Origin of the sequence: Mycobacterium sp., assembly GCF_008709575.1 — a bacterium.
Classification (GTDB): Bacteria; Actinomycetota; Actinomycetes; order Mycobacteriales; family Mycobacteriaceae; genus Mycobacterium.
On record NZ_VYIK01000012.1, the window covers coordinates 1 to 57,671 of the forward strand.

Annotated in this window: 47 protein-coding genes and 3 pseudogenes (1 of these 50 running past the window's edge); 27 read left to right on the forward strand and 23 right to left on the reverse strand. The window is 67.0% G+C overall.

All coding sequences use genetic code 11. From position 1 onward, the window contains the following. Window positions 1-252: 252 nt before the first annotated feature. A pseudogene (locus tag F6Q13_RS04190) lies at window positions 253-510 on the reverse strand (transposase); the annotation flags it as partial. A 247-nt stretch (window positions 511-757) separates the two neighbouring features. Between F6Q13_RS04190 and F6Q13_RS04195 the strand changes: the two are divergent. The 4 genes from F6Q13_RS04195 (at window position 758) to F6Q13_RS04210 (ending at window position 7,824) form a co-directional block, all read left to right on the forward strand. Next, entirely contained in the window at window positions 758-1,075 is a 318-nt protein-coding gene (locus tag F6Q13_RS04195; RefSeq protein ID WP_293052693.1) for a DUF2710 family protein, read from the forward strand. A gap of 105 nt (window positions 1,076-1,180) precedes the next feature. Continuing rightward, on the forward strand, window positions 1,181-2,662 hold the full coding sequence (gene eccB / locus F6Q13_RS04200; protein ID WP_293052696.1) for a type VII secretion protein EccB: 1,482 nt from the start codon (window positions 1,181-1,183) through the stop codon (window positions 2,660-2,662). A gap of 2 nt (window positions 2,663-2,664) precedes the next feature. Beyond that, a complete protein-coding gene (eccCa, locus tag F6Q13_RS04205) occupies window positions 2,665-6,750 on the forward strand; it encodes a type VII secretion protein EccCa (protein WP_293052699.1) in 4,086 nt (1,361 codons plus the stop codon). A 180-nt stretch (window positions 6,751-6,930) separates the two neighbouring features. After that, a complete protein-coding gene (locus F6Q13_RS04210) occupies window positions 6,931-7,824 on the forward strand; it encodes a fructose bisphosphate aldolase (protein ID WP_293052702.1) in 894 nt (297 codons plus the stop codon). A gap of 13 nt (window positions 7,825-7,837) precedes the next feature. Here the strand turns inward: F6Q13_RS04210 and F6Q13_RS04215 are convergent, their stop codons facing one another. Further along, window positions 7,838-9,244, reverse strand: a complete 1,407-nt coding sequence (locus tag F6Q13_RS04215; RefSeq protein WP_293052705.1) for a wax ester/triacylglycerol synthase family O-acyltransferase — start codon at window positions 9,242-9,244, stop codon at window positions 7,838-7,840. A gap of 330 nt (window positions 9,245-9,574) precedes the next feature. On the opposite strand from F6Q13_RS04215, the gene F6Q13_RS04220 reads away from it, so the two are divergent. Beyond that, window positions 9,575-10,087 carry a hypothetical protein gene (locus tag F6Q13_RS04220; RefSeq protein ID WP_293052708.1) on the forward strand — a complete coding sequence of 171 codons (513 nt, stop codon included), beginning with the start codon at window positions 9,575-9,577 and terminating at the stop codon, window positions 10,085-10,087. Here F6Q13_RS04220 and F6Q13_RS04225 read toward each other — a convergent pair. The 4 genes from F6Q13_RS04225 to F6Q13_RS04240 form a co-directional block, all read right to left on the reverse strand. After that, complete coding sequence (locus F6Q13_RS04225; protein ID WP_293052710.1) at window positions 10,084-10,821, reverse strand: methyltransferase domain-containing protein; 738 nt, start codon at window positions 10,819-10,821, stop codon at window positions 10,084-10,086. The two genes, F6Q13_RS04220 and F6Q13_RS04225, sit on opposite strands and share 4 nt — an antisense overlap. Before the next feature lie 89 nt (window positions 10,822-10,910). Then, the gene (locus F6Q13_RS04230; protein WP_293052824.1) at window positions 10,911-12,275 is read right to left on the reverse strand and encodes an aldehyde dehydrogenase family protein; all 1,365 of its coding nucleotides are present in this window, start codon (window positions 12,273-12,275) and stop codon (window positions 10,911-10,913) included. Between the two features lie 14 nt (window positions 12,276-12,289). Further along, window positions 12,290-13,387 (reverse strand): phenazine antibiotic biosynthesis protein, encoded by a 1,098-nt coding sequence (locus F6Q13_RS04235; RefSeq protein WP_293052712.1) that lies wholly within the window; start codon window positions 13,385-13,387, stop codon window positions 12,290-12,292. A 118-nt stretch (window positions 13,388-13,505) separates the two neighbouring features. After that, window positions 13,506-18,302: a cation-translocating P-type ATPase gene (locus tag F6Q13_RS04240; RefSeq protein WP_293052715.1), complete on the reverse strand. Its 4,797-nt coding sequence runs from the start codon at window positions 18,300-18,302 to the stop codon at window positions 13,506-13,508. Between the two features lie 222 nt (window positions 18,303-18,524). Between F6Q13_RS04240 and F6Q13_RS04245 the strand changes: the two genes are divergently transcribed. From F6Q13_RS04245 to F6Q13_RS04260, 4 genes are read left to right on the forward strand one after another with little or no spacing between them, the layout of a single operon-like run. Beyond that, the gene (locus tag F6Q13_RS04245; RefSeq protein WP_293052718.1) at window positions 18,525-19,004 is read left to right on the forward strand and encodes an SRPBCC family protein; all 480 of its coding nucleotides are present in this window, start codon (window positions 18,525-18,527) and stop codon (window positions 19,002-19,004) included. A gap of 46 nt (window positions 19,005-19,050) precedes the next feature. Further along, the gene (locus F6Q13_RS04250) at window positions 19,051-19,347 is read left to right on the forward strand and encodes a hypothetical protein (RefSeq protein ID WP_293052721.1); all 297 of its coding nucleotides are present in this window, start codon (window positions 19,051-19,053) and stop codon (window positions 19,345-19,347) included. A gap of 2 nt (window positions 19,348-19,349) precedes the next feature. After that, on the forward strand, window positions 19,350-20,909 hold the full coding sequence (locus F6Q13_RS04255; RefSeq protein ID WP_293052724.1) for an alpha/beta hydrolase: 1,560 nt from the start codon (window positions 19,350-19,352) through the stop codon (window positions 20,907-20,909). Further along, the gene (locus F6Q13_RS04260; protein ID WP_293052727.1) at window positions 20,906-21,586 is read left to right on the forward strand and encodes an LppA family lipoprotein; all 681 of its coding nucleotides are present in this window, start codon (window positions 20,906-20,908) and stop codon (window positions 21,584-21,586) included. The genes F6Q13_RS04255 and F6Q13_RS04260 overlap by 4 nt, the downstream gene beginning before the upstream one ends. Before the next feature lie 72 nt (window positions 21,587-21,658). On the opposite strand, the gene F6Q13_RS04265 is transcribed toward F6Q13_RS04260, so the two are convergent. Together F6Q13_RS04265 and F6Q13_RS04270 are read right to left on the reverse strand one after the other, a co-directional pair. Further along, the gene (locus F6Q13_RS04265) at window positions 21,659-22,432 is read right to left on the reverse strand and encodes an SDR family NAD(P)-dependent oxidoreductase (RefSeq protein ID WP_293052730.1); all 774 of its coding nucleotides are present in this window, start codon (window positions 22,430-22,432) and stop codon (window positions 21,659-21,661) included. Window position 22,433: 1 nt separating this feature from the next. Beyond that, window positions 22,434-24,020, reverse strand: coding sequence for an AMP-binding protein (locus tag F6Q13_RS04270; RefSeq protein WP_293052732.1), 1,587 nt, complete (start codon window positions 24,018-24,020; stop codon window positions 22,434-22,436). Between the two features lie 164 nt (window positions 24,021-24,184). Here F6Q13_RS04270 and F6Q13_RS04275 point away from each other — a divergent pair, with 164 nt between their 5' ends. Next, window positions 24,185-26,272, forward strand: a complete 2,088-nt coding sequence (locus tag F6Q13_RS04275) for an acyltransferase family protein (RefSeq protein ID WP_293052826.1) — start codon at window positions 24,185-24,187, stop codon at window positions 26,270-26,272. A 689-nt stretch (window positions 26,273-26,961) separates the two neighbouring features. Here F6Q13_RS04275 and F6Q13_RS04280 read toward each other — a convergent pair. Together F6Q13_RS04280 and F6Q13_RS04285 are read right to left on the reverse strand one after the other, a co-directional pair. Next, window positions 26,962-28,260, reverse strand: coding sequence for a hypothetical protein (locus F6Q13_RS04280; RefSeq protein ID WP_293052734.1), 1,299 nt, complete (start codon window positions 28,258-28,260; stop codon window positions 26,962-26,964). A 271-nt stretch (window positions 28,261-28,531) separates the two neighbouring features. Continuing rightward, complete coding sequence (locus F6Q13_RS04285; RefSeq protein ID WP_293052736.1) at window positions 28,532-29,287, reverse strand: L,D-transpeptidase; 756 nt, start codon at window positions 29,285-29,287, stop codon at window positions 28,532-28,534. A gap of 125 nt (window positions 29,288-29,412) precedes the next feature. Here F6Q13_RS04285 and F6Q13_RS04290 point away from each other — a divergent pair. Beyond that, window positions 29,413-29,877, forward strand: a pseudogene (locus tag F6Q13_RS04290) (cysteine hydrolase family protein); the annotation flags it as partial. Here the strand turns inward: F6Q13_RS04290 and F6Q13_RS04295 are convergent. The 3 genes from F6Q13_RS04295 to F6Q13_RS04305 all read right to left on the reverse strand — a co-directional run bounded on the left by F6Q13_RS04295 (window position 29,858) and on the right by F6Q13_RS04305 (window position 33,284). Beyond that, complete coding sequence (locus tag F6Q13_RS04295) at window positions 29,858-31,996, reverse strand: elongation factor G-like protein EF-G2 (RefSeq protein WP_293052740.1); 2,139 nt, start codon at window positions 31,994-31,996, stop codon at window positions 29,858-29,860. The pseudogene F6Q13_RS04290 and the gene F6Q13_RS04295 sit on opposite strands and share 20 nt — an antisense overlap. Window positions 31,997-32,095: 99 nt before the next feature. Beyond that, window positions 32,096-32,851: a DUF2470 domain-containing protein gene (locus F6Q13_RS04300; protein WP_293052742.1), complete on the reverse strand. Its 756-nt coding sequence runs from the start codon at window positions 32,849-32,851 to the stop codon at window positions 32,096-32,098. A gap of 25 nt (window positions 32,852-32,876) precedes the next feature. After that, the gene (locus F6Q13_RS04305) at window positions 32,877-33,284 is read right to left on the reverse strand and encodes a TIGR03668 family PPOX class F420-dependent oxidoreductase (protein WP_293052745.1); all 408 of its coding nucleotides are present in this window, start codon (window positions 33,282-33,284) and stop codon (window positions 32,877-32,879) included. Window positions 33,285-33,389: 105 nt separating this feature from the next. On the opposite strand from F6Q13_RS04305, the gene F6Q13_RS04310 reads away from it, so the two are divergent. The 5 genes from F6Q13_RS04310 to F6Q13_RS04330 all read left to right on the forward strand — a co-directional run bounded on the left by F6Q13_RS04310 (window position 33,390) and on the right by F6Q13_RS04330 (window position 38,923). After that, window positions 33,390-33,851, forward strand: coding sequence for a nuclear transport factor 2 family protein (locus F6Q13_RS04310; RefSeq protein WP_293052748.1), 462 nt, complete (start codon window positions 33,390-33,392; stop codon window positions 33,849-33,851). A 130-nt stretch (window positions 33,852-33,981) separates the two neighbouring features. Then, complete coding sequence (locus tag F6Q13_RS04315) at window positions 33,982-35,049, forward strand: S1C family serine protease (protein ID WP_293052750.1); 1,068 nt, start codon at window positions 33,982-33,984, stop codon at window positions 35,047-35,049. 95 nt (window positions 35,050-35,144) lie between these two features. Next, window positions 35,145-36,911 carry a maltose alpha-D-glucosyltransferase gene (treS, locus tag F6Q13_RS04320; RefSeq protein ID WP_293052752.1) on the forward strand — a complete coding sequence of 589 codons (1,767 nt, stop codon included), beginning with the start codon at window positions 35,145-35,147 and terminating at the stop codon, window positions 36,909-36,911. Beyond that, entirely contained in the window at window positions 36,908-38,221 is a 1,314-nt protein-coding gene (locus tag F6Q13_RS04325) for a maltokinase (RefSeq protein WP_293052755.1), read from the forward strand. The genes treS and F6Q13_RS04325 overlap by 4 nt, the downstream gene beginning before the upstream one ends. Window positions 38,222-38,254: 33 nt before the next feature. Continuing rightward, the gene (locus F6Q13_RS04330; RefSeq protein ID WP_293052829.1) at window positions 38,255-38,923 is read left to right on the forward strand and encodes a YoaK family protein; all 669 of its coding nucleotides are present in this window, start codon (window positions 38,255-38,257) and stop codon (window positions 38,921-38,923) included. Window positions 38,924-38,999: 76 nt separating this feature from the next. Here F6Q13_RS04330 and ag85C read toward each other — a convergent pair whose 3' ends face one another. Together ag85C and F6Q13_RS04340 are read right to left on the reverse strand one after the other, a co-directional pair. Beyond that, a complete protein-coding gene (gene ag85C, locus F6Q13_RS04335; RefSeq protein WP_293052757.1) occupies window positions 39,000-39,992 on the reverse strand; it encodes a diacylglycerol acyltransferase/mycolyltransferase Ag85C in 993 nt (330 codons plus the stop codon). Between the two features lie 179 nt (window positions 39,993-40,171). Then, a complete protein-coding gene (locus F6Q13_RS04340; RefSeq protein WP_293052760.1) occupies window positions 40,172-40,675 on the reverse strand; it encodes a metallophosphoesterase in 504 nt (167 codons plus the stop codon). Between the two features lie 74 nt (window positions 40,676-40,749). Here F6Q13_RS04340 and F6Q13_RS04345 point away from each other — a divergent pair, with 74 nt between their 5' ends. After that, window positions 40,750-41,205, forward strand: a complete 456-nt coding sequence (locus F6Q13_RS04345) for a MaoC family dehydratase (RefSeq protein ID WP_293052763.1) — start codon at window positions 40,750-40,752, stop codon at window positions 41,203-41,205. A 122-nt stretch (window positions 41,206-41,327) separates the two neighbouring features. Next, window positions 41,328-41,819, forward strand: a complete 492-nt coding sequence (locus F6Q13_RS04350; RefSeq protein ID WP_293052766.1) for an MPT63 family protein — start codon at window positions 41,328-41,330, stop codon at window positions 41,817-41,819. Window positions 41,820-41,835: 16 nt separating this feature from the next. Here F6Q13_RS04350 and F6Q13_RS04355 read toward each other — a convergent pair whose 3' ends face one another. After that, window positions 41,836-43,125 carry an acyl-CoA dehydrogenase family protein gene (locus tag F6Q13_RS04355; RefSeq protein ID WP_293052769.1) on the reverse strand — a complete coding sequence of 430 codons (1,290 nt, stop codon included), beginning with the start codon at window positions 43,123-43,125 and terminating at the stop codon, window positions 41,836-41,838. A gap of 75 nt (window positions 43,126-43,200) precedes the next feature. Here F6Q13_RS04355 and F6Q13_RS04360 point away from each other — a divergent pair, with 75 nt between their 5' ends. After that, the gene (locus F6Q13_RS04360; RefSeq protein ID WP_293052772.1) at window positions 43,201-43,821 is read left to right on the forward strand and encodes a GNAT family N-acetyltransferase; all 621 of its coding nucleotides are present in this window, start codon (window positions 43,201-43,203) and stop codon (window positions 43,819-43,821) included. Here F6Q13_RS04360 and F6Q13_RS04365 read toward each other — a convergent pair. Then, a pseudogene (locus F6Q13_RS04365) lies at window positions 43,731-44,065 on the reverse strand (hypothetical protein); the annotation flags it as partial. The gene F6Q13_RS04360 and the pseudogene F6Q13_RS04365 overlap by 91 nt on opposite strands. Before the next feature lie 128 nt (window positions 44,066-44,193). Next, window positions 44,194-44,703, reverse strand: coding sequence for a peptide-methionine (S)-S-oxide reductase MsrA (msrA, locus tag F6Q13_RS04370; protein ID WP_293052775.1), 510 nt, complete (start codon window positions 44,701-44,703; stop codon window positions 44,194-44,196). Window positions 44,704-44,760: 57 nt separating this feature from the next. Here msrA and F6Q13_RS04375 point away from each other — a divergent pair, with 57 nt between their 5' ends. The 3 genes from F6Q13_RS04375 to F6Q13_RS04385 are packed head-to-tail and all read left to right on the forward strand — an operon-like array spanning window position 44,761 to window position 46,676. Further along, complete coding sequence (locus F6Q13_RS04375; RefSeq protein ID WP_293052778.1) at window positions 44,761-45,267, forward strand: nuclear transport factor 2 family protein; 507 nt, start codon at window positions 44,761-44,763, stop codon at window positions 45,265-45,267. Then, a complete protein-coding gene (locus tag F6Q13_RS04380) occupies window positions 45,264-46,283 on the forward strand; it encodes an NAD-dependent epimerase/dehydratase family protein (protein ID WP_293052781.1) in 1,020 nt (339 codons plus the stop codon). The genes F6Q13_RS04375 and F6Q13_RS04380 overlap by 4 nt, the downstream gene beginning before the upstream one ends. Window positions 46,284-46,295: 12 nt before the next feature. Continuing rightward, window positions 46,296-46,676, forward strand: a complete 381-nt coding sequence (locus tag F6Q13_RS04385) for a DUF427 domain-containing protein (RefSeq protein WP_293052783.1) — start codon at window positions 46,296-46,298, stop codon at window positions 46,674-46,676. A gap of 11 nt (window positions 46,677-46,687) precedes the next feature. Here F6Q13_RS04385 and F6Q13_RS04390 read toward each other — a convergent pair whose 3' ends face one another. Together F6Q13_RS04390 and F6Q13_RS04395 are read right to left on the reverse strand one after the other, a co-directional pair. Beyond that, entirely contained in the window at window positions 46,688-47,038 is a 351-nt protein-coding gene (locus F6Q13_RS04390; RefSeq protein ID WP_293052832.1) for a nuclear transport factor 2 family protein, read from the reverse strand. Window positions 47,039-47,112: 74 nt separating this feature from the next. Further along, complete coding sequence (locus F6Q13_RS04395) at window positions 47,113-48,507, reverse strand: chloride channel protein (protein ID WP_293052786.1); 1,395 nt, start codon at window positions 48,505-48,507, stop codon at window positions 47,113-47,115. Window positions 48,508-48,678: 171 nt separating this feature from the next. On the opposite strand from F6Q13_RS04395, the gene F6Q13_RS04400 reads away from it, so the two are divergent. The 5 genes from F6Q13_RS04400 (at window position 48,679) to F6Q13_RS04420 (ending at window position 53,664) form a co-directional block, all read left to right on the forward strand. After that, a complete protein-coding gene (locus F6Q13_RS04400; protein ID WP_293052789.1) occupies window positions 48,679-49,299 on the forward strand; it encodes a TetR/AcrR family transcriptional regulator in 621 nt (206 codons plus the stop codon). 56 nt (window positions 49,300-49,355) lie between these two features. Beyond that, window positions 49,356-50,306, forward strand: coding sequence for a class I SAM-dependent methyltransferase (locus F6Q13_RS04405; protein WP_293052792.1), 951 nt, complete (start codon window positions 49,356-49,358; stop codon window positions 50,304-50,306). Continuing rightward, window positions 50,303-51,244 (forward strand): class I SAM-dependent methyltransferase, encoded by a 942-nt coding sequence (locus F6Q13_RS04410; protein WP_293052795.1) that lies wholly within the window; start codon window positions 50,303-50,305, stop codon window positions 51,242-51,244. Before F6Q13_RS04405 ends, F6Q13_RS04410 begins: the two co-directional genes overlap by 4 nt. Before the next feature lie 83 nt (window positions 51,245-51,327). Beyond that, window positions 51,328-52,749 carry an aldehyde dehydrogenase family protein gene (locus F6Q13_RS04415; protein WP_293052798.1) on the forward strand — a complete coding sequence of 474 codons (1,422 nt, stop codon included), beginning with the start codon at window positions 51,328-51,330 and terminating at the stop codon, window positions 52,747-52,749. Between the two features lie 54 nt (window positions 52,750-52,803). Then, window positions 52,804-53,664 (forward strand): SDR family oxidoreductase, encoded by an 861-nt coding sequence (locus F6Q13_RS04420; RefSeq protein ID WP_293052800.1) that lies wholly within the window; start codon window positions 52,804-52,806, stop codon window positions 53,662-53,664. A 14-nt stretch (window positions 53,665-53,678) separates the two neighbouring features. On the opposite strand, the gene F6Q13_RS04425 is transcribed toward F6Q13_RS04420, so the two are convergent. The 3 genes from F6Q13_RS04425 to F6Q13_RS04435 form a co-directional block, all read right to left on the reverse strand. Continuing rightward, window positions 53,679-55,088: a PE-PPE domain-containing protein gene (locus tag F6Q13_RS04425; RefSeq protein WP_293052803.1), complete on the reverse strand. Its 1,410-nt coding sequence runs from the start codon at window positions 55,086-55,088 to the stop codon at window positions 53,679-53,681. Between the two features lie 49 nt (window positions 55,089-55,137). Further along, a complete protein-coding gene (locus tag F6Q13_RS04430; protein WP_293052806.1) occupies window positions 55,138-56,730 on the reverse strand; it encodes a PE-PPE domain-containing protein in 1,593 nt (530 codons plus the stop codon). Window positions 56,731-56,867: 137 nt separating this feature from the next. Next, on the reverse strand, window positions 56,868-57,671 hold the 3' portion of the coding sequence (locus F6Q13_RS04435; RefSeq protein WP_293052809.1) for a PE-PPE domain-containing protein. The gene runs 684 nt beyond the window's last position; only the last 804 of its 1,488 coding nucleotides appear in the window; its start codon lies off the right edge, out of view; it ends in the stop codon at window positions 56,868-56,870.

Genomic DNA, 57,671 nt, shown 5'->3' on the forward strand with positions numbered 1-57,671 from the left:
GTTCTCGGTCCAGCCGCTCACCAGGTCGGTCATGGTCAGGGTGCGGGCGAACTCGCCGATCAGACTCGGGCCGCAGTGCGCGACGGTGTCGGCCTCGATCACTCCCGGGATGGTGGGCGCCTCATCAGCACAGGTGCGAATAGTGATCGAGTTCCGCAGCAGCGGTGATGGTTTTGTCGTCGAGATGCCCTTGATCCGCATCCGGTCGCGAGCCGGCTTCAGATACCGATCCACGGTAGCCGCGCTCATTGTCTTCAGCTCGGCCACCGCTGCCTCGGTGGCAAACGGCTTATCCAGGTCACCGGCGGCGGCCAGCAGCGGCAGCCACTGTTCGAGCATGACCACCAGGTATTTACCGCAGGGCATGCCCATCAACGCCCACACATGCTCCAGCAGCGCCCTGGCGTCGTCGCTGAAGCCCCGCGGCCGCAACCTGCGTTTATCGACCTGGCTGGCCGGATCCGGCAGCTGCGGGCCGGTCAGCATCCGCCGGGCCGTTGAGCGGCCCATCCCGGTGGTGGCCACCACCTCGTCCAAAATCTTGCTCTTATCCGACTTCAACGCCTTGCGGTATTGACCTCGCAGTTTGTTGGTTACCTGCCGTCTTGCGGCCATGTCGATCTTGCCCTCCACATCGGGCAAGCCTTCCGCTCTACGCGCTCAAACTAGCTGAGGCACCACCACCGGCCACGCGCTCAAAGTACGTGAGGCACGTCGCTGAATTGACCCAGCTCAACGGGGTCGCCATACTTTTGTGATGCCGGGGCCGGGCAGTCGGGCAGACAACAGTCACACAGATCTCGTCGAAGCGGTGCTCCGCGATCTGAGCGAGGCTGCCGACAGATGGGAGGCACTGGTCGCCCAGGCCGAAGCGATCACCTACAGCGTCGATCTCGGCGACGTGCACGCCGTGGCGAACGCAGACGGCAGGCTGATCGAGTTGACCTTGCACCCGGATGTGGTGACCGGCTACACGCACGGGCAACTGGCCGACAGGTTGAACCTGGCGATCACGGCGCTGCGCAATGAGGTGGCGGCCGAGCACCGCGCACGGTACGGCGGGCAGATCCGATGACCACGGACCCGGTGACGAGCGACGCCGCCAAGCCTCCGGGTCGAACAGCCTTGCCGCGTTCGGGCAACGGGCCGATCGTGGTCGTCGTTGCAAAGGGTACAAATCATGCCGCTTAATCTGTCCAACCGGGACCAGAATTCGGGGCATCTGTTTTACAACCGCCGGCTCAGGGCGGCGATCACCCGGTTCTCGGTGCGCATGAAGCACGACGATCGCAAACAACAGGCAGCCGTGGTGCTGTCGATGGTGTTCGTCCTCATCGGCGTCGGGTGGATGGCCCTGCTGCACATCATGAAACCCGCCGGGTTGGCGGGCCAGTCCGCGGTCATCGGCGACCGCGACACGGGCGCGATCTATGCGAAGATCAACGATCGGCTCTACCCGGCTCTCAACCTCACCTCGGCGCGCCTGGCGGTCGGCAGTGCCGCCGCCCCGACCTGGGTCAAGTCCGGCGAGATCGCAAAGTACCCCACCGGTCCGATGATCGGGATCCCCGGCGCGCCGGACAGTCTTACGGTCACGCTCAGCACCATGTCCGCCTGGGCGGTTTGCGACTCCGCCGCCCGGGGTACCGCTGCACCACCGCTGGTCACCACCATCGGCGGTGAGGTGTCGTCGGCCGGTCGGGCGACTCCGATGGGGCCGGCGCAGGCCCTGCTGGTCACCCACAAGGGCGCAACCTATGTGATTTGGGGAGGGCATCGGTCGCGGATCGATCCTGTGGACCGGTCGGTGACCTTCAACCTCGGTCTTGACCCCGGCGTGACCTCCCCGGTCGAGATCTCCAACGCGTTGTTCGACGCCATGCCCGCGACCGAACCCCTTGTGGTGCCGACGATCCCGGAAGCGAGCACGCCGTCGCGGTGGCTACCGGAGACGCCGGTCGGTAGCGTGCTTCAGACCCGCGACGCCACGGGTGCCGTCAACGGGTTCTATGCACTGTTACCGACCGGTGTGCAGAAGATCACCAGCTTCGTGGCCGATCTGCTGCGTACCTCGGATTCCCACGGCGCGACCGCACCGGTGCTGATCACCCCGGACAAGCTGATCCACATCCCCGTCGTCGACGCACTCAATGTCAGCTACTACCCAGCGGGCAGGCTGGATTTCATCGACACCTCGGCGAACCCGGTGACCTGTGTGGCGTGGCGGAAGCAGACCACCGACCCGCAGGCGACGATCAGCATTCTCAGCGGCCCCGGGCTGCCCGTTCCGATCGGGATGGACTCGCACCTGGTCGAGCTGGTCCGCAACGACCGCGATGCCAATTCGGTGGAAGCCGACCGGACGCTGCTGCTGCCCGGTGCGGCGAATCTCGTGGCGACCACCAGCGGGGTCGCCACCTCGGACAGCCGGGAAAGCCTGTATTGGATTTCCCCGCAGGGCGTTCGCTATGGCATTCAATGGGAAAACCGAACCTTGCAGGCGCTGGGTCTTGACTCGCGCCAGGCGGTGCAGGCCCCGTGGCCGATTGTCCGGACCTTCGCGGCCGGACCCGCCATCAGCCGCGAGTCCGCGCTGTTGGCGCGTGACACCATTACCGGTGCGGTGGCGCCCATCCCGGACGCGAATGCGGCGGGAGGTTAGCGATGTCCAAGCGCGGATTCGTCAGGAGCGTGCGCAACCCGCCACCGACCGTGCCACCGGTGCGGGTGGCGGTCGCGCCGCCGCTGGCGCTGCCCGAACGCGAACCGCGCAACATCTTGGTGATGATCGCCGTCCCGGCGTTACTGGTCGGCATCATCGGGACCCTGGTGGTGATGTACACCTCCGGGGTCCGCTCCCTGCAGTCTGGTTTCTTCCCGATGGTGGGCCTGGCCGGCTTCGGAGCCCTGATGCTGGGCGGCCGGTTCGGGCGCGGCCGCAGGATCTCCTGGGGAGAGCAGGAAAAGCAACGCCGCAGCTACCTGCGGCGGCTCGACGAAGACCGCGACGAGGTGCAGCGCGCTGCCCAGGAGCAGCGACGCAGTCAACTGTTCGTGCACGGTGATCCGCAGAAGCTGGACACCGTGATCGGCGGCCCGCGGATGTGGGAGCGCCGCCCGAAAGACCCGGACTTCCTCGATGTCCGGCTCGGGATCGGAGTACAGCAAGCCAGCGATTCAGCGGTCTCGCTGCAGTGGCCGGAGGTGCCCACCGGCGAGGAACTCGAACCCGTCACCGGCGGCGCGCTGCGGGATTTCATTCTGGAGCAAAGCAAAATCCGGGGCATCGGTAAGGTTGTGAGCCTGCGGTCTAAGCCGGGCTTCAGCTTCCTCGCGCAGGAGCCGGGCGAACTGCACAAACTGCTGCGGGCCATGCTGTGTTCGTTGGCGGTCTATCACAGTCCGAGCGATCTCAAGCTCGTCGTGGTCACCCGCCATCCCGAGCTGTGGTCCTGGTTGGTCTGGTTGCCGCACAACCAGCACGACGAGATGTTCGACGCCTGCGGACTTCGGCGTCTGGTGTTCACCTCGCCCACCGAACTCGAGGAAGTGCTTGACGCCGAGCTACACCGCAAGGGCCGGGGTCCCTGGGTCCCGCCGGCCGGAACCACACCGACGTCGATGCCCTCACCGATGGAGTCAACGGGCTCGACGCTCGGCCCGCACTGGGTGATCGTCGACGACAACGTCGGGACGCCCGAGCAGTGGGAGGGGATAACCGGGCAGAAGGGGATGGCCGGCATCGCGGTGCTGCGGCTGGCGACCCGTCCGGGCGTCGGAGTGGGTTTCAGCGCCGACGACGAGCGGTTCGAACTGCGCGAAGACCGCCTTTACCACCGCGATGCGTTCTACGCCGTCGCCGACATGCTCGCCGCGAGCACCGCCGACCGATATTCGCGAGCGTTGGCGCGCTGGTCGCCGATGAGCGCCGGGGAGCTGTCGGAAACCGACAGCCAGGCCGGGGAATTGCTGCGCGCGTTGGGTATCGGCGATCCGCGCCAGCTCGACGTCGATCGACTGTGGGCTGAAAGCCGCGGCCGGGGTGACCCGAAGTGGGCGATGGTGCCGGTCGGCGTGAAGCCGGGTGGTGAATTGCAGTACATCATCTTTCGCGCCAAGGACTTCGGGGGCTACGGCTTTCACTCGGTGGTGATCGGGACATCGGGCTCGGGCAAGTCGGAATTCTTCTTGTCGTTGTGCAATGGGATCGCACTGACACATTCGCCGGAATCATTCATCGTCATCTTCGTCGACATGAAGTTCGAATCCGCGGCACAAGATTTGGAAGGGCTGCCGCACGTCGCGGGGTCGTTGTCCAACCTGGGCAAAGATGACAGGCACCTCGCCGAGCGGATGCACAAGGCGATCAATGGCGAAATAGCGCGTCGGTATCGTCTTTTCAAGGAAGCCGGTGCGCGTGATGCCAACGAGTACGAAGAAATGCGACTGGCTGGAAGGGATCTGGAGCCTGTCCCGATCCTGCTGGTGATCATCGACGAATACCTGGAACTGTTCCACCACCACCAAGAGTGGATACAGCTGGTCATCCACATCGGTCAGGAAGGCCGCGGCTGCAACGTCTTCTTCACCCTCGGTGGTCAGCGTTTGGACCTATCTTCCCTGAGTAAGGCCAAGAGTAACATAGCATTTCGAGTTGCGCTTCGAGCCGAGACCGCCGAGGACTCGCGCGATGTCATCGGTAGCGACGCGGCGTTGCACCTGCCCTCCAAGGAGAACGGCTACGCCCTTCTCAAGATCGGCCCGCGCGACCTGGAACCGTTCCGGTGCTTCTACCTCTCGGCACCGTTCGTGCTGCCGAAGAAGATCGCGACCGTGAGCAAGACAGTGGACATGAGCTTTTCCCGGCCGCGGCCTCTGACCTGGGAATACCAACCGCTCAGCGCCGAGGACACCGCGGCGCTGGCGGTCGCTGACGAACCGGAGGAACCCGACGAATTTCTTTTCCACACCGATGGATTCAAAAAGAAAAAGATCCTCGACGTGATCCGCGACGCACTGATTTCACACCCCGCTCGCCTGCCGCATCAGATCTGGCTTCCCCCACTGGAAGTGAGTGAACCGGTTGATGAATTGGTGCGGTATTGGCGCGGGAAACCATGGCACGCCGACTACGGGCAGAATCCGGGACTGATCTTCCCGATCGGGATTGTCGACATCCCCGAAGAGCATGAGCAGCGGGTGCAGGTCGTCGACGCCGAGATGGACAACATCATGGTGGTGGCCACTGCCCAGCGCGGCAAATCCACCACGCTGATGACGTTGATGACTGCCGCGGCGCTGATGTACCGCCCGCAGCGGGTGACGTTCTTTTGCATCGGTGCAGCGCTGTATCCCATCGAGAGCCTGCCGCATGTCGCCGGTGTCGTGAGCCTCAACGACACCGAGGGAGTGTCCCGAACCCTTGCGACGTTAGAAGGACTCATCCGCGCGCGAGAAACGTCGTTCAAGCACTACCAGATCGACATCTCCGAGTTCCGGGATCGGCGCTTCGGAGCGGTCGGTGGCGACGGAACAGATCCGGAAGACAAGTTCGGCGACGTCTTCCTGGTCATCGACAACTACGGTGACCTGCACGAGAAGGACTTCGCCATGGGCGATCGCGCGATCGCGATCGCCCGCCAGGGCCTGTCGTATGGTGTGCACGTCATCACCAGCGCCAGCGGCTGGTTCGTCGGGCAGAAGCAGGGCTTGCTCACGGTGTCCAACGCCCGGATCCAACTGCGGTTGAGCAATCCCGACGAGTCGCAGATGGGCACCTCGGTCGAGCAACGCAGAGCTGCCCGCAACACGTTGGACCGGCCCGGCTTCGGTCTGACGAGAGACGGGCACGAGCTGCTGGTGGGTGTACCGGAGATCTGCGGGACCGACGGCGAGCGCGTGGCTACCCGCGACATCGGTTCGCTCATTGCCCGCGTCACCGGAGCGGGACGGGTGGATCGCCTGTCCCGGCTGCCGTCGCGCGTGGCGCTGCGCCAGCTCATCGAGGCCTTTGCCGACAGCGCCGGGGCGGCCGAACCGCTCAACATCCCTTTCGCGATCGGGGAAAGCGCTCTGCAACCGGTTGTGCTGCAGGCTCGGGCAGCGCCCAACATGCTGGTGATGGGCCGAGCGCTGTGCGGAAAGACGACGACGCTGGCTGCAGTCGGTCAGGCGGTGATCAACCGGTTGGCGGTCGAACAAGCGCAGATCACCATCATCGACCCGAAAACCACGCTGATCGGCAGGGTGCGCGGCCCCCATGTGCGCGCCTATGCCTACACCGCTGAGGACATCGATACCGTGATCGCCGAGCTGGCGGCGTTGTTGCGGGATCGCCTGCCGCCCGCCGGTCTCAGCCAGGACGAGCTGCTGAATCGCAAGTCCTGGGAAGGCCCGCGCCACTTCGTCCTGATCGACGACGAGCATGAACTTAGACCGCATAACCAGGTCACGCGGCCGGCGGCGACGGCGCCGCTGTGGGCGTTGATCGAGCGCAGCCGGGAAATCGGTCTGCACGTCATCGCTTCCCGCCTGCCCGGCAACTGGGCCGGGCAGGTGGTGATGAATCCCTTCCTGCAGAAGATGACCGGATCCCGGTCCCCGACCCTGTTCATGGACAACGATCCCGCAAACGTCAAGGTCTTCGGCCGGGTCAGCGCTCAACAACTGCCACCCGGTCGCGGCCTGTTGGTCACGACCGAGGGAGAGATCGAGGGAGTGCTGGTGGGCGATCCCGAGCCAGCGGCTTAGCGTTACCATCGGCCGGGCCCAGCGTGCAGCGGCCACCGACCGCGGACTGAGCATTCCATCCAGGCGGTCGTGGCGGCATACGATTGGTACTGGCCTGGCCCGAGTGTGCGCGCCATCGCGGACTGAGCGACGAGTAGTGAAGCGAAACGAAGTCACGACTAGCTGGGAGGGCAGAACCTCATGCCGAAGGAGAAGCAAGCGGACCGGATGACCTCCGGCAAGGGATTCGTTGCGGCGCTGGACCAAAGTGGTGGCTCGACACCCAAGGCGCTTCGGCTGTACGGCATCGACGACAGTGCATATTCCTCCGAGCAGGAGATGTTCGACCTCATTCATCAGATGCGTTCGCGAATCATCACCTCCCCGGTGTTCACCGGGGACCGGGTGCTGGCGGCGATCTTGTTCGAGCAGACGATGGACCGCGAGATCGGTGGCGAGCCGTCGACCAGCTACCTATGGCACACCAAGGGCGTCGTGCCGATTCTCAAGATCGACAAAGGCCTCGCCGAGGCGTCCGACGGCGTACAGCTGATGAAGCCCATCCCGGGGTTGGACGAGCTGCTCGAGCGCGCCGAGCGCAAGGGTGTTTTCGGCACCAAGGAGCGGTCGGTGATCGGCGCCGCCAACGCCGGGGGCATCGCCGCGATCGTCGCCCAGCAATTCGAGATTGCCCGTCAGGTGCTCGCACACGGCCTGGTACCCATTCTCGAACCCGAGGTCACCATCTCGATTCCGGACAAAGCGCGGGCCGAGGAGATCCTGCTCGAAGAGATCACCCGACAACTCGACACGGTGCCCGACGGGCAGCGCGTGATGCTCAAGCTGTCGTTGCCCACCGAGGTCAACCACTACCGCCCGTTGGTCGAACACCCCAAGGTGATGCGCGTGTTGGCGCTGTCCGGCGGCTACTCCCGTAAGGAGGCCGTCGAGCTGTTGGCCAAGAACAGTGGGATGATCGCCAGCTTCAGCCGCGCGCTGACCGAGGGGCTTTCGGTCGACCAGTCCGACGAAGAGTTCAACGCCGTCCTGGACGAGGCGATCCAGTCGATCTACGACGCCTCGGTTGCCGGCTGAGCTGGGCTTGTCGTCAAAGTCCCGCGGCCCGCTCGAGCAGGCCCAGTTCGTGGTCGAGGTGTCCGGTCATCGCGCCCAGTCCGGGAACGGCGTGACGACAGCCGGTGAGTCCGAACGCGATCGTGTTCCCGGTACTGGTGCAGGTGATGTTCAGCGCCTGCCCGTCAACCGGGATCGACAGTGGGTAGAGGGCGTCGAGGCGGGCGCCGTTCCAGTACAGCGGCGCCGGGGAGCCAGACAGATTAGAGATCATCACGTTCGGCGGGCGCAGCAGCCCGTGGTGACCGACCAGCATGCCCAACGCCAGCGGCGCGGCCCCCATCGCGCTCATCGCCAGGACCTGCAGCCGACTGCGCGAGGCCATCGCGGCCTTGCCCTCGCGCATGCCGGCCCGCACCGCTGCGAGCCGCTGGCCCGCGTCAGCCACGTCGGTGGCCAGGCTGCACGTTAACGAGCCGATATTGTTCCCTGCGTGCGCTGTGGCGCCCCCGCCGCTCCCGGGCCCGTGCAGCGAGACCGGTACCATCGCCACCAGCGACGCCCGCGGCAGCGCCCCCTTGCTGGTCAGATAGCTGCGCAACGCCCCGGCGCACATGGCGAGCACCACGTCGTTGACCGTGGCATCGTTGCTCCTGGCGACCAGCGCAAGCCGCTCCAGGGGCCAGGAGCACCCGGTGAACGAGCGGGTGCTGTCGATCGGCACGTTGAGCATCGTGCGGGGTGCGACCAGCGACAGCGGGCCGCCGCGGCCGCACAGCGCTTGCTCGAGCGTGCCGGCGAGTGCGGGCACCAGCCCGGCGACCTCGCGGGCCGCGCCCCAGGCCGTCGCCACCACCCGACCCGGCAGCCCAAACAGGTGCAGAGCGCCCCGGGGTGAGTGCGGTTCTGGCGTGGGTGCGGCCTCGGCCGGTTCCCACAGCGCGGCCCCGCCGCGCCGACCGGAGTCCGCGCTCAACGCCGCGCGCAGCATTCCCAGCGCGGACACCCCGTCGGCGAGCGCGTGATGCATCTTGACGTACACCGCGTACCGGCCGTCGGCCAGGCCCTCGATCAGGTGTATTTCCCACAGCGGCCGCTCCCGGTCCAACGGGGCACCGTGGAGCCAGGACACCAGCGTCCACAACTCCGCCATCCCGGCGGGCCGCGGCAGCGCCGCGTACTGCACGTGGTAGCCGAGATCGACCTCGCCGCTGCTGTCCCAGCCCCACTGCCCCAGCGATGTCAGAGACCGGCGGGCCCGTTTACGCCAGACGCCGGCCACGTCGTCCCGGGCGACGGCCGCTTTGAACATCTCACGCACGTCCGAAGCGCGGGCGCCCTCAGGCGGGGAGAACAACGCCAGCCCACCCACCTGCATCTGACAATGCTCGGACTCTGCCAGCAGAAACAGCGAGTCAGCGGGGGACATGGGCATCAACATCGGATCACAAACTCCAAACACAACAGGGTGCCGAGGACGGCGCAAGAACGGGTTGGGTGGACGCGCCGGCCCGGTTGGGCGGATCACGTCGCGGCCGGCCACCGTGCTACGCAGTGACACGAGCCCGGGTCTGATTCGACGGGCATGATGCGCGACAGAAGTACTCAACCGCTGTGACTGACGTTACGCCACACAGCGGAGATTGTCTTGGTCACCGCCGAGGGCGGTGCCGCCGCGGTACATTGCCCTGGCGGCGGCTTATCGCTGACTTGACGATCAGGGAGGGTTATGCACTCGTCGGCGCATTCAGGCCGATGTCGCGAGAGTCAAATGATCGGGTCGCGTCCGGGCGTGGTCGGCGACGGTTTTCGCGTGCTGTGTCTGATCGTGTCGGCAGCGGGCTGTGCGGCGCTGCTGGCGGTCGGGGTGTGGCCTGCGACCGCCGCGCCCGACACCGACGACCAGGGTTTCATCGACTCCGCCGCGCGCTGCACGACACCGGACGTGGCAGTTGTTTTCGGCAGTACGGAGAGTTCCCGGGTGGCGATCTGTAAAACTCCCGGCGGTCAGTACGAATACCGCGGCGTACGCATGCGCGACGGCGCCAAACTGGCCGTGCCGGCCACGCCGTCGGAGCGCGGATTCGTCGCCGAGAACGACGGAATCGTCTACACGCTGACCCCGAAGTCGCTGGTGATCAGCACGGACGGAAACGTACTGCGGGACGAACCGATGACGTATTTCCACGGGTCTACGGCATCGACCGCGCCCGCAGCGACCTCGACCCCGACGACGCCGTTGCCGCCGCCGCTGCCGGCCGAGGTGGGCGGCAGCGGCCGCTAGCGCCGGCCCCGAACCCACTGGATGGTGCCGATGTTTTTGGTCCGCACACTGGCGAAGCCGAGGTCCTCGAGGATGTCGGCGATTTCGTCGTCGCCGAACGCGTAGGCCCCGGTGTTGGGCACCAGGCGCCACAACCGGGCGGCCCGCCCGGCGGTCGGCACCATCACCGCCAGCCGGCCCCCGGGGCGCAGCACCCGGGCCATCTCCGACAGCGCTGCCGCCGGGTCCGGTATCAGCTGCAGCACCGCGATCGAGACCACCGCATCGACCGTGTCGTCGCGCAGCGGCAGCCGCTGCGCATCCGCCCGCAGAAAGCCGACCTGCGGGCCGGATTCGGCACGGACCGCGCGCGCCAGCATCGGCTCGGAAACGTCGACACCCAGCGCCAGCCCGCCGGGACCGGCGGCGCGGGCCAGGGCCGCGGTGACCGTGCCCGGACCGGACCCGACGTCCAGCGCGACGCCGCCCGGCGGGATATCGAGCCAATCGATCGGATGCTGCCACGCGGTCAGCAGTCTGCGAGCCACCGTTTGCGTACCGTCGTAGAGCATCGATCCGATCGGCGAGGCCCACAATGCCTGGATCGCGCCGGTGTTCCTGGGCACCGTCGCGTCGGGCTGGGCGCCGATCAAATCCAGGTAGCCTTTGCTGACGTCTGGTTCGGCCGGCGGGTCGGCGAGCAAGTCCAGCGCTCGGTGCAGCGCGGGCGGCAATGTGGTGGTCGTATCGGTCATCGCTGTTCCTTCGGGTCGTCGACGGCGTACCGTCGAGCCTACGGAGCGCTGCCTGCTCGACCAAATGCCCAGCCTTAGCGAGACACAGCTCAATCGCGGACAAAGCCTTTGTTACGCATCAAAAAATCGGCGAGAAACCCGTCATGCGGCAGATCCGGCGCAGCGAAGTAGCTGGGGCGGTGACCGCAGTATACGTTGGCGATCGTCGGCTCGGCGATCAGCTCGTCGAGCAGGTCCTCGTCCGCGGTGATCGCCTTGACCACCAGTGAACGCCGCAGCGGGCCCACCCCGTCAGTGCGCGACCACGGCGCCACCCACACACAGGGAAACGGCAACTCCACATTGAGCGTGGCGGTAGCGGGCCGGTCCATCAAGTGGACAGCCGGCCGCAGCGCGGCGCTGCCGTCGTCGAGGGTGGCGACCACCTGATCAGCGCCGAGCAGCGGGGTCGTTCCCGCCGCGTTGGCCGCCAGGTAACTGGCCAGTTTGCGGGCGTTGTCGAGGGTTTGGGTGGGCAGGATGGCCCGCTCGTCGTCGCTCGGGAGCGGTTCGATGGCCGATAATCGTTGGGCGATGGCGCTCGCCAGTGCAGCGGGATCGCCTTCGCAGAGCACGGCGGTGGCGTTGACGCACGCTGCCCCGCCCAGTCCGGCGATCGAGTCGACGATGGTGTCCAGATGCTCGCGCCAGTCTTGATCGGCGGTGACCAGGATTTTCGTGCGCCCCGGGCCGTTGACGAAAACCGTTGCGTCGCCGCTGTATTTGTCGGCGATATCCTGGCCGCCGTAGACCGTCGCGAGGTCGGCCGACCGGATGATCTCGTCGGCTCCGCCGTGGTCGGTGGGCAGATAAGTCGCATCGCCGGCACGAAACCCCGCCTGGCGCAACGCGTGGATGAGTCGATGCGCGGTCAGTGGTTCGCGGCGTGACGGTCGGACAGCCACCCGGTAGCCGAGTGCGAGCGCCTGCGGCCACGAGGCGTGGATTCCGGGACCGTTCCCGGCGGCGAGCACACCGAGCACCTCACCGCGCCGAACCCACAGAGCGCTGCCGGTGCGGATGGCCTCGTCGCGCCAATCCATCACCGCACCGGCCGGCCGCGCCGGGCGCAGCGCATCGAAGGCCGACACCACACCACGCGTCACGCTGTCGGCGCCGGAGCGGATCACCGTGATCGGCAGGCCCGAAAGCCGGCTCGCCAGGCGAATATAGTCGTCGTACTCCAGTCCGGCGACCACCCCGGCGGCGAACAAGTCGGCGGCCTTGGCCAGCGCTGCCTTGCGGTGCGCGACCGGCAGTGCGGGTATGTTGCGCTGGGCGCGCAGGGTGCGCGACACATACAGCGCCGGTGCGACGCTGAGCTCAGCCACGGCCGCACCGGACATGCTGCGCAGGACTTCGTGGTGACGGGTTCGGTATTCCCCGTCGGCGCCGAGCGCATCGACGCGAACCAGGCCGGTTGTCATGGTCAGTAGACGCCCTCGATGACGGGCTCGCCCTCGAAAGTGGCGACCGGAGCAACCTCGGTGAGCGAATCGCCGACCTGCCCGGCAGGTCCCGGCAAGCGGATCGCGCTGTCACGCTCGAGGTTGTTGGGTATGAACATGCCCTTGCTGATGTGGTGCATCACCACCTGGCCCCGTTGCCCGTACGCCACCCCGCACCCGGTGTCGGGATCGACTACCGAGAACACGACGTAGGGGGACCGCGGGTCGAAAACGAAGGACCCGGACTCATCGTCGCGACGGGTGACTGCTTGCGAGAGAACCATGGTGCTGCCGAACACCATCGTGATGGCGGTGTCCGGGAAAATGTCCCGGAGCACGTCCAGGGTATCGGCGTCGACATGGGCACCGCTGAGCAGCACGAAACGGATCTTGTCGTTGATCAAGTCCACGACATGGTCGTTGCGGGCGATCACTTCGAGCAACGGGGGCGTGGTGTGCAAATTGGCGACGTGCTGGGTGCGCAACACGAATGCCGCTTGCTCGAGGAGATGGTCGAGATAGGACCTCACCTCACGCGCGGGGTTGCCGGAGGCGATCTTTTTAACCCAGCGAGGATCGAAATCGATCGTGTGGAAGATCGAACCGAGCCGCTGGGAGACCAGCCGGGAGAAGTAGCCCACACCGTGCGGCCCGCTCGGCATCAGGGATAAAAAACCTGAGCCGCAAAGGAATCCGACCGTTTCGAAGTCCTCGGTTTGCCATTGGACAACTTGCTCGATCCAATCCGGCAGCTGCACAGTTCGTTTGGGGGCTCCGGTGGTGCCACCGGACTCGAAGATCTGCGGCACCGGTGGCGGTGTCCCGTAGCCGCGGGGAATCAAGTCCTCGACGGGCACGCTGCGTAATTCGTTCACGAGGTTGGGGAACAGCGCCAGATCGGCGAAGGTGCCGACGTCGGTCAACGGGTTGAAGTCCAGTGTGCGTGCCCTGCGCAACCAATACGGGCAGCCGGTGTCCTCGCCGAAGTGCCAGCCGATCGCGGCGCGCAAGTAGGCATCCGGGTCGTCGGGCGGCGCCGTCCGCGGCACGTCGAGCAACGAGAAATCGGTATCGGCCATATTCCGATGATGTCCCGGCACAGGTGGTCGGGCAATCTCGCCGCGCGCTTTTTAGCATGCCGTTAGCGCGTTGGAATAGCGCCGTTTTCCGCTGCGACATCTAGCGACGTGACTGGAGTCACGCGTGGTCAGAGCGCGCGATGCCAACGGTTTTGGCCAGCCAGTTGGGTGCGAGCACCGAGACGGCGGTGGCTCCGGCGGTGGCGCCGATGACACCGGTCCAGGCGACCGGTCCCAGCGGCGTGCACCCGAAGAAGTGGCTGACGCCCGGGGTTTGGACGATGCCGACCAAGACGGCCGCGCTGCCCAGCGCGGTGGCGATGACCAGCGGGCTGTGCCGGCGGGTCAGCAGGGTCTGCGCCAGCTGCGTCGTCACCACAGCAGTCAAGCCCATGGTCGCCGTGCGTCTTTCGGTGCCGGGGGTCCACCGCCCGATGGCCCAGGCTGCGGTCGCCCCGGCGGCGGTGACGGCGCCTCGGGTGACGATCTGCCGCATCAGCGGCGAGTCGAGCGACGGTGTCGGCCCGGTCAATATCGCGCGCTGGTGCGCCCACTCCGTTTCCTCGGCCTCGGAGTCTGCTCCCTCCGCGGTCTCCTCCGGTTGCGGATACTGCGGGCTGACGGCGACCGCGAGTGCCGGGAACATGTCGGTGAGCAGGTTCACCAGCAGCAGTTGACGAGTCCCGACCGGCGCCCGCCCGGTACCGAGGGCGGTCCCGATGATGGTGAAAAGCACCTCGCCCACATTGCCCCCGACGAGGATGCTGACCGCGTCGCGCACGCCGGCCCACATACCGCGGCCCTCGACCAACGCGTCGAGCAGCACGCCCAGATCGTCGTCGGTCAGCACGATGTCGGCGGCTCCGCGGGCGGCCGAGGATCCCCGACCGCTCACTCCGACCCCGACGTCGGCCAACCGGATCGCTGCCGCGTCGTTGGCGCCGTCGCCGACCATCGCGGTCACCTGCCCGCTGCGCTGCAACGCCGCGACGATCTGGACCTTCTGTTCGGGGCTGACCCGGGCGAAGACCTGGACGTCGGCGGCGAGTTTGGTGAATTCTTCCTGATCGAGGGCGGCGAGTTCGGCACCGGTTGCCTCGCGCGCATCCGCCGGCAAGCCCAATTGCTCCGCGATCGCCCGTGCGGTCACCGGATGATCGCCGGTGATCAGCACGACTCTGCGCCCGGCATCCAGTAATGCGTCGATGAGCGGCCGCGCCGAGGCTCGTGCGGTGTCGGCCAACCCGACAAAGCCGATCAACTCCAGGTCGTATGCGGCGGCGTCGACCGCGTCGGCGTCGGTGTCGGCGTCTCCGGTTGCCCGGTCCCAGCTGCGCTGAGTCACCGCCAGCACCCGTAAACCTTGCGCAGCGAGGTTGTGCACCAACGACTCTGCGTGGTCACGGTCGCGGTCGGGATCGGCGAACAGGCAGCGCGGCAGCACCTTCTCGGGCGCGCCCTTGAGCATGAGCATCGGCGCCTTCGTTTCGGTGTCCGCGATGCCTATCGCGGCGGCGTAGCCGCGGCTGGACTCGAACGGCACCTCCGCCAGCACGGTCCATCGTGAGCCGTTGCTGCCCGGCAGTGACGCCGCCGCGGTCAGGATGGCCTCGTCGGTGGCGTGCGCGTGCCCCTGCCCGTTGCGGGGCTGGGTGCATGCCCGCGCGGCGACCCGCAGCACCTGCGCGGCACGCGGGTCGGCGGCACCCGGGAACGGACCGCGCGGGCCGGCCGTGCGCGGCACTCCGCAGACGACCCGCAGACGATTCTCGGTGAGCGTGCCGGTCTTGTCGAAACAGACGGTCTGGACGCGGCCCAGCGCCTCGACCGCACGCGGACTGCGGACCAGGACTCCCCGCCGCGACAGGCGCTGGGCGGCGGCAAGCTGCGCCATGGTTGCCACCAACGGCAGCCCCTCCGGAACGGCGGCCACCGCGATGGCGACACCGTCGGCGACCGCTTGCCGCAGCGACCCGCGGTGCAGCAACGCCAAACCGGTCACGGCGGCTCCGCCGGACAGCGTCAGCGGGAGGACCTTGCCGGTCAACTCGCGCAGCCGTGCCTGCACGCCGGCCGCTGTTTCGACGTCGGCGACGGCCGAAATCGCGCGCTGTGCGGCGGTGCCGGCGCCGGTGGCCACCACGATCGCCCGAGCATGGCCTGCCACGATCGTGCTGCCCTCGAACACCATGCTGGCCCGGTCCGCATCGCCGACGGCGACGGGATCCACCTGCTTGTCCACCGGCAGCGACTCACCGGTGAGGAAGGACTCGTCGACCTCGAGGTCCTCGGCGACCAACAACCGTGCGTCCGCCGGCACCACCTCCGGAGCGGCCAGGTCGATGATGTCACCCGGGCGCAGTGATTTCGCGGTCACCGTCACCGTGCGTTCGGCGCGCCGGGCGGCTTCGAGCCGACGCCGTGTCGTCGCCACCGCCGGAAGCACGACCCGGCGCGCGGATTGGACCTGCTCGGCGAACAAGTCGGCGACCGCCGCTTCGGCCCGCAACCGTTGCACGCCGCCCACCAGCGCATTGGCGGTCATCACCCCGGCGACCAGAAGTGCGTCGATGTTGCTGCCGACGATCGCCGATGCGGCCGCGCCTACGGCCAGGATCGGGGTCAGCGGATCAGCCAGCTCGGCCCGCGTCGCCGCCAGCAACCGCCCCACTCGGCTCGCCGGGTCGCGCAGCGGCGCCAGAAGCGGGTTGTACGACAGGTCCTCGAACACGCGTCGCCACGTCCCCGTGCCGACATCGACCGCCAGCGGCCGCGCCCGGCTGGTCAGCCGCGAGTAGACGATCTCCGGATCCAGTGCATGCCAGGCGGTCAGCGGTTGCGGGGTGGGATCTGGTTGGCGCAGCACCCGGCCGGCCGAGAGCGCCCCGGAGACCATCGCCGCCACGCCGGCCGCATTGACCGGGTTGAGCCAGCGCCGCAGCGCGAAGGGGCTGCCCGCGCTGCGGGGATCGCCGGTGACCAGTAACAGCCCGGCCAAGGTGCTGCCGCCCTGCGCCAGGCGTACCGACGATTCGCTGGTCTGCTTGGCCACCGGCAGCGCGGACAGGATCCGCACGGCGGCGGCCAGATCCGTGCCGGTGATGATGTCGGCGGTCCAGGGTGTGGCCCCCTGGGGATCGTCGAGCGCCACCCCCACGTCGGCGACGGCCAGCGCCGCCAGGGTGTCGGTCGATGCGAAGTCGCGGTGCAGCGCGGTGATCAGCAGCACCGGCCCGCGATCTGCCCGTAGCTCGCGAACCAGTTGCAGCAGCGGCGTTCCGGCCGGGCGGCTGGCGGCGACGCTGGCGGTCAGATCCTGGGTGCCGGCCACGTGCCGCAGCACCACCCGGGCCCCGGTTCGGCGCGCGATCTGCAACAGCGGGACCGCGAAGGGGTCGACCTCCCAACCAACCTCGACGCTGCCCACCACCTCGCCGTCGACCACCAAGTCGGCGCGCTCCAGACCCTGGGCGGGAGTCGCCGACGGCCCCGGGGCCGGCCGCCATCGCAGGTGGGCGCCGGTGGCCGGCAACTCGTCGGGATCGGGTTCGGGCGCCTCCTCACCGTGCAGCAACGCATCGGCGACCTCATAGACCCGGTCCTCGTCCCACCCGGGGGTATCGCCGCGGGCGTGCAACACTGCGCGGGCGTCACCGCGCAGCGCCGCGCCGTCGATGACGATCACCTTCACCCGATCCAGGCGGCGCAGCGCGCCCGGGTCGAGGATCAGCTGCCCGGCGTCGGCGAGCCCGCGGCCGAGGACGGCGGCGAACGCCTGCCGGCCCAAATGCGCTGCTTTGGGCACCCCCGCCAGGATCGCGCCGGCCGCTTCCTCGGGTCCGCCGCCGGCCAGCAACGCGCCCGCGGCGGCGACCAGCGACCCGTTCGCGGCTTGATCGGCGTAGTTCTCCACCGGGCCGCCCATGGACCCCTTCGCGGTGTCGATGGCGGAGTCGATGGCGCCGTCGACCATCACGTGTGACGCTTCACCTGCTGCTGCGGCCGCCCAGTTGTGCCGCGGGGTCTGCGCCGTGGGGCCGGCCGACGAGATGACGGGGACCACTGGAGCCTGCGGCCGGGCAGGGGAGGCCAGTTGCGGCTCGCGGTCGCGCCATCTGCGCCGGTGAGCCGCCGCTTCGGAGATCTGCAGGCCGCGTTGGGCCAAATCCACCAACGGTGTGCCCACCGCGTGGGTCAGCCCGTTGGCCGCCGCCGTCGAGGCGGCAAGCGCGAGGTCGGTGCCCACCCGGCCCAGCCGCGACTCCAGCAGCGACACGATGCGGGGCTGATTGCTGACGATGGCGGCCGCACCCCGGGCGGCGCGCGGCGCGACGGGCAGCCGGCCGACCCAGCCGGTCACCGCGGCACCGATCGCCACGACATCCATCGCCGCCGCCGTCAACGGCACCAGGATCGCCAGCGGGTTGCCGGGGTCGGCGAACGGGGCTGTGCGGGGAGCCGGCGGCGGCGCGGTCGAGATCACGTCGGCGGCCGCGGCGCAGGCCGCCGCGCGGGCCGCGTGTACGGTGCGGTCGCTGTCGGCGCCGTCCTCGAGTTCGATCACCAGCCGGCCCAGGGCACCCTCCACGTGGGCGCTGGCCACCCCCGCGATCTTGCGAACCGGCTCTTCGACAGCTGCCGCATGTTCATGCCAGCGGGGAAACGGCAGCAGCGGGTCCAAGTCGAGATGTACCCGCCGGCCGCTGCGCCAGCGCACTGGGGGCAGGGTCCCGTCGCGGGAGTTGCCGGCGCCCAAGAGGCGCTCAGTGGATTGATTGACCGACTCCACGACCGGGCCGGCCAGCAGCTGCACGGCTCCGGCAGCGCCGGCCGCGGTCTGCACTCCGGCGCGCAACACCTGCAGCGCTGCGCCGGTGACACCGCCCACGACGGTGGCCACACCCGGAAGCTTCATCTCCTCACCCCTCGAGACCCCTCGAGACCCCTCGAGCACGTCTGCCGAGCCTACGACCTATCGCTTCTTGTCTACACTGTCCACACCCGAATCCCGTCGGAACCCGTGATGGGGAGGTCATGACGAATGCCGCGAGCACGGGCCGTATTCAGGCTGTCAGCGCCTGATGCCGCGCGTGGTCCAATCCGACATCTGCAGCCCTGTCATGCAGGCTGACTCACCGTGAGTTGGTGGATCAGGCACGCACAACACACGCTGTCCGACGAGGTGCCGGCGGCGCCGGCCGAGGTCCGCGATTTCTACGTCGACTTGAATAACATCAAAGCCGTTCACCCGCTGGTGATTTCAGTGCGCACGATCTGCCGCGCCGACACCCCCGACGGGTACGTGCAGGCATATCGGGTCACCGACCGGATTCCGCTGGGCATGGTCAACCTGCGGATCAGCTACCGGGCCCGGCTTCAGGTTCCCACCGGCGGCGATGTGATCACCGAGGCGCATCAGTTCCCGCAAGTCCACTTGCGCGCAAGAGTGAGTTTCGAGCCGATCGCCACCGGCACCCGCATCACAGAGCGCTTACAGATCTCGGCGCCCCGGCCCCTGGCCGTTGTGACGACGCGGGAGGCCGTCCACGCACACATCGCGATGCTGGCCGGAATCCGGCGGCATTTTCAATCCCGATCCGGCGGAGAACACCGGTGACCGTCAGCGATGACACCCGAGCCTGGTTTCCGGTTAGGCTTCCCGCATGCCCGCGCTGCTGGCTTTCGACCCTGCCGAACTGCGGTGGCGGGTGTGGCGGTGCGAGGCGTTGGCTGCCGAGGTGGGCAGCTGCGGGGAGACCCCGTCGGGTCAGCTGACCACCGCACAGGCGAGCGCGGCGGCGGCGCACACCGCCCGATTGGCGGCCCAGCGCGCCATGACGGCGATGACGGACTGGCTGCGGGCCGCCGCCGGCGGGGTCAGCGGCTACCCCGACCGGATGCTGGCCAACGAGGCGCTGTCCGCCGCCAGGCTGCGCGCAGTGTATCCGAAGGCGGGGTAGGCGTGCCCGCGGTGTCGGGTGGTCTGCCGCCGCTTTCGCAGGTGCGGTTCTGGTCGGTCTCCCCCCTGCTCTCGCTTGCCGCGGATGTGGAGGCGAAGGCCAAGCGCTGCCAGGTGTGCTTTTCTGAGGCCTACACGGTGCTGTCGGCGCCCGGCTGGAAGGGCGCCTTCCGCGACACCACCGTGGAGCGCGCGGCGATCGCCAAGACGCGGGTGGACGGGGCGGCTGATCAGCTGCGGGAGACCGCGAGCACGGCCCGCCGTGGCGCGGAGCGCATCAGGGCGGCCAAGAAGTACGCGCTGGAAAAGGTCAGCGAGGCGGAGCGCGAGGGCTTCGAGGTCGGTGAGGACTACAGCGTCACCGACACCCGCCCCGGCAGCGAGCAGCAGCGCGCGGCGCGGGCGCAACAGGGCGCGGTGCTGCGGGCCGACATCCGCCACCGGGTGGCGCTGCTGGTGGCCGCCGACCGGGAGGTCGGTGAGCAGGTCATCGCGGCGTCGGCTGGGCTGGCCGAGTTCGGCTTCCCCGAAGACGTACCCGGCACCGGCGGGGACCAGCACGCAGACCCGGCGTCCGGCGCGACCGACATGTCCTCGGGTGACATCACCGCCATCGATAAGGCCAACCGCGGCCTGCTCGACCAACTCGAGCGGGAATACCGGGCGCTGCCCGACGGCCAAATCAAAACCGACCGGCTCGCCGACATCGCGGGCATCCGCTCGGCACTTCAGGTGCCCGACTCGCACCTGCTGTATCTGGCCCGCCCCGACGACCCCTCGCAGATGATCCCGGCGGCTGTCGCCATCGGCGACCCGTTCACCGCCGACCACGTGTCGGTGACCGTGCCCGGGGTGTCGGGCACCACCCGGGAAGCCCTCGCCACCATGACGCAGGAGGCCTATGGGCTGCGACGGGAAGCGCAGGGTATCGCGGGTAAAGTCGGCGAAAAATATCCAAGTGTCTCGACGATCGCGTGGACCGGATATCAGCCCCCGCCGACGCTGGTCTCGGGGGACACCCCCTTCGCCGATTTGGCGCACGCCGGGGCGCTCAGGCTGGAGTCGTTCCTGGCGAACCTGAATTCGGCGTCGCACAACCCGAATCACACCACGGCGTTGTTCGGGCACTCTTACGGGTCGCTGGTCTCGGGTATCGCGCTGAAAGACGGCGCCAGCTCGGCGGTGACCAACGCGGTGATGTACGGTTCGCCGGGCTTTGAGGCGACCTCCCCGGCCAAGCTGGGCATGACCGACCACAACTTTTTCGTCATGACCGCCCCCGACGACCCGATCCGGCTCATCGCGGCCACCGCCCCGTTGCACGGGTGGGGCGCCGACCCCAACGACATCATCGACGGCCCGCCCGTGCCGCGCTACCGATTCACGCACCTGCAGACCGACGCGGGCTGGGTGCACCTGGGCGGTGAGGACATCTACGAGAGCGCCTCCCATGGGCACGGCGGATACCCTCACGACCCGATGCACCAGATGACCGGCTTCAACCTGGCGGCGGTGCTGTTGAACCGGCCCGACCTCACCGTGCAGGTGCAACCCCACCAATGATGGCCCGGTCGGTGCGTGCACGGGCGGCTGCGGTCCTCGCCTCGGTCCTCGCTGTCACCCTGATAGGGCTGCTGAGCGGCTGCGCGCTGTATGAGAAGGCAAGAAAGGCAGTCAAGGAGTTGAGCAACCCCTATGAAACCCAGCACCTGACCGAGCAGCAGGAGATCGCGCTGATCGACAGCATGCGCGCCAAGGGCTCCTACGAGGCCGCGCGCCAGCGCCTCAACAACACCGCCCGCGTGATCGGCGAGCGGATCAGCGCCGCCGTGCCCGGCCAGACCTGGAAATTCGACGACGACCCCAATGAGCTGGAGTCCGCTCAGCAAGGCGGGCTGTGTGACAAACTCGAGGCCGACATTGCGCGTCGTCCCATCGCTGACACGGTCAGATTCGGGCGCACGTTCACAGCGAACGAGTTCACCACCGCCGCCGGCATCGTGCGTAAGGAAGCCGCCAAGTACGGCGCCACCAACCAGTCCTCGCTGTTCAACGAGGCGTCCAAACGCGACTACACCGTGTCGGGCAACGGCTACGACTTCAACCTGGGGCAGATCAATTTCGCCACGCTAAACGTCGAGGGCGACTGTTTCCTTTTGCAGCGGGTGCTTGACTCGCCGCCCGGTCGGCTGCCCCCGCCGACGACCACCGCGCCCGACGCGCCCACACCATCCCCCTAAGCGACCGGGGTCGACCGAAAGACCGTTCGGCATGAACCGTCGGCCGCCGTGAGTCGAGAACAACGAGGGGGTTCACCGGGGGGTCCACTCCGAGTTCAGCGCATAGTTCGACAGGTACTTCGTCGAACTCCAGCCGCCGTCGACGACGATCGTCTGGCCGTTGATGAAGCTGCCACCCGGCGAGCACAAAAACGCCACGGTGCTCGCCACGTCATCGACCGTGCCCAGCCGCTGATGCGGGGTCATTTCGATGTTCATCCGGCGGAACCGCTCGTCTTGCAGGCGCTGTTCGGTCATCGCCGTGCGGATCACCCCGGGTGCGACGGCGTTGCAACGGATTCCCTGCGCCCCGTACTGGCAGGCGATGTGCGTGGTCAGCGCCGTCAGTCCGCCCTTGGCGGCCGAGTAGGCCCCGCCGTGCAGGCCGCCCACCACGGCAAACGTCGAGGTGATGTTGATGATCGCCGAGCCCGGCCGCATGTGCGGCAGCACCTCGCGGGCCAGCCGAAACGGCGCGCGCAGCATCACATCCAGAAAGTAGTCCAGTGCTGCGTCGTCGGTTTTGTGCAGCGGCTTGGGATTGCCCACTCCGGCATTGTTGACCAGAAAGTCGATGCGACCCCAGCGTTGCACGGCGCTGTCCGTGATCCGTTGGGGCGCATCCGATTCAGTCAAATCGGCGGCCACGGTGAGCACCCGGTCGGAATCCCCGATGGCCGCCGCCACGTCAGCAAGACGGCCCGCGTTGCGGCCCGTCGCCAAGACCGCCATGCCCGCCTCCGCGAGTTTGGTGGCGCAGCGGAAGCCGATACCACCTGTTGCGCCGGTTACGATCGCTACCTGCATCTCACTCGCCTGCCTCCATCAGCGCCGCCTTGATTTGATGCTTCAACACCTTGCCGGCGTCGTTGCGCGGCAGTTCCGTCCAGATAACCACCTGCTCAGGCGTTTTAAACCGGGCAACCCCATGCTCCTGCAGAAAGTTGCGCAGGCTCGCAACATCGGGGCCCGGCAGATCCCGGGGCACGATCACCGCGCAGGCCCGCTCGCCGGTGCGAGCATCGGGGACACCGACGACGGCAATTTCTGCGATCCCGGGGTGGTCGATGAGAACGTCTTCGATCTCTTTGGGCGCGATGTTCTCACCGTTGCGGATGATGATGTCCTTGGTCCGCCCGGTCACCACCAGATACTCCTCGTCGACCCAGCCACCGAGATCCCCGGTGCGAAAGAAGCCGTCGGCATCGAAGGCGCCCACCTCGTCTTCGGGACGCAGATAACCGACCAGCATCTGAGGCCCTCGTGCGCAGATCTCGCCGTCACAGAGTTTGACTTCGGCGAATCCGGCGCGACCGTCGGTGTCGGCGGCGTGGTCGAGGTCCGACGGCGAGCCGATGGTGGTGACCGGTACTTCCGTGGAGCCGTACACCCGGGTAACGACCGCCCCCCGGAAGAAGCCCGCCGCTTCCCGGATCAACGACGGCGGCACCGACGCGCCCCCGCAGACGAACAGCTTCAGTTCGGGCAGCCGGGTACCGGTACGTTCGGCGGCTGCGAGGAATTGTTCCAAAAACGGTGTGGCGCCGGCAATGTGCGTGCAGCGCTCGGCTGCCATAAGACCGACGGCCGCGTCGGCGTTCCAGCGATCCATCAGTACCGCCGTGGTGCCCAGCAGCAGCGGGCATTCGAACGCGTAGATGGAGCCGCCGATATGCGCGATCGGTGACGGCACCAGGAAAGCATCACCCGGCTGCACTTGCCAGTACTCACCGATTTGACGGATGAGGGCATGAATCGAATTATGGCTGTGCAGAACACCTTTCGGCTTACCTGTAGTCCCCGAGGTGTAGAGGATCATCCGCACCGCGTCGGGATCGAGCTGCGGCGACGCGGGAACCGGCCCCTGGCCCGCGAACAGGGCGGCCCACGTCGTGTGAGCGGTGTCGGTGCTGCCGCGTACCACGACGACTTCGGGTGGGGTGGCCATCGGGGCGGTCACCCGATCCAGCATCGACACGTAGTCGCACCGGCCGAACTCGGCGGGCACAAAGATCATCCGGCTGCCGCAATCGTCAAGGATGAAAAGCAATTCGCGGTCTCGCAACGAGGGTAGGATCGGATTGACCACCATGCCGGCCAGCGTGGCCCCCAGGTAAACGATTACGGCCTCGTGCCAGTTGGGCAGCATGAACGACACCACGCTGCCCGTCGGCATGCGGGCCCGCAGAGCCGCCGCCAGCACCGTCGCCCGCTCATAAAGGGCCCGGCAATCCAACCGGCATCCACCGTCGATCACCAGAACCCGCCGCGGCGTGCGCTGCGCGGCCTCGGCCAGCGAATCCGCCAGGGTGCGCCGTGTCCACCAGCCGCGGGCATAGGCGTCGGCCGCGCGCGCAGCGTCCCAGCGGACCCGCCGCCCACCGATTACCCGCATCGTCAGGTCTTTCGACATTTGCGCCCCGGATCACGTTAGCCGCGCGCACCAGGCGTGTCATCCCGGTATGCGGCCTGCGCGCACCTAAACTGGCGGTGATTCAGCAGGGAGGACGTATCGACAGAAACGCTGGGAAGACGGCTGGGAAGGAGGCAATGACGAGCATGGGGCCGGCCGGGGTGTATCCCGCGCCGGTTCGTTGTGCTCGGCGTCCGCGATGGGTCGCACCGGCCCGCCCCGCTGCGCGGTTGGCGACGCGGCGAGCACGTGATGACACCCGGCGGCCCGGGATTCCCGCGCTGGATGGCCTGCGCGCCGTAGCGGTCGGTTTGGTGCTGGCCGGTCACGGCGGCATCCCCGGCTTAGGTGGCGGCTTCCTCGGCGTCGACGTCTTTTTTGTACTCAGCGGTTTTTTGATCACTTCGCTGTTGCTCGACGAACTCGGTCGCACCGGACGTATCGATGTGACTGGCTTCTGGATCAGGCGTGCACGACGGCTGCTGCCGGCGTTGGTGCTGATGGTGCTCGCTGTGGCGGTCGGACGCCAACTGTTCCCGCCGGAGGCCATCGCCAGGATCCGCGATGACGCCATCGCCGCATTCTTCTGGGTAGCGAACTGGATGTTCGTCGTGCAGAAAACCGACTATTTCGCTCAGGGCGCGCCACCTTCGCCCTTGCAACATGCGTGGTCACTCGGCGTCGAAGAGCAGTACTACATTATCTGGCCGCTGGTGCTGATCGCGGTGGCCGTTGTGTCGTCCGTCCAGGCGCGGCGCTACGGCAGGCCGGCTACCCTCGGCGTGGTCCGCGCGGCCGTTTTTCTGCTGGCCACAGCGGGCCTGCTGGCGTCTGCCGGCGCCGCGATCCTGCTGGCCGCGGACAACACACGCAACCGGGTCTATTTCGGTACCGACACCCGAGCCCAGGCGCTGCTGGCCGGTGCTGCGGCGGCGGCGCTGCTGGTCGACGATTGGGCGGCGCTGGACCGGGGCTGGTCGCTGATTCGTACCCGCTGGGGCCGATGGACCTCAGGGTTGCTGCCGGTCGTCGGCCTGGCGGCCTTGGCGGTGGGTGTCCACTGCGCGACCGGAAGTGCCCGGGAATTCCGCCACGGCCTGATGATTGCGGTCGCGGCGGCGGCCGCCCTGGTCATCGCGCCGGTAGCGCTCGACCAGCGGGGACCGGTAGCCAGGGCGCTGTCCTGGCGACCGCTGGTGTGGCTGGGCACCATCTCTTACGGCATCTATCTGTGGCACTGGCCGATCTTTCTGGTGCTCAACGGCGAGCGGACCGGGTGGTCGGGTTTTTCGTTGTTCGCCGCGCGGTGCGCGGCCACCCTGGCGGTGTCGGCCGCCTCGTGGTGGCTCATAGAACAACCCATCCGACGGTGGCGTCCCGTTCGGGTGCCGCTGCTGCCGCTTGCCGGGGCCATCGCCACCACTGCGGCTGCGGTGACGATGCTGGTAGTCCCGGTCGGCGCCGATTCGGTCGGGCCGGACGGCACTGGCCTGCCGCCGGAGATCTCGTCGGTCGCCGTGGTCTCGTCGTCGCCACCGGTAGGCTCACAGCCCGCGCGGGCCGTCGCCCGGCGCGATCCGCGCCGCCCGTTCACCGTTTCGGTCTTCGGTGACTCGATCGGCTGGACGCTCATGCATTACCTGCCACCGACCCCGGGGTTCGATTTCATCGACCACACTGTCATCGGCTGCAGCCTGGTGCGGGGCGGGCCGTACCGCTATTTCGGACAGATCCTGGATCAAAAGAGTGAATGTGAGTCGTGGCCGAGTCGATGGTCGGCGCAGGTCGCCGTGGACCGGCCCGATGCCGTGCTGCTGATCGTCGGCCGGTGGGAGACGGTGGATCGGGTCAACGAGGGCCGTTGGACCCACATCGGTGATCCGGCGTTCGATGCCTATATCAGCGGTGAGCTGGGACGCGCGCTGGATATTCTGGGCTCTTCTGGTGCTCCGGTGACGGTGGCCAACCTGCCCTACAGCAGGCGCGGGGAAAAGCCCGACGGGAGTCTGTACCCGGAGGACCAACCCCACCGAGTCGACCAGTGGAACGCCTTGCTGCGCCGCACCGTCGGGCAGCGCCCGGGCTTCGGGATACTCGACTTGAACAAGAAGCTGTGCCCAGAGGGTGTCTACACGGCCAAGGTCGACGGCGTCACGGTGCGCAGCGACGGCGTCCATCTCACTTCCGACGGTGCGAAGTGGTTGACTCCGTGGCTCGAGGAATCACTGAGATGAATACCACGCGCGATTCGGAATAAAGATCTGACTCACACAGTGGAATAAGGGCCACCGCCGGACCATTCAATTTTGTGAGAACTCGGTCACATACTACATATGGTGTGACCGCCGATACCAAAACTGTTTTGTGTCTTAACAATATTTTGGTCCCTACCGGCGGCCGCAGCGAACATGGAACATAAAAACTAGAGAACAACGTTGATGTAGTTAGTTGACCAAAGTGGCTGTTATCTATATCACCATCAACGATCAGGAGGTGTATGGTGAAGCTCTCGTCGAAGATCGTCAAAATTGTTGCTGAAACTATCGGGATAGCCGCCACGAGTGTGGCGATCGCCGTCCCGGCGTCTGCCGACTTGACCGCCGCGGCGCACAGCATGCAATCCAGCGGCGCTAGTGACACGGCATGGTCGGCTGAAGGCTCTGCCTACAGCGCCGTTGAGAAAAGGGATCATGCGACGCAGCGCTCGCACTCGGGGCCGGCGGTTCTACCGTACTGGTCGTGTGCAGCACCGGGTGTATGGGCCGCGCAATGCCGAGTTGCAGACGGATGGAACCAACAGTCAACCAAATAATGGAGGACCCGGGCCTACGCTAAGCCACTACTTCGATCGGATTCCCGATGTGCACGTGTCGAAGTGCCAGGCCGCGTTGTCCGGGCTGAGGTTGAGGCGGCGGACTCCCGGTCACAACGATGTGAGCACGCCGCTGACCATCGTGGCCAACTCGCCCGGCACGAGCCCGGCCAACTCGGCGGTGGGCCACAGATTGGCCAGATCGCCCATGCTCAAGCCGCCCAGGTTGGCCAAGTCGCCCAGGTTGAGGCCGCCCAGCAGGTCACCGGAGTTTGGATCCAGCGCACTCGCGGGATTCGGCAACGGACCGCTGGGACTCGGCAGATAACTGGGATGGGTAGTGAAACTGGCCAGGAATAGGTCGGGGTCGGTCACCGCAGTTGTGACGTAGTCGATCAGGTCTCCCGGGGTAGCAATTATCGATTGGATGATGTCGTGGATACCGGTAACGGTCGTATTCAGGATCGTTGTCGGATTGCCGGTGAAGAGAGCCGAGACAAAGTCGTACACCAGTGCTTGCGGTGGCATGACCAGGTCACGGAACAGGACGAACGACTCCGTCAGCGGATCCGGGAACGACGGGATGGCGGTGCCGTTCCAGCTGTCCAAAGTCCACCCTTCGGTGGGATTGCCGTTGAATTCGACGATGCCGGCATAGTCGAGGAGCTGGGCAGTGCCCTGGCCGGTAAATTCGCTGGTAAGCTGATTCAAAAACGCGGGCACGAAGTAGAGGAGATCGGGGTTTTTCACGTTCATAAACGTCCAGGCAGTAATCGCCGCATCGTTGTTGAATCCCAATTCATGGATGTGCCCGTCGCTGCTTACAATCCCGTTTGCGCTATTTGCGTACATGATATCGATACCCTGGGTAAAGTCGTTGTCCAGCGCCACCCCGGTAACGTAGTTGCCGCCGGGCATCGGCACAAGCGTCAATCCAAGCGACCACAGGAGTATCTCCAATTGGTACAGCAGGCCACCCGGGGTACCAAGGGTCAGTTGCGGGAGGTAGAGATCGCTGTAAGCCTCGTTGAGTTGCCACAACTGCGTTATGTCGGGAAAGCCGGGAGTGCCGGGAGGAAGATTGGGAGTTTCGGAAGGCGGAATAGCAACGCCGTGCTCTTGTAATACGTTGACGTAGGCCTGTCCTGTCTCGAGGTCCCTGAGACTATTGCCGGAAAACACTCCCGAGACCGGCCCGAACTCTTGGTAGAGCGTTTCTCCGGTGAAGGCCGCCTGTCCCGTACCGGTTTCGTCAGCCGGCGAACCCCCTCCACAGGGCGCCACCGTGCAGAGGTCAGGCCCGGGAGTTTCGGTCGTGAAATCTGGGGGCGGCGGGCTCGGGACCCCGTGCCGAATGATGTCGATGTAGACGTCTGGGTCTTCACCAGAGGTGAGCATGATGTCGGCCACGTGGGCATGAGGTGCGGATACCGGGGTGAGGGCGATCACGCTGGCGCCCGCGATGGCTAAGGCCGCGCCGGCCGTGCCGCACCGGATCATCCACCGGCTGAGCGATGTCCATGCCTCGGCCCTCGCCCGAGAGCTCGACATAGGCTTTACCTTAAAATTATCTGTGTCTAGTGTCAACGTTTTCTAAGGTCTGCCTGATCGGGTTCGCATCGGCACTCGATGTTCGCGACGCGCCAGCTTCATCGACTGGTGGCGAATCCCGGTGTGCAAGTCAAGCCACTACTTCGATCGGATCCCCGATGTGCACCGTGTCGAAGTACCAGGCCGCGTTGTCCGGGCTGAGGTTGATGCATCCGTGACTGACGTTGGCATACCCCTGTGAGTTCACCGACCACGGTGCCGAATGCACATACACCCCGCCCCAGGTGACCCGAACCGCGTACTCGCCTTTGATCAGGTAACCCTCGGGCGAATTCAGTGGAATGTTGATGGTGCGGGAATCGAAGATCACGGTGCGTTCCTTCGACAGCGCACTGAACGAGCCGATCGGGGTGGGGCGGCTGGGCTTGCCCATCGATGCGGGCATCGTGCGCAGTACTTCGTCGTTGACACTGACGGTGAACGTGTGCGCCGAGATGCTGGCCACGCCGAGCACTTTGTCACCGGTCTCGAAGCCGTTCGACAAGCCGTGCACCTGCACCCTCACGTGGCTGTGCGCGGGCCAGTAGTGCTCCGGGGTCCACTGCACGACGGTGTCGTCGATCCAGGTGAATCGGCCGGTAACGTGTTGGGGCGAGTCGACTTTGATGCTTCTCTCGGCGGCCGCACGGTCGGCGACCGCACCGGTGAACCGGACGATGATCGGGCTGGCCACTCCGACGACTTGGCCATTGGCCGGCTGGATGGATGCGACGGCAGCGCCCGTCGTCGGCGGCGCTACCGCAGCCAGACTGCGACTGCCCGATCCCACCGCCACCAGCACGGCGACGGCTACCGCGATCCCCACACGTCGAACCGCTCTGCCCACGGTGTCCGTCCCTTCAACATGGTGCCGTCGAAAAGCGCTCTGCTGTTTCCTCCATGTCTACCCCATGAACGGCCCGGCAAACACGGAAAACGTCACTACTGGCACACTGTATCCCGTGAGCAACACGCCGCAATGTGATTCAACAGGGCGCGCGGCTCCTCGCGCCGGGCAGCCCGGGGTCGCAGATCGCACCGGAATTGCTGCCCAAGCCTGTTGAGCCGGACCATGACTTGTTGCTTCGCGGCGACTTCCAACAGGTTGGTGTGCGCGAGTACATCATGTACAAGCCCCGCTGGGGCGTTTTCTACCAGACCAAGCTCGAAGGCTATCTACGCAACACCGGAACCGACACAATAGTTTTCGCCGGCTGCAACTTTCCGAACTGTCCACGGACGTCGGTGTACGAAGCATCCGAGCGCGACTTCCGGATCGTGCTGGTTACCGACGCGGTGTCGGGACTTTATGACCGCGGTATCGAGGAATGCCGTCGAATCGGGGTCGACGTGAAAGACCTGTCGGCCACGCCGGCGTGGCTCGGCGACGACGTCGAGTCGACAGCGGCGCCTGGGCCTAAGAAGCCCCGGCCCTGATCCGGGCCGCGGCGGCTTCCGGCATCGGCTCGTAGCGGACGAACGAGCGGGTGAACGAGGCCGCACCGTGCGACAGCGACCGCAAGTCGACGGCGTAGCGGGTCAGCTCGACTTGCGGGACTTCGGCTTTGACGACCGTGCGGTCGTTGCCGGCGGTGTCGGTACCCAGCACCCGGCCGCGCCGCCCGGACAGGTCGCTCATCACCGCCCCGACCATGTCGTCGGGTACCAGCACCGAGACCTCGTCGATCGGCTCGAGCAGGATCACCTTGGTCGCCGCCGCGGCCTCCTTGAGCGCCAGGGCACCGGCCATCTGGAAGGCGAAGTCCGACGAGTCGACGCTGTGGGCCTTGCCGTCGAGCAGGGTGACCCGGATGTCGACCACCGGGTATCCGGCCAGGACGCCCCGTTCCATCTGGGCGCGGACGCCCTTTTCCACGCTGGGGATGAACTGACGCGGGACCGCGCCGCCGACCACCTTGTCGACGAACTCGAAGCCCGAGCCTTCCGGCAGCGGCTCCACCTCGATGTCGCAGATGGCGTACTGGCCGTGTCCGCCGGACTGCTTGACGTGCCGGCCGTGGCCTTTGGCCCTGCCGGCGAAGGTTTCCCGCAGCGGGACCCGAAGCTCGACGGTGTCCACGGTGACCCCGTAACGGTTTGCCAGCGCGTCGAGCACCACCCCGGCGTGCGCCTCTCCCATGCACCAGAGCACGATCTGGTTGGTCTCCGGGTTCTGCTCGATGCGCAGCGTGGGATCCTCGGCGGCCAACCGGCCCAATCCGACCGAGAGCTTGTCCTCGTCGGCCTTGGCGTGCGCCTGGATTGCGACCGGCAGCAGGGACTCGGGCATGACCCACGGTTTGAGTACCAGCGGGTCCGACTTGTCCGAGAGGGTGTCGCCGGTTTCGGCCCGGCTCAGCCGGCCGATGGCGCAGATGTCGCCGGCCAGCACGACCGACGCGGGCCGCTGCTGTTTGCCCAACGGGAAAGACAGGGTGCCGATTCGCTCGTCCTCATCGTGGTCGGCGTGGCTGTTCGCGCCGCCGAAGAAGGACGCGAAGTGGCCGGACACGTGCACCGTCGCGTCGGGCTTGATGGTCCCGGAGAACACCCGTACCAAACTCACCCTGCCGACATAGGGGTCCGACGTGGTCTTCACCACTTCGGCGAGCAGCGGCCCGCCGGCATCGCAGGTCAGTCCGCTGCGGGCGACGCCCTGCGGGGTGAAGACCTCGGGTAGCGGGTGTTCCAGCGGCGACGGGAACCCGCGGGTGGCGAGCTCCAGCAGTTCCAGCGTGCCGACGCCGGTGCTGCTGCACACCGGGATGACCGGGAAAAACGAGCCGCGGGCAACGGCTTTCTCCAGGTCGTCGATGAGCACCGCCTCGTTGATCGCCTCCCCGCTCAGATACCGTTCCATCAGCGATTCGTCTTCGGACTCCTCGATGATCGCCTCGATCAGCGCGCTGCGGTGCTCCTCGATCTGCGCGGCGTGTTCGGCTTCCGGCGGGCGCGTCGTGCGGGCGCCGCCGTCGTAGCGGTAGTGGGTCTGCGACAGCAGCCCGATCAGCCCGCCGTCGGTCGGCAGGTACAGCGGCAGCACCTTGTCGCCGAACGCATCGTGGGCGGCCGACAGCGCGTTGTGGTAGTTGGCCCGGGCATGATCGAGCTTGGTGATCACCACGGCCCGTGGCATGGCGACCTGGTCGCACTCCTGCCAGAGCGATTTGGTCGCCTCGTCGACGCCGTCGTTGGCGGCGATCACGAACAACGCACAGTCCGCAGCCCGTAACCCGGCCCGCAGCTCGCCGACGAAGTCGGCGTAGCCGGGGGTGTCGACCAGGTTGACCTTGATGCCGTCGTGCGCCAGCGACGCGAGGGCAAGCCCCACCGAACGCTGCTGGCGAATCTCGGCCTCGTCGAAGTCGCAGACCGTGGTGCCGTCGGCGACGGAGCCGGGTCTGGACAACACCCCGGACGCCACCAGCAGCGCCTCGACCAGGGTGGTCTTGCCGGCGCCGGACGGGCCGACCAGCACCACGTTGCGGACCGTGGCCGGGCCGTCGGTGGCGGGGGCCACCGCTGCGCCCGGGGAAGTATTGACCTTGTCTGCCATGACGTCCCTCCTTTGGGACCACCCTTCCTGAAGCGCCCCGCATAGCACAAGACCAACCCGCCGGCAACTCGAGAGCTCTGCGAGCCGCGGCGGGTCACGTCAGTTGCCGGCTGACCCGACCAGAATTTCGATGGCTTCGGGCAGGTCGTCGATCGAGCTGATCGGCGCCGGGTAGCCCACCCGGGTGTAGGCCACACCGCGCTCGGTCACCACGCGCAGGTCCAAGCCGTACCGGTCCGCGCCGGTGCAGGTCGCCGAGCGGGCGTCCGGGTGGCCGCCGAACACCCGCGCCAAGGTCAGCAGCGCGGCGGCATGATCGGTGTGCAGGCGTGTGATCACCGCGTCGGTGTGCGGCCGGATCGGGTCCGGCTCGGCGGCCGCGTAGGACGCGGCGCTCACCCAGTCCATCCGGCCGTACCCGCCCACCCAGCGCACCCGCCGCACCCGCAACACCCATAGCGCGAAGTCGCTGAAGTCGATGTAACGCGTGGCTGCGGGGACGGCGAGCAGGTGGGCTTCCCGGGCGGCGGCGCGCTCCGCCCCGGTCGGCTGCTCGGCCAGCCCGGCCAGGGTGACCCGGCTGGCGGCCAGCGGATCGGGGTGGGTCGACGGTGCGACGATGACGATGCTGGCCCGGCGATCACGCTCGAGGTTGCGGCCGTGCTCGGCCAGCCGGGACAGGCACAAAACGGGCGCGCCGCAACCCAGCACCCCGTAGGTCACCAGCGACGCCCAGGGGTCGCCGTGGGCGGTCAGCGTCGCCAGGGTGCCGACGTTGGTCGAGGCGGCGACGGTGCGTGCTTCCTGCGCCGCCGACGGGGCATCGCCGGGTTCCCCGTGGTCCCGCGACGTCATGTCGGCACGATACCGGCCGCCGGCCTCAGGCGTGCCAGCTGCTCCAGCGCCGTACCTCGACGGCGATCACCGGTCCGCTCAACGCGACCCGGTGGTACTGCGGGTATTTAGCCCGCAGCAGCGCGTAGCCGGTCTGCAGCGCGGCGCCGTCGCGGTGGATCGCGGCGAGCCCGTCGACACGCACCCACCACAGCTGGGTCCAGTCGTCGACGTAGTGCTCGGCCAGCACGCTCACCCGGGGATTGCTGTCGATGTTGGCCAGCCGGCGCAGCCGCAGCGTGCTCTTGCGCTTGGCGTCGACTGCGGTGTAGACGATCTCGTCGCCGAGCGCGAAGACCACCGGAACCACATGCGGCCTGCCGTCGGGTGTGGCCGTCGCCAGGCATGCCACCGACGCTCGGGCGAAGCTGGCCCTGGGGTCGAAGTCGGCCACCAAACCAGCCTAGGGACCAGCCTAGGGACCAGCCTAGGGACCACCCTAGAGACCAGCCTAGAGTCGGCACCTCTCACCGCATCGTGACCGCGCTACCGTCGGCTTGTGCCCGCTGAAACACAGATCGCCAACCTGCTCTATCGCTACGCCGAATGTATGGACAGCGGAGATCTGGTCGGGGCGGCGTCGCTGTTCGAGCACGCCAGGCTACGGGTCGCCCCCGGCGAGGAACCCGGGGTGGGCACCGTCGACGCCGCCGCCATGTTGGCGCTGTGGAAGGCGACGGTGGTGCTCTACCCTGACGGCACACCGCGCACCAAGCACGTCGTGACCAATCCGATCATCGAGGTGGATGACCACCGGGGCACGGCGTCCTGCCGTAGCTACTACACGGTGCTGCAGCAGACCGAAGGGCTCGCTCTGCAACCGATCGTCGCCGGCCGCTACCAGGACCGTTTCGAGTGCGTCGACGGCCGCTGGCGGTTCAGTTTCCGCGATTACACGCTGATCGACATGGTCGGCGACGTCAGCCACCACCTCCGCGGACCGCTGGCCGGCCGCGGCTGATGGGTATCGTTTGCTCAGGCAATATGGTGGTTATCTATCCTTGGTCCGTATTCGGTCCCTATTTTCGCGGCGGTCCCAGCCGAACGCGGTCTGAAGTGGACGAAACGAAGTTTCCGCAGGAGGTAACGGGATGAGCCGATCGCACCGCCGGACGCCGTGGTGGTTGTGGTTACTCAGTCTGGCTGGGACTGTCGGACTGGTTTTCGCCGCGGCGCCGGCCCAGGCGGTGCCATGGGCCCCGCCCCGGCCCCTGGAGCCCGCCCCCGATCCGTTGGCGACGGTTGCGCAGGTAGGACCGGAGATCGTCGACATCGACACGAAGATGGCCTACCAGAGCGCCGCGGGCGCCGGAACCGGGATCGTCATCGATCCCAACGGCGTGGTGCTGACCAACAACCACGTGATCGCCGGTGCGACGGAGATGAGCGCCCGGTCGATCGCCAACGGCCAGACCTACCCGGTCGAGGTGCTCGGCTACGACCGCAGCCAGGACGTCGCGGTGCTCCAACTCGGCGGGGCCGGTGGACTGCCGGCGGCCAACATCGGCGATTCGGCACTGGTGCGCATCGGCGAGCCGATCGTGGCGCTGGGCAACGCCGGCGGTGTCGGTGGGACACCGAGCGCGGTGTCCGGTAAGGTCGTCGCGCTGAACCAGACGGTGTCGGCGTCGGACGCCCTGACCGGCAGCACGGAGACGTTGGACAACCTGATCCAGGTCGATGCGGCCATCCGGCCCGGCGACTCCGGCGGGCCCACGGTCAACAGCAACAATCAGGTGATCGGCATGAACACCGCGGCATCGGCCAACTACAAACTCGGCCGCGGCGAGGGTTTCGCGATCCCGATCAACGAGGCCATGGCCATCGCCAACCAGATCCGCTCGGGCGCTGCCTCGCCGACGGTGCACATCGGCCCGACGGGTTTCCTGGGCCTCGGTGTCACCGATTCCCCGAACGGGCCCGGTGTGCTCGTCCAGCGAGTGGTTCCCGGAGCCCCGGCCGCCCAGGTGGGAATCACCCAGGGCGACCGAATCGTGTCGGTCGACAACAACCCGGTCAATTCGGCCACCGCGTTGACCAACCTGCTCGACCAGCACCATCCGGGCGACACGGTCGCGATCGGGGTGCGCAGCGGCGGTATAAGTTTGGGTGGCACGCGGGTCGAGAACGTGACCCTCGCGTCCGGGCCGCCCGGCTGACGTTGGTCCCGACCGAAACGCCTGTCGGTAAGCAAACGTAGCCTGGCGCAGACGATTCCACGCGCCAGGTATGGGGTACGCATAGCACTGTGGATGTGAGCCGAGTCGACAAAAGCGTCCAACACGATCCGACAGCGGGAAGCCGTGTCGAGGCGGGTGTCGTGGAACATCCGACCGCCGGCGATTTCCGGGAAGCGCGCGAGCTTCCCACCGACCCGACGTGGTTCAAGCACGCCGTGTTCTACGAGGTGCTCGTCCGGGCGTTCTACGACTCCAACGCCGACGGGATCGGCGATCTCCGCGGCCTGATGGAGCGGCTGGACTACCTGCAATGGCTGGGCGTGGATTGTCTGTGGCTGCCGCCTTTTTACGACTCTCCGCTGCGCGACGGCGGCTACGATATCCGCGACTTCCACAAGGTGCTGCCCGAGTTCGGCACCGTCGACGACTTCGTCGAGCTGCTCGATGCCGCCCACCGGCGGGGTATCCGCATCATCACCGATCTGGTGATGAACCACACCTCCGATTCGCATCCGTGGTTCCAGGAGTCGCGCCGCGACCCCGACGGTCCCTATGGGGACTTCTACGTCTGGAGCGACACCAGCGACAAATACGCCGACGCGCGGGTGATCTTCGTCGACACCGAGGAATCCAACTGGACGTTCGACCCCGTCCGCCGCCAGTTCTACTGGCACCGCTTCTTCTCCCATCAGCCCGACCTGAACTACGACAATCCGGCCGTGCAGGAGGCGATGCTCGACGTCATGCGGTTCTGGCTGGGTCTGGGCATCGACGGGTTCCGGCTGGACGCGGTGCCGTACCTCTTCGAGCGGGAGGGCACCAACTGCGAGAACCTGCCCGAGACCCACGCCTTCCTCAAGCGCTGCCGCAAAGTGGTTGACGACGAATTCCCCGGCCGCATGCTGCTCGCCGAGGCCAACCAGTGGCCCAGCGATGTCGTCGAGTACTTCGGCGACCCCGCCACCGGCGGCGACGAGTGTCATATGGCGTTTCACTTCCCGCTGATGCCCCGAATATTCATGGCGGTTCGCCGGGAATCCCGCTTCCCGATCTCGGAGATCTTGGCGCAGACGCCGCCCATCCCGGAGATGGCCCAGTGGGGCATTTTCCTGCGCAACCACGATGAACTCACCCTGGAAATGGTCACCGACGAGGAACGTGACTACATGTACTCCGAGTACGCCAAGGATCCGCAGATGAAAGCCAATGTCGGTATTCGCCGCCGGCTGGCCTCGCTGCTGGAGAAGGACCGTGACCAGATGGAGTTGTTCACCGCACTGCTGCTGTCACTGCCCGGCTCGCCGGTGATTTACTACGGTGACGAGATCGGTATGGGTGATGTGATCTGGCTGGGTGACCGCGACGCGGTCCGCACTCCCATGCAGTGGACACCAGACCGCAACGCGGGCTTCTCCACCGCCAATCCCGGCCGGCTCTACCTGCCGCCGATCCAGGATCCGGTCTACGGCTATCAGTCCGTCAATGTGGAGGCCCAGCGGGACAGGTCGACCTCGTTGCTCAACTGGACGCGCACCATGCTGGCGGTTCGGCGTCGCCACCCGGCGTTTGCCATCGGCACATTCCGCGAACTCGGCGGGTCGAATCCGTCGGTGCTGGCCTTCGTCCGGGAATCCCAGGGAGACGTCGTGCTCTGCGTCAACAATATGTCGCGCTTTCCGCAACCGATCGAACTGAACCTTCAGCAATGGAGCACCTATACCCCGGTCGAACTGACGGGACGGGTGGAATTCCCGCCGATTACCCAAAAGCCGTATCTGCTGACGCTGCCAGGACACGGGTTCTACTGGTTCGAGCTGACCGAGTCACAGGAGACACCATGAGTTTGCCGCTTGCGCAATGGCTTGCCCAACAACGCTGGTATGCAGGGCGCGGCCGGCAGCTGTCCTCCGCGGAGCCGGCCGTGGTGGTAGCACTGAGCGACGACATCGACCTCGAGTTGGTCGACGTCGCCTACGCCGACGGTTCTCCGGAGCGTTACCAGGTGATCGTGAGCTGGGATTCCGGGCCCATTGCCGACTACACCGCCGCCGCCACCATCGGCACCGACAATGACCGCACCGCCTATGACGGGCTGTATGACCCGGACGCGGCTAGGTTCTTGCTGGGGTTGATCGACTCCGCGGCCCGGCGCGACAACGTGTCTTTCGTCAAGGAGCCGGATGCCGTGCTGCCGGTGGACGCCACACCGCGGGTGTCGCAGGCCGAGCAGAGCAACACCAGCGTGATCTTCGACGAAGACGCGATCTTGAAGGTGTTTCGCAGGGTCAGCAGCGGAATCAACCCCGATATCGAACTGAATCGGGTGTTGGCCCGTGCCGGCAATCCGCACGTGGCCCGGCTGCTGGGCTCCTACGAAGCCGCGTTGAACGGTGAGCCCGTCGCCCTGGGCATGGTGAGCGCTTACGCCGGCAACGCGGCAGAAGGGTGGGCGATGGCCACCGCCAGCGTGCGGGACTTGTTAGCCGAGGGTGACCTGTATGCCTACGAGGTCGGCGGCGACTTCGCTGCAGAGTCCTACCGGCTCGGCGAGGCGGTGGCCTCCGTGCACACCACGCTGGCGGACAAACTCGGCACGGCGCAGGCCACCTTCCCGGTGGACACCGTGCTGGCGAGGCTGTCGGCGACCGCGGCGGCGGTGCCCGAACTCGGGCAGTACGCCGCGACGATCGAGAAGCAATTCCGGGAACTCGCCGGCCAAGCGATCACGGTGCAACGCGTGCATGGCGATCTGCATCTGGGGCAGGTGTTGCGTACGCCGGAAACCTGGCTGCTGATCGACTTCGAGGGCGAGCCGGGTCAGCCGCTGCACGAGCGGCGCGCACCGGACTCCCCCCTGCGCGACGTCGCCGGGGTCCTAAGGTCCTACGAGTACGCCGCGTATAGTCCGTTGCTCGACGAGGCCGACGACAAGCAGCTGGCGGCCCGCTCACGCGAATGGGTGGAACGCAATCGCAGCGCGTTTTGCGACGGCTATGCGGCCGCTTCCGGGGTCGACCCGCGGGATTGGGCCCCGCTGCTGGCAGCCTACGAGCTGGACAAGGCGGTCTACGAAACCGGATACGAGTCTCGGCACCGGCCCGGCTGGCTGCCGATTCCGCTGCGCGCGGTCGCTCGTATGTCGGTACTATGACCGCGTGACGACCACGTGAACCGGCTCGGCGCGATGTTCGACAGCGAGGCCAGATTGTCGTGGGTCCTGGCGGCGTTGGCCGGTCTGCTGGGAGCGACCGCCTACACCCACTCCGCCGGATACTTCGTGACGTTGATGACCGGCAACGCCCAACTCGCAGCACTGGGCTATTTCACCGATCAACGCTGGCTGGCGGTGTCGGCGGTGGTGCTGATCCTTGCGTTTGTCGGCGGAGTGGTGACCGCGTCGTTGTGCCGGCGCTACCTGTGGCCCACCCGACCGCACGGCGCGACCGTGCTCACCACGTTGGCGCTGGTGTTGGCCACGGTGCTGGACCTCACCGTCGGCGGCGGACCGGCGGTTCCGCTGCCGTTTTTGCCGATCGTGTTGGTCACCTTCGGGGTGGGCGCGTTGAACACCACCTTCGTCTCCGGCGGCGAGGTGTCGATCCCGTTGAGCTATGTCACCGGAACGCTGGTGAAGATGGGTCAAGGCATCGAACGCCATCTCACCGGCGGAACACTGCAAGACTGGCTCGGCTATTTTCTGTTGTTCGCCGGATTCGTGGTCGGCGTCGTCGCCGGCGGGTTGATCAGCGTGGTCACCGGCGGTACCCAGATGCTGGCGGCGGCCAGTGTGGTGTGCGCACTGACCACCGGATACACCTTTTTCTACGCCGATCGCCGCGGACTGTGGGATTAGCCCGGATTCGACGGGCGGATGCGTGCGTGTGAAAAGAATCGGCAGCAGCGCCGCGCTGCGCTGCTGCCGATTCGGGTCAGGCCGCGTTCGGTACGCCGTTGAGCACCCGCTGGATGTCCGGCTTCATGGCCACCAACTGTTGGTTCCAGTAGCCCCAGTCGTGGGTGCCGTTGGGCGGGAAGTTGAACACCGCATTGGTACCGCCGGCCGCCAGGTAGTTGCTGCGGAACGCTTCGTTGGTGCGCAGCGTGAAACTTTCCAGGAACTTGGCCGGCATGCTGTCGCCACCCAGTTCGCTGGGTGTTCCGTTGCCGCAGTAGATCCAGAGCCGGGTGTTGTTGGCGACCAGCCGCGGAATCTGCAGCATGGGGTCGTTACGCCTCCACGCCGGGTCGCTCGACGGGCCCCACATGCTGTTGGCGTTGTAGCCGCCCGCGTCGTTCATCGCCAGGCCGATCAGGGTCGGCCACCAACCTTCCGACGGGTTCAAAAAACCTGACAGCGACGCCGCGTAAGGGAACTGCTGCGGGTAGTAGGCGGCCAGGATCAGCGCGGACCCACCCGACATCGACAGGCCCACCGCGGCATTACCGGTCGGTGAGATGCCTTTGTTGGCCTGCAGCCACGGTGGTAGCTCCTTGGTCAGGAACGTCTCCCACTTGTAGGTGTAGTTTTGGCCGTTGCCCAGCGACGGCTGGTACCAGTCGGTGTAGAAACTGGACTGACCGCCCACCGGCATCACCACCGACAGTCCCGACTGGTAATACTCCTCGAACGCAGGGGTGTTGATATCCCAGCCGTTGTAGTCGTCCTGGGCGCGCAAGCCGTCGAGCAAGTACACCGCGTGCGGTCCGCCGCCCTGGAATTGCACCTTGATGTCGCGGCCCATCGACGGCGACGGTACCTGCAAATACTCAACCGGCAGACCCGGTTTGGAGAACGCCTGTGCGGTTGCCGTGCCGCCGACGGTGCCGATCAGGCCGGGCAGCAGGGCGGCTCCCAGGGCAGCGATCGTCAGCCGACCCGCCAATCGTGTTGCCGCGTCTCGTAACTTGTCAACGAATGTCATGGCTCCTATCCACCCAACTCCCTGTGCCGCATGATGCGGTCGAACGACTCTTTGTCGCAGTCAAACACGGCGGGGCGGCTGACCCCGGCTGTCACCACGGGGTGTGACGTCGCGGTTGGCTAACGATTACACCTCGGAGCGGACTCGACGATCCGTCGAGCCGCACACGGTGAAACCGATCATGGTCTGCGGGCACCCAACCGGTGGAGCACGACGCTGGTCAACGCCTGGCCGGCGATGGTCGCGGTCATGTAGGTGCCGGTGGGCTGTCTGCGCCGATCGGTCGGCGAACCCGGGTTCAGCAGTCTCAGGCCGGTAGGTGTCGTGGTGTCCCACGGGATATGGCTGTGCCCGAACACCAGCACGTCACTGTCGGGGTAGCGCCGCGACATCCGTGCTTCCCGACCGGCGGCAGCGCCGGTGTCGTGGACGACGGTGAAATGCAGGCCGCCCAGCATCACGTCGGCACGTTCCGGCAAGCGCGATCGCAGCACGGGCCCGTCGTTGTTTCCGTAGCACCCGACCAGCCGTGCAGCTTTGGCGCTCAGCTCATCGAGCAATTCCGGTGCTACCCAATCACCGGCGTGCAGGACGACGTCGGCGTTGCCGACTTCATCCCAGACCGGAGCCGGCAGCTCGCGCGCACGCAGCGGAACGTGGGTGTCGGCAAGCAGCAGCCTCATCCGCTCATTGTGCCCGGCCCGTGGTATACAGCCTGGGCACGATGCTTACCAGCCGAAACGGAGGAGAAGACGCAGTGCGTATCTTCGAGTCAGCCGCCGACCTCGCGGCCGCCGCGGGTCACGACATCGGGCACAGCGATTGGGTGACCATTACGCAGCCAGACGTCGATCGGTTCGCCGACGCGACGGGCGATCACCAGTGGATCCATGTCGATGCCGACAAGGCGGCCGCCGGCCCGTTCGGTACCACGATCGCGCACGGCTTCATGACGCTGGCACTGCTGCCCCGGCTATGGCACGACATCTACACGGTCAGCGGCATCAAACTGGCCGTCAACTACGGCTTGAACAGGGTCCGCTTCCCGGCGCCGGTGCCGGTCGGATCCAGGATCCGGGCTCATAGCTCATTGGTCGGTGTCGACGACCTCGGTGACGGCGCCGTGCAGGCGACCCTGTCGACCACCGTGGAGATCGAAGGATCCGCCAAACCCGCGTGCGTCGCCGAAAGCATCGTGCGTTACCTCTGGTGACGCCGCGCAAACGCGGTCCGGGCCCCTCAACATGCCCGCCGGAATAAAACAACGGCCTTGATCATTGATTCATCCACTATTGGTTTGCGACGACTGTCGCCTAACGAATAGGGAGCGCATCAATGAAGATCCTCACGAGGACCATGACTGCAGTGGCGGCGGTGCTCACGACGGGGCTCATGACCATAATCGCCGCCGCCGGCGCACCGCGGGCAGCAGCTGCATACCCCATTGTCGGCAAACTCGGCGACACGCTCACGATGACCGACACCGTCGGACAGGTTGTCCTCAGTTGGAAGGTCAGCAACCTCCGGCCCAGCACCGACGAGATGCCGGGCTACACCCCGGCCGGACAGATCTGGGAAGCCACCGCCACCGTCGACGCCATTCGGGGTAGCGTCACCCCGGCCATTTCGCAGTTCAACGCCGTGGCTCCCAACCAAGCCGCCTACCGGGTGCTGTGGTTCGTCGCCAGCCCCACCAACATCAGCGGGGCCACCATTCCCGAGGGCGCACAGTCGACCGGCAAGATCCACTTCGACGTCACCGGCCCATCGCCGAACACCGTGACGATGAACAACGGGATGGAAGACCTGATGATTTGGGGGCCGTAAATCGACTGCGGTGACCTCAGAATTCGGCAACCGCGTGCTCGAGGCGTTCAGCCAGGCGGGCCCGCGCCTCGGCGCGCCGAGTCGGCAGATGCTGGGACGGGAAAAGTGTTGACACGGGCTGGTATTCACGCAAAGTACGGCGGGCGACGGTCATCTTGTGCAGTTCGGTGGCGCCGTCGGCGATACCCAGCGACTCGGCGGCGACCATCATCTTCACGAACGGCATCTCGTTGGACACGCCCAGCGCGCCGTGCAGGTGCATAGCGCGTTGCACCACATCGTGCAGCACTTGCGGCATCGCGACTTTCACCGCGGCGATGTCACGGCGCACCTTCTGGTAATCGTGGTGCTTGTCGATCAACCATGCGGTGCGCAACACCAGCAGCCGGAACTGCTCGATCTGGATCCAGCTGTCGGCGATCTTCTCCTGGGTCATCTGCAAATCGGCCAGCCGGCCGAACCGGGTCTGCCGCGACACGGCCCGCTCGCACATCATGTCGAACGCGCGCCGGGCCAGCGCGATCGTGCGCATCGCATGATGGATGCGGCCGCCGCCGAGCCGGGTCTGGGCGATCGCGAACGCCTGCCCTTCGCCGCCGAGCAGATGGTCGGCGGGCACTCGTACATCGGTATAGCGGACGTAGCCATGGGTGGCGTGGGCATCGGCGCCGACCCCGACGTTGCGGACGATCTCGATGCCCGGTGTCTCGGCCGGAACGATGAACAGCGACATCTTTTCGCGGGTTCGGGCCTCGGGATTGGTGACAGCCATGACGATGAAGAAGCTGGCGTGTCGAGCATTGCTGGAAAACCACTTCTCGCCGTTGATCACCCAGCACTGGCCGTCACGCTCGGCGCGGGTGACGAACAGACCCGGATCCGAACCGCCCTGCGGCTCGGTCATCGAATAGCAGGAACTGATCTCGCCGTCGAGCAACGGCTGCAGATAGCGTGTCTTCTGCTCGTCGGTGCCGAACAGCGCGATGATCTCGGCGTTGCCTGAGTCGGGTGCCTGGCAGCCGAACACCGACGGCGCCCAGCGGGAGCGGCCGAGAATTTCGTTGAGCAGTGCGAGCTTGACCTGGCCGTAGCCTTGGCCGCCGAGCTCGGGGGTCAGGTGCGCGGCCCACAGCCCCTGCTCTTTGACCTTGTGCTGCAAGGGCCGCAAGAGCGCCATCGTGTCGGGGTTCTTCTTGTCGTACGGATCGAGTTCGACCAGATCCAGCGGCTCGAGCTCATCGATCATGAATTCTTCGACCCAGTCCAGCTTGCGCTGGTACTGCGGGTCTGTTTCAAAGTCCCACATGGTTGAAATCCCCTGAAGTCGGCGACTCCTCAGACGCTACAACCAATGCAGCCGACCGGGTTAACGTTGGCGGATATGACAAGGCGGATTCCAATGATCCGGGCGCGCCCGGCACGCAGAACCGACATCAGGGCGCTGTCACGGATCCTGGGCCGGGCGTTCCATGACGACCCGGTGATGATGTGGATGCTGCCCGACGATACTTCGCGTGCAGCGGCATTGCCGAGGCTGTTCGCGGCCCTGACCCGGCACCATCATCTGGCCGGCGGTGGCGTGGAACTGGCGTGTGACGGGACCGTTGTCGGCGGGGCGGCGTTGTGGGATCCACCGAACCGGTGGCGGCAATCCAGACGCGCGCAACTGGCGATGCTGCCGGCACTGATCCGCACTTTCGGCGTGCGCTCTGCCGCGGCACGGGCGGCCGTCAGATCGATAGAACGCCACCACCCCGCGGAACCGCACTGGTATCTCGCCGTGCTCGGCAGCGACCCGTCGGTGCGCGGCAAAGGTTTCGGACACGCCCTGCTGCGCTCCCGGCTCAGCCGCTGCGATGCCGAGCATGCCCCGGCCTATCTGGAGTCGAGCAAGGCCGACAACGTGCCCTACTACGAACGTTTCGGCTTCACCGTCACCGGAGAGATCACCCTGCCCAACGGCGGGCCGACGCTGTGGCCGATGTGGCGGGTGCCGCGGTAGCCTCCACGAATCCGGTCACGAAGGCCGTCTTCGACGGCCAGCGCCGTCAACTCCCGAAGACCGCCGACCAAGATCACCGCGACAGGCCGGCATCGCGGAAGCCTGGGCTGCCGCTGAGGTCGATCAACAGGGCGCTCGAGGCGCTCAACCCGTGGCGTTGAACGGGGCGCGCTGCGGCACCCAGCGACGGGAGTTCGCGGATCCAGCTCAACGTGATCGCCGGTCGGGCCGCTATGTGACCGACTCGGTGTTGTTGTTCGGCCGGGATGTGTGGTCGCGGTGTTCGCCCGGCCGGGTCCGCGAGATTGCCGTGAGGGTCGTGGTCTGGAGAAAATCACAGCCATAGGCGCAATCTCGCGCCCATTCCGGCTCCTAGTCGACGCCGGCGCGGCGCGGCAGCTTCCAGTCCGGCCGGGCGAAATGGCAGGTGTAGCCCGTGGGATAGCGCTGCAGATAGTCCTGGTGCTCCGGCTCGGCCTCCCAGAAGTCCCCGGCGGGGCTGACCTCGGTGACCACCTTGCCCGGCCAGAGGCCGGACGCGTCGACGTCGGCGATGGTCTCCTCCGCGATGCGCTTCTGCTCGTCGTCGAGGTAGAAGATCGCCGACCGATAACTGGTGCCGATGTCGTTGCCCTGCCGGTTCTTCGTGGTGGGGTCGTGGATCTGGAAAAAGAACTCCAACAGCGTGCGATAGTCCGTGCGCTGCGGGTCGTAGATGATTTCGACGGCCTCGGCGTGCGTGCCGTGATTGCGGTAGGTGGCGTTGGGGATGTCGCCGCCGGTGTAGCCGACCCGCGTCGAAATTACGCCCGGCTGCTTGCGAAACAGTTCCTGCACGCCCCAAAAGCAGCCACCCGCCAAGATCGCCCTGTTGCTGGTCATGATTCGAGGATACGAACTGCTCGACAAAACCCGGTAGAACGTGTTCTAGTTTGACCTGTGAGGACCGGCACCTTCACCCGCGCCGAACTCGAGGCGGCCTTCGTGAGATTCGAGCAGACGGTCGCCCGGGCCGCCGCCACCAGAGACTGGGACGCCTGGGTCGAGCAGTACACGCCCGACGTCGACTACATCGAGCACGCGGCCGGCACGATGAAGGGCCGCGACGCCGTGCGCCGCTGGATCCGCACGACGATGACGACGTTCCCCGGCAGCCACATGACCGCGTTTCCGTCGTTGTGGTCGGTGATCGACGAACCCACCGCGCGGATCATCTGCGAGCTGGACAACATGATGACCGATCCCGGCGACGGCACCGTCATCAGCGCCACCAACATCTCGATCATCACCTATGCCGGCGACGGGCGGTGGTGCCGTCAAGAAGACATCTACAACCCGCTGCGTTTCGCGCGGGCGGCGATGACGTGGTGCAAAAAAGCACAAGCCCTCGGAACGCTCGACGACGACGCCGCCCGGTGGATGCGCCGGCACGGAGAACAGCCATGAGCACCCGACCCAAGCTGGTCATCGGCGCCAACGGTTTCCTGGGCTCCCATGTCACCCGCCAGCTGGTCGCCGGCGGGGCCGCGGTGCGGGCGATGGTGCGCCCGCATGCCGATACCCGCAGCATCGACGACGTGACGCTCACCCGCTTTTACGGCGACGTGTTCGACACCGCCACGCTGCGTGCGGCCATGGACGGTTGCGACGACGTCTACTACTGCGTGGTCGACACCCGCGCCTGGCTGCGCGATCCGTCGCCGCTGTTTCGCACCAACGTCGACGGTCTGCGCAATGTCCTGGACGTGGCCTGCGAAGAAGCAATAGCCGCCCACTTGCACCGCTTCGTCTTCACCAGCACCTACGCGACGGTGGGCCGTCGCCGCGGCCAGGTGGCCACCGAAGACGACCACGTCGTGCGTCGCCGACTCACCCCCTACGTGAAATCGCGGGTGCAGGCCGAGGATCTGGTGCTGCGCTATGCCGCGCAGGCCGGCCTGCCCGCCGTCGCGATGTGCGTCTCCACGACATACGGCAGCGGTGACTGGGGCCGCACCCCGCACGGGGCGTTCATCGCCGGCGCGGTCTTCGGCAAGCTGCCGTTCCTGATGGACGGCATCGAACTGGAAGTCGTCGGTGTCGACGACGCGGCCCGGGCGCTGATCCTGGCCGCCCAACACGGGCGCAACGGCGAACGGTATCTGATCTCCGAGCGGATGATGCCGTTGAAAGAGGTCGTGCGTATCGCGGCCGACGAGGCCGGGGTGCCGCCGCCGCGCCGCTCGATTCCGGTGCCGGTGCTCTACGCGTTGGGGGCGCTGGGTAGTCTGCGGGCCCGACTCAGCGGCACGGACGCTCAACTCAGTCTCGCCTCGGTGCGGATGATGCGATCCGAAGCCGCGCTCGACCACAGCAAGGCGGTGCGCGAGCTCGGCTGGCAGCCGCGCCCGGTCGAAGAATCCATCCGCGAGGCGGCCCGATTCTGGATGCAGCAGCGCCGTGATCGACGCGTGCTTTCGTGAGACGATGTCGCCATGACCGAGCGGCCTGTCCTGGAGCCCGGCGCCGAGCATCCGATCACGATCACGCCGACCCGCGGCCGGGTGCAGGTCCGCGTCCGTGGCCAGCTCGTCGCGGACACCTCTCGCGCACTCAGCCTGAAAGAGTCCACTTTGCCGGTGGTGCAGTACATTCCGATGGCCGATGTGGTGCACGAGGTGCTGACGCGCACCGCGACCAGCAGCTACTGCCCGTATAAGGGCGAAGCCGGCTATTACAGCGTCACGACCGCGGCCGGGGACACCGTCGAGGACGTGATCTGGTGCTACGAGCAGCCCTATCCCGCGGTCGCCGCGATCGCCGGCCATGTCGCGTTTTATCCTGACAAAGCCGACATCAGCGTCGAGAGCGGTTAGCCGGTCCGGAATCAGAGCGTGTCGAACAGCTGGGCCGCCAGACGCGCATCGCTGTACTCACGCAGACCGGTGATCAGCCCGTCATGGGTCTCGAAGATGAACACGTAGGGACTGTCGAAGCGGCGCCCGTCGGCGGTGGTGCCGTGGCCCTGAGCCTCCACCACGACGGCCTCGCCGTCATTGAGGCACCGGATGAGCTCGAAGCGGACTGGGCCGGGACGCCCGCGCTGCCGGATCCCCCGGCGCAGCTGCGCCGTGTCGACCGCGGTGGCATTGACGCTATTCCAGTAGGTGAAGTCGTCGCTCAGCAGCGCGAAGCATTCGTCCAGGTCACTCGAATCGCCGAGACACTGCAAAAACATCCACGCCAATTCGGCCTGCGGGTCGTCGAACGGAGTGGTCACACCGTCATCCTGTCGCTTCGCGCGATGGGCGGTCAATCGTGCGCGCGTGCTGCTTCGGCGGCTTCGCGGTTGAGGCGCTGGGCCCGGTAGATCGACACCGTGGTGCGAGACATCAGCAACGCCGCGATCCCCACCGCGATGATCGCTCCCGGCACCACCGAGAAGGATCCGGTCATCTCCGCGACCATGATCATGATGGCCAGCGGTGCGTGGGCGACGCTGCCGAAGCACGCCATCATTCCCACCACCACGAAGATCCCCGGGGTGTCCGGCACTCCGGGCAGCTGCGCCAGCTCGCCGACGCGCCAGAGAGCCGCTCCCACGAAGGCCCCGATCACCATCCCGGGTCCGAAGATGCCGCCGGATCCGCCGGTGCCGATCGACAGCGCCGTGGCGATGATCTTGGCGATCGGGAGCAGCACGACGATCCACAACGGAATCGCCGAGAGTGTCGCGGTGTCGGCGGCCAGTTGTATCCAGCCGTAACCACTGCTGAGGATCTGCGGGATCGGCAAGGCCACCAACCCCACCAGCAGGCCGCCCAGGGTGGGCTTGAGGACCGCGCCGGCGGGCAGCCGCAGCCGCTCGGTCACCGCGACCGTCCCGTAGAAGATGCGAGCGTAGAGCCAGCCGACTCCCGCCGCCGCGACCCCGAGGACGACGAACCACACCAGCGGCCAGGCCTGCTCGAAGCGGTACTCGGCATCGATGTAGCCGAACATCGGGGCGAAGCCCAGGAAGGAGCCGAACACCGCGTATGCCGTGGCCGAGGTGACGAAACCCGGGTACAGCGTTCGGTATTCGAAATCTTCGCGGTAGACGATCGACGCGGCCAGCACCGCCCCGCCCAGCGGTGCGCCGAAAATGGCTCCGATGCCGGCGCCGATGCCCAGGGCCACAACGACCCGGGCGTCGTCGTCGGTGAGGTTCAGCCGACGGGCCAGCAGCGAGCCGAAACCGGCCGAGATCTGGGCGGTGGGGCCTTCGCGGCCACCGGATCCGCCTGAGCCGATGGTCAACGCGCTGGCCACGATCTTCACCAGCACCACGCGGGCCCGGATCGAGCGCGGGTCGGTGTGGACGGCCTCGATAGCGTCGTCGGTGCCGTGGCCTTTGGCTTCCGGCGCGAACCTGGCCACGATGGCCGCCGACACCAACGCACCCGCCGTCGTCACCAACGGAATAGCCCACGGCCGGACGTAGCCGGGGGATCCGGGGTTGCCGCCCTCGCTGCGCGGGGTGGGGACGTGGTAGCCGGCCAGCCGGCCGAGCAGAACGTCGGTGGTGTAGGTCAGGGCCAGATAGAAGACGACTGCCCCGAGGCCGGCGATGACGCCAACGATGCCGCCCAGGACGAGCCACTTGCGCAGATACCCGGCATCCCGGACGGATTTGCCCGGCCGGACGTCGGCAGCCGAATCTGGCATGTGCGGCAGGCTATCAAACACCGCGCCGCTCGATAGCCCGTCGACTGTGCGGATTCGTACGCGACACGCCGTCGGGAGCGGATGAAAACGCACAATCAACTGCCTCGTGACGGCAACCCGGGCTCCGCTGATCCGATCGGTCGGCAGTGTGAGGTGTGGCACAATTTAGCCGTGCCGCACCCCGCGAGCCGGGGACCCGGTCGCCCTCCCGCAGCCAAGGCGGCCGACACCCGCAAGCGCATCACGCTTGCGGCCCGGGAGGTGTTCAGCGAACGAGGCTACGACGCCACCACTTTTCAGGAGATCGCGCTGCGCGCCGACCTGACCCGGCCCGCGATCAATCACTATTTTCCGAGTAAGCGGGCGCTGTTTCGGGAAGTCGTGAGACAAACGACCGAACTGATCGTCAACACCGGTATCGCGCGGGCGCAGCACGAAACGACACTGGGTGGCCGGGTGTCGGCACTGCTGGCTGCCGCGATCGACACCGATGGCGAAAATAGCTCAGCGACAAGATTTTTGGTTACCTCCGTGTTGGAAATCCAACGGCATCGCGAACTTGACTACGACGATGCCATCGGCCCTATCCGCACCTTCTTGGCCGGGTCCGTCGCCGCGGCGGTCGAGCGGGGCGAACTTTCCGCCGACACCGATGCCGCGTCGTTGACGGAGTTGCTGCTGGCCGTGTTGTACGGGGTGGTCTTCTACGCCGGATTTGCGGACAACGCGCACACGATGGCCGCCATCGCCACCCAACTGCGACGGCTATTGGCCGGCATCCTGGTGCGGTGAGATAGCGCACACCAGCATATAGTTTACCTAACTTATTCGGTATCATCGCTGGCGTTATGACTGATCTCGACGAGGTGCGCTCGATCCGGACCGACGGCGACAGCTGGGACATCGTCAGCAGCGTCGGCTCCACCGCGATGATGGTGGCCGCCGCCCGCGCGGTCGAGACCGCATCGGCCGACCCGCTGATCCGTGACCAGTTCGCCGACGTGCTGGTGTCAGCGGCCGGGCCGGCCTGGACGCGGCTGGCCAGCCCCGACCTGGAGTGGATCGGCGACGACGAGCAGCTGCGGCGAGCCCACCGCGTGGCCTGTGACTACCAGGCGGTGCGGACCCATTTCTTCGACGAGTACTTCGACCGCGCCGCGCAGGCCGGCGTCCGTCAGGTGGTCATCCTTGCCGCGGGTCTGGATTCGCGCGCGTATCGGCTGGATTGGCCGTCCGGCACCACGGTCTACGAGATCGACCAGCCCGAGGTGTTGCGCTACAAGGCGGATACGCTGGAATCGGCGGGCGCGGCTCCCGCCGCGACACGGCGTCCGATAGCCTGTGACCTGCGCGACGACTGGCCGGCCGCACTGACCGCCGCGGGATACGACCCCAGCCAACCCGTCGCCTGGCTGGCCGAGGGTCTGCTGCCGTACCTGCCGGCCGATGCGCAGAATCGGCTGTTCGAAAGGGCTGCGGCGCTCAGCGTCCTCGGCAGCTGGATCGGCGTCGAGGAATTCCACGTCGACCCGGCCAACGAGGCGCGGCGCCGGGCGGTCCGGCGGGCCCGGCGGGCACGGCTGCAGCGGCTGGGTCTGGACATCGACGTCGAGGCACTGACCTTCGGCGACACCGGCCGCGCCGACCCCGCGCAGTGGCTGACCGAACACGGCTGGCAGGTCCACGCGGTGGCCAATGCCGACGAAATGGCCCGACTCGGCCGGCCCATCCCGCAGGACCTGGTCGCCGAGGCGATCACCAGCACCTTGATCCGGGCGCGGCTCGGGGACACACCGTGAGCACCGCGCGCACCGATGACGACACCTGGGACATCGCCACCAGCGTCGGCTCCACCGCGGTGATGGTGGCTGCCGCCCGCGCGATCGAAACCGACGGCCCCGACCCGCTGATCCGCGACCCCTACGCGGGGATCCTGGTCCGCAACGCCGGGGTCGGCGTGTGGGAGAGCGTGCTCGACGCGTCGATGGTGGCCAAAGTCGAAGCGCTCGACCCCGAGATCGCCGCGGTCTTTGCGCACATGCGCAGCTACCAGGCGGTGCGCACGCACTTCTTCGACGCCTTTTTCGCCGCCGCGATGGATGCCGGCGTCCGGCAGGTGGTGATCGTGGCATCGGGGCTGGATTCCCGGGCCTACCGGCTGGACTGGCCGGCCGGCACCACCGTGTACGAGATCGACCAGCCCAAGGTGATCGCCTACAAAACCGCGACCCTGGCCGCCCACGGCGTGGCCCCGTCGGCCGAGCGTCGCGAGGTGCCGATCGACCTGCGCCGCGACTGGCCGGGTGCGCTGTGCGGTGCCGGCTTCGACCCGGCGGTCCCGACGGCCTGGCTGGCCGAGGGTCTGCTGATGTACCTGCCGGCCGACGCGCAGGATCGGCTGTTCGAGCAGATCACCGCGCTCAGCGCGCCCGGCAGCCGCCTCGCGGTGGAAACCGCGGCCCGTCGTGCCGACGAGCGGCGCCAGGAGATGCGTGAACGGTTCCAGAAGGTGGCCGACCAACTCGGTCTGGAGCCGACGGTGGACGTGAGCGACCTGATCTATCACGACGACGACCGCGCGGACGTCGCCGACTGGCTCGATCGGCACGGCTGGCGGGCGAGCGCGCACCACTCGGGCGACGAGATGCGCCGGCTTCACCGCTGGGTGCCCGACGCGCCGATGGCCGACGACAAGGACGCTCTCGCCCAATTCGTCACGGCCGAAAAAATCGCCTGAGCCCCCGGGGATCACCCCGGCCACCTGTTGCCCAACCGGGTGGTTGGTTACGATAAGGTTTCCGCCGGCCAGGAAGGGGACCGATGACCACCGACGCCGCAGCAAACACCGCATCCGCCGGGGTCGGCTCGCCCGCGGGACCGGACATCCCCAAGACGGTCGCGCAGCTGCGGAAAACCTTCGCCAGCGGAAAGACTCGCAGCCTGCAGTGGCGGCGCACCCAATTGCGCGCGCTCGAGAAGATGATGACCGACAACGAGGCCGAGATCGCCGCCGCGCTGCACGCGGATCTGTGCCGCAAGCCGTTCGAGGCCTGGCTGGCCGACACCGCGGCGACTGCCGCCGAGGCGCGCTACGCCGCCAAGCACGTCAAGAAATGGATGCGCCGCGCGTATCGGCTGCTCGAGCTGGCGCAACTGCCCGGCCGCGGCTGGGTGGAATACGAGCCCTACGGCACGGTGCTGATCATCGGCGCCTGGAACTACCCGTTCTATTTGACGCTCGGCCCGGCGGTCGGGGCGATCGCCGCCGGAAACGCCGTGGTGCTCAAGCCTTCCGAGATCGCCCCCGCGTCGTCGGCGCTGATGGCCGAGCTGGCGGCGAAGTACCTCGACACCGACGCGGTGGCGGTGATCGAGGGCGACGGCGCGGTGAGCCAGGAACTGATCGCGCAGGGCTTCGACCGGGTGATGTTCACCGGCGGCACCGAGATCGGCCGCAAGGTCTACGAAGGCGCGGCGCCGCATCTGACCCCGGTCACGCTGGAGCTGGGCGGCAAAAGCCCGGTGATCGTGGCCGCCGACGCCGATGTCGAGGTGGCCGCCAAACGGATCGCCTGGATCAAACTGCTCAACGCAGGTCAGACGTGCGTCGCACCCGACTACGTGCTGGCCGACGTCACGATCCGCGACGCGCTGGTCGACAAGATCGGAGCGGCGATCACCAGGTTCGGCGCCGACGACCCGGGCGGGCTGCGCATCGTCAACAAGCGCCAGTTCGATCGGCTGGCGGGATATCTGAGCGACACCAAGGGCACGATCGCGCTGGGCGGCACGTGCGACGCCGCCGGGCTGCGGATCGAGCCGACCGTCGTCGTCGATCCCGATCCCGGCGACGCGCTGATGACCAACGAGATCTTCGGGCCGATCTTGCCGGTGATCACGGTCCGATCCCTCGACGAGGCAATACAATTCGTCAACTCTCGGCCCAAACCGCTGTCGGCGTACCTGTTCACCGGCAGTAAAACCGTGCGGGAGCGGGTGATCAGGGAAGTGCCTGCCGGCGGCATGGTGGTCAACCATCTCGCTTTCCAGGTGACCACCGCCAAGCTGCCGTTCGGCGGTGTCGGCTCCTCGGGCATCGGCGCCTACCACGGCCGGTGGGGTTTCGAGGAATTCAGTCACCGCAAGTCGGTGCTCACCAAACCGACCCGACCCGATCTCTCGGCCCTGCTGTATCCCCCGTATACAGACAAGGCGTGGAAGTTGGCCCGCCGGCTGTTCTAGACCGGCGAACCGACGGCAATCGAGCCCAGACAGGACAGCCAGAAAGGGATAGCTATGCCCGGAGTGCAGGATCGCGTCATCGTCGTCACCGGTGCCGGCGGGGGATTGGGGCGCGAGTACGCCCTGACCCTGGCCCGCGAGGGCGCCAGTGTCGTGGTCAACGACCTCGGTGGGGCGCGCGACGGTACCGGGGCGGGATCGGCGATGGCCGACGAGGTGGTCGTGGAGATCAAGAACGCGGGCGGTCGCGCGGTCGCCAACTACGACAGCGTCGCCACCCCGGAAGGCGGCGCCAACATCGTCAAGACGGCGCTCGAGGAGTTCGGCGCGGTGCACGGGGTGGTCAGCAACGCCGGGATCCTGCGCGACGGCACCTTCCACAAGATGCCGTTCGAGAATTGGGACGCCGTGCTCAAGGTTCACCTCTACGGCGGGTACAACGTCCTTCGCGCCGCCTGGCCGCACTTCCGCGAACAGAGCTACGGGCGGGTCGTGGTGGCGACCTCCACCAGCGGGTTGTTCGGCAACTTCGGGCAGTCCAACTACGGGGCGGCCAAGATGGGGCTGGTGGGGTTGATCAACACGCTGGCCCTGGAGGGCGCCAAGTACAACATCCACGCCAATGCGCTGGCGCCGATCGCCGCCACCCGCATGACCCAGGACATCTTGCCGCCCGAGGTGTTCGCCAAGCTCACCCCCGAGTACGTCGCCCCGGTGGTGGCCTACCTGTGCAGCGAGGAGTCGACCGATTCCGGGTCGATCTTCATCGCCGGCGGCGGCAAGGTGCAGCGCACCGCGTTGTTCCAGAACGAGGGCGTCACGTTCGAAAAACCGCCGTCGGTCGAGGATGTCGCCGCCCAGTGGCCCACGATCACCGACCTGTCCGGCGCGCAGCTGGCGAAGTTCTCGCTGTAACGGCGCGGCGAGCGTCAGGGCACCAGGCTGGCGAACTCGCTGATGCCGATCGCGCCGGCCTCCACCAGCGGCAGGAGGCCGAACCCGAGGGCGAACGGGCCGAGCGCCACGTCGGCGGCGAGGGGATCACCGACCGCGGCCAGCAGGTTGCCGGCGGCCAGCTCGTCGACGAAGAGGCTCGCGTCGTACTGGGGCAGCGTGGTGGCCAGGGCAAGGGCGGCATCTGCCAACGGAAGTCCGGTCGCGATGTCGGTGGAGACCGTTCCGGTGAGCGCGTCGACGATGTTGGCGGCCGTGACCGGGACGTCGCCGTGGGCGAATGTGCTGATCGCGTTGATCAGATCCAGCAGGTTCGACGGCGGATCGAGCGGGTTGGTGATCAGGGTCGGGGTCAGACCGAAGGTGTAGGCCGCAGTCAACAGCGGCTGCAGCGAGGAGAAATCGAAACCGAACGACGGCGAGCGCAGGGCTTCGACGAAGTCGGTGATTCCTTGCTGTGTCCCGGTGACCAGTGCGGTGAACAGCTGCGAGGGGTTGATGTCGGTGGGAAACAACCCGAACGGGGTGGGTGCATCCGGCGGATTCTGGGTGTCCCAACCCTGGGTCAGGCTGCCGTAGCCGAGGTTGACCAGGATGGCGGTGTCGGGTTCGAGCAGGTCATAGAGGGGCTGCCCGATGACGGGGAGCACCTGCAGCGGCTCCAGCAGCGGCAGGCCGCTGGCCGGAATCAGGTAGTAGGTGGTCTCAGCGTAGGTTCCCAGATCGATGACGTTGCTGAGCTGCGACGGGTCCAGGTAGGTGGCGTGCTCGTAGGCGATGCCAAGAACAGCGTTGAGGTCGGACACGACGTCGAGCGGGTAGCGCGGGAAGTCGGCGAAGCCGTCGTATTCGTGGGTGAAGATGTCGGTGGGGTACAGATCGCTGGGTGTCGCGCCGCTGAACGTGGCCCCGAAGCTGGGGATGCTCAAGCCGGCGAAGCGTTCCAGGAGCCCGCCGTCGGGGTTGTTGGGGTCGCCGACCAGCACGAAGCTCACGTCCGACGGGCTCACACCCGCGGCGTGCAGCTGCGACATCTCCAGTGAGGCGATGGTGGAGCTCTGCGAGTAGCCGAACACCTCGACGTGGTTGCCGGCGGCGATCTGCTGGCTGATCGCGTTGTTTAGGGTGGCTTCTCCCTGGGTGACCGACGAGTCGAACGGCAACGTGTTGACGCCGGTGACCGGGTAGAGCCCTTCGGGCGTGGTCAAGGGTAGGACGGTGGAAGCGGGCAGGTGCAGGAACAGGTCGTCGGCGGCGTCGATGTAGGTTGTCGGCGGGACCGGGAAACCGCTGGGCCCCAGCACCAGCGCGGTGTCGTCGCCGAACGCGAACGCCGCGCGCAGTATCGACGTCAGGCCCAGCAAAGCGCCACCGGCACTTGCCACCAGACCGCGACCCAGCCGATGCCTCCTGGTGCACGCCATGGCGAGCCGGTTACGGGATCAGGCTGCCCAGATCGCCGATGATCTCGCCGGCCGCGCTGGCGACGACCGAGTATTCGAAACCGCCGGCCAGAGTCAGCAGTGCGGTGTTGGCCGCGAAGGGCAGCCCGACTGCGTCCAGCAGGTTGCCTTCGGCCAGGTTTTGGGTGAACAGGGTGATGTCGTAGGCGGGCAGCGCGGTCACGACCGCGTTGAGGATGTCGGCTGTGGGCAGCAGGATGCCGTAGGCGGTCGACGCCGCGTTGGACAGCGTCAGGATGGCGTTGCTCAGCAGCTCGGCCGGGTCGGACAGGGCCGTCATCGCCGTGGTGACGTCGGTCGACAGGGTCGACATCAGCGCGGCGGGATCGGGCAGCGCAGCCAGGGACACCGGGTCGGGTCCGGTGCCGGTGAAATCGCCGACGAAGTTCGCCACGCCCAGTTCGGTGTTGGTGAGCAGGTCACGCAGGAAATCCAGCGGGTTGATGTCGGGGAACAGCCCGAACGGGGTTTGCACGTTGGCGGGGCCGGTGGAGAAGCCGTCGAGCGGGCCGGTGCCCAGGTTGCCGTAGCCGAGGTTGACGATCAGCTTCAGGTCGGGTTGCAGCAGGTCGGCCAGCGGCTGGCCGATGACCGGCAGGTCGCGGATCGGGTCCAGCAGCGGCAGGTTGGAGACCGGAATCGCGTAGTAGGTGGTGTCGGTTTCTCCGGCCACCGGCAGGGTCAGCGCGGTGCTGATCTCCTCGGGGGTGGGGCCGACCCCGGTCACCGGCTCGGTCAGATAGTGGCCGTGGATGAATTCGATCCCCAGGAACGCGTTGAGGTCTGCCAGGAAGTTCAGCGGGTAGCGCGGGAAGTCGGCGAAGCCGTCGTACTCCTGGGTGTAGATGACGGTGGTGAAGTCGTCGGCCGGGGTGGAGTTGCCGAACACCGTGCCCAGACTGGGGACGATCGCCCCGGGGAAGCGGGCGAGCAGCCCGCCGTTGGGGGCGCTGGGGTCCCCGATCAGCAGGAAGTTCACCGGCTCGGCGGCGTCGTTGGCGCCGGCGGGGTCGAGCAGCTGCATCTCGTAGCTGGCGATGGTGGCGCTTTGGGAGTAGCCGAACACCGTGCTGGTGTCGCCGGCGGCCTCGTTGGCTTGGATGCCGGAGGTCAGGATCGCGACACCCTGGCCCACCGACGAGCTGGTGGAGGGGAATCCGGCCGGGAACTGCACGGGTTCACCGGTACTGGGGTCCACGGTCCCGACCTCTGTGGGGGCGGTGTAGGTCGGGTAGTTGAGCAGCAGGGTGTGGACGCCGGTGAGTGGGTAGAGCCCCTCGGGGGTGAACAAGCCGTTGGCCAACGTCCCGGGTGTGGTGACGTCGGGGTAGTTGGGGACGATCTCGCCGTCGACGACCGGGCCGTTCTTGAGGTAGAGGTCCTGAGCCAACTCGACATAGCCGTCGCCCGGGATGGGCAGGCCGCTGCCGCCGATGATCAGCCCGATGTCCTCCGCGTCCCCGTAGGCGAACGGTGCGTGCATCGCCGAGGTCAGCGTCAAGACACTGGCCCCGGCACCGGCCACCAGCCCCAGACCGACCCAACGGCGCTTACCCTCGGACATGGCGACCTCCCCGGTTCCGGCGCAGACAATGCGGTTACGTACAGACGACGGTTTCAGGTATTTTCTACCTCGCCGGGCACCCCGGCGTCTAGGAAACCCTCAGATTTTTCTTCTATAAGACTTAGCTGCAATGCGCCTTACGGGAGGATGCCGGACAGGTCGCCGATCACCGTGGTGACCTGGTCGATCACGGAGAAGATCTCGAATCCGGCGGCCAGTTGGATCAGGTAGGTGTCCGACGCGATGGGCTGGCCGATGGCCTCCAGCAGGTTGCCGTCTTGTAGTCCCTGGGCGAACAGGTCCAGGTCGTAGGTGGGCAAGGTGACCAGCACGGCGGTAATCACGTCGGCGGTCGGCAGCAGGGTGGCATAGGCCGAGGACACCGCGCCGGTCAGCGCGTTGACCACGGTGGTGAACTCGTCGGCGATGCCGCTGAGCGACAGCGCGTCCATCGACGCAGACGCGCTGGAGAGCCCCGAGGTCACCTCGCCCAGCATGCTCGACAGGGCCGCCGAGGGGTCCGACAAAAACGCCGTCGCGCTGGAGCTGAACGCGGTGGCCTCCGAGTCCACCGCACCCACGAAGTCGCTGATGCCCTGCTGGGTGCCGGCCACCAGGGCGGCGGGCACCTTCTCCAGGTCGGCGAGGCTGGGGAACAGCCCGAACGGAGTGGGCACATTGGCCGGGCCCTGCGACCAGCCGTAGTCGGGGTTGCCGTAGCCCAGGTTGACCAGCACCTCCAGGTCGGGTTGCAACAGGTCGGCCAGCGGGTTGCCGACGACCGGCAGCGCGCGCAGCGGGTCCAGCAGCGGCAGATCCGCGGTGGGCAGAATGTAGTAGTCGGTCATCGACGGGCCCTCGGTCGGCCACGGGATCGCCGCCGCCAGCTGCTCGGGGGTGACGACCTGCGAGTAGGTGGGGTGCACGTACAAGATGCCCAG

What these genes read in the sequence shown, in the direction of transcription:
- F6Q13_RS04225 (WP_293052710.1), bottom strand. Translation starts at nt 10,821, where the DNA reads ATGACCGATACGACCACCACATTGCCGCCCGCGCTGCACCGAGCGCTG.
- eccB (WP_293052696.1), top strand. Translation starts at nt 1,181, where the DNA reads ATGCCGCTTAATCTGTCCAACCGGGACCAGAATTCGGGGCATCTGTTT.
- F6Q13_RS04415 (WP_293052798.1), top strand. Translation starts at nt 51,328, where the DNA reads ATGACCACCGACGCCGCAGCAAACACCGCATCCGCCGGGGTCGGCTCG.
- F6Q13_RS04215 (WP_293052705.1), bottom strand. Translation starts at nt 9,244, where the DNA reads ATGTTGATGCCCATGTCCCCCGCTGACTCGCTGTTTCTGCTGGCAGAG.
- F6Q13_RS04220 (WP_293052708.1), top strand. Translation starts at nt 9,575, where the DNA reads ATGATCGGGTCGCGTCCGGGCGTGGTCGGCGACGGTTTTCGCGTGCTG.
- F6Q13_RS04210 (WP_293052702.1), top strand. Translation starts at nt 6,931, where the DNA reads ATGCCGAAGGAGAAGCAAGCGGACCGGATGACCTCCGGCAAGGGATTC.
- F6Q13_RS04260 (WP_293052727.1), top strand. Translation starts at nt 20,906, where the DNA reads ATGATGGCCCGGTCGGTGCGTGCACGGGCGGCTGCGGTCCTCGCCTCG.
- F6Q13_RS04350 (WP_293052766.1), top strand. Translation starts at nt 41,328, where the DNA reads ATGAAGATCCTCACGAGGACCATGACTGCAGTGGCGGCGGTGCTCACG.
- F6Q13_RS04355 (WP_293052769.1), bottom strand. Translation starts at nt 43,125, where the DNA reads ATGTGGGACTTTGAAACAGACCCGCAGTACCAGCGCAAGCTGGACTGG.
- F6Q13_RS04295 (WP_293052740.1), bottom strand. Translation starts at nt 31,996, where the DNA reads ATGGCAGACAAGGTCAATACTTCCCCGGGCGCAGCGGTGGCCCCCGCC.
- F6Q13_RS04240 (WP_293052715.1), bottom strand. Translation starts at nt 18,302, where the DNA reads ATGAAGCTTCCGGGTGTGGCCACCGTCGTGGGCGGTGTCACCGGCGCA.
- F6Q13_RS04250 (WP_293052721.1), top strand. Translation starts at nt 19,051, where the DNA reads ATGCCCGCGCTGCTGGCTTTCGACCCTGCCGAACTGCGGTGGCGGGTG.
- F6Q13_RS04265 (WP_293052730.1), bottom strand. Translation starts at nt 22,432, where the DNA reads ATGCAGGTAGCGATCGTAACCGGCGCAACAGGTGGTATCGGCTTCCGC.
- F6Q13_RS04385 (WP_293052783.1), top strand. Translation starts at nt 46,296, where the DNA reads ATGACCGAGCGGCCTGTCCTGGAGCCCGGCGCCGAGCATCCGATCACG.
- F6Q13_RS04380 (WP_293052781.1), top strand. Translation starts at nt 45,264, where the DNA reads ATGAGCACCCGACCCAAGCTGGTCATCGGCGCCAACGGTTTCCTGGGC.
- F6Q13_RS04330 (WP_293052829.1), top strand. Translation starts at nt 38,255, where the DNA reads ATGTTCGACAGCGAGGCCAGATTGTCGTGGGTCCTGGCGGCGTTGGCC.
- ag85C (WP_293052757.1), bottom strand. Translation starts at nt 39,992, where the DNA reads ATGACATTCGTTGACAAGTTACGAGACGCGGCAACACGATTGGCGGGT.
- F6Q13_RS04390 (WP_293052832.1), bottom strand. Translation starts at nt 47,038, where the DNA reads ATGTTTTTGCAGTGTCTCGGCGATTCGAGTGACCTGGACGAATGCTTC.
- F6Q13_RS04315 (WP_293052750.1), top strand. Translation starts at nt 33,982, where the DNA reads ATGAGCCGATCGCACCGCCGGACGCCGTGGTGGTTGTGGTTACTCAGT.
- F6Q13_RS04325 (WP_293052755.1), top strand. Translation starts at nt 36,908, where the DNA reads ATGAGTTTGCCGCTTGCGCAATGGCTTGCCCAACAACGCTGGTATGCA.
- F6Q13_RS04360 (WP_293052772.1), top strand. Translation starts at nt 43,201, where the DNA reads ATGACAAGGCGGATTCCAATGATCCGGGCGCGCCCGGCACGCAGAACC.
- F6Q13_RS04420 (WP_293052800.1), top strand. Translation starts at nt 52,804, where the DNA reads ATGCCCGGAGTGCAGGATCGCGTCATCGTCGTCACCGGTGCCGGCGGG.
- F6Q13_RS04340 (WP_293052760.1), bottom strand. Translation starts at nt 40,675, where the DNA reads ATGAGGCTGCTGCTTGCCGACACCCACGTTCCGCTGCGTGCGCGCGAG.
- F6Q13_RS04195 (WP_293052693.1), top strand. Translation starts at nt 758, where the DNA reads ATGCCGGGGCCGGGCAGTCGGGCAGACAACAGTCACACAGATCTCGTC.
- msrA (WP_293052775.1), bottom strand. Translation starts at nt 44,703, where the DNA reads ATGACCAGCAACAGGGCGATCTTGGCGGGTGGCTGCTTTTGGGGCGTG.
- F6Q13_RS04235 (WP_293052712.1), bottom strand. Translation starts at nt 13,387, where the DNA reads ATGGCCGATACCGATTTCTCGTTGCTCGACGTGCCGCGGACGGCGCCG.
- F6Q13_RS04275 (WP_293052826.1), top strand. Translation starts at nt 24,185, where the DNA reads ATGGGGCCGGCCGGGGTGTATCCCGCGCCGGTTCGTTGTGCTCGGCGT.
- F6Q13_RS04405 (WP_293052792.1), top strand. Translation starts at nt 49,356, where the DNA reads ATGACTGATCTCGACGAGGTGCGCTCGATCCGGACCGACGGCGACAGC.
- eccCa (WP_293052699.1), top strand. Translation starts at nt 2,665, where the DNA reads ATGTCCAAGCGCGGATTCGTCAGGAGCGTGCGCAACCCGCCACCGACC.
- F6Q13_RS04395 (WP_293052786.1), bottom strand. Translation starts at nt 48,507, where the DNA reads ATGCCAGATTCGGCTGCCGACGTCCGGCCGGGCAAATCCGTCCGGGAT.
- F6Q13_RS04300 (WP_293052742.1), bottom strand. Translation starts at nt 32,851, where the DNA reads ATGACGTCGCGGGACCACGGGGAACCCGGCGATGCCCCGTCGGCGGCG.
- F6Q13_RS04430 (WP_293052806.1), bottom strand. Translation starts at nt 56,730, where the DNA reads ATGTCCGAGGGTAAGCGCCGTTGGGTCGGTCTGGGGCTGGTGGCCGGT.
- F6Q13_RS04270 (WP_293052732.1), bottom strand. Translation starts at nt 24,020, where the DNA reads ATGCGGGTAATCGGTGGGCGGCGGGTCCGCTGGGACGCTGCGCGCGCG.